47 protein-coding genes (2 of these 47 only partly in view) are annotated in these 57671 nt (G+C 61.8%); 32 read left to right on the forward strand and 15 right to left on the reverse strand.

Features of this window, described 5'->3' with window-relative positions; translation table 11 throughout:
* From ACQK2L_RS20320 to ACQK2L_RS20330, 3 genes are all read left to right on the forward strand, one after another.
* Nucleotides 1-175 carry the 3' end of an SAM hydrolase/SAM-dependent halogenase family protein gene (locus ACQK2L_RS20320; RefSeq protein WP_425398875.1) on the forward strand. 617 nt of this gene lie to the left of the window's left edge, so only the last 175 of its 792 coding nucleotides appear in the window; its start codon lies off the left edge, out of view; its stop codon occupies nt 173-175.
* A 23-nt stretch (nt 176-198) separates the two neighbouring features.
* Nucleotides 199-1539 carry an adenosylmethionine--8-amino-7-oxononanoate transaminase gene (gene bioA / locus ACQK2L_RS20325; protein ID WP_425398876.1) on the forward strand — a complete coding sequence of 447 codons (1341 nt, stop codon included), beginning with the start codon at nt 199-201 and terminating at the stop codon, nt 1537-1539.
* Nucleotides 1540-1991: 452 nt separating this feature from the next.
* The gene (locus ACQK2L_RS20330; protein ID WP_425398877.1) at nt 1992-2741 is read left to right on the forward strand and encodes a hypothetical protein; all 750 of its coding nucleotides are present in this window, start codon (nt 1992-1994) and stop codon (nt 2739-2741) included.
* Between the two features lie 68 nt (nt 2742-2809).
* On the opposite strand, the gene ACQK2L_RS20335 is transcribed toward ACQK2L_RS20330, so the two are convergent.
* Nucleotides 2810-4690 (reverse strand): sigma 54-interacting transcriptional regulator, encoded by a 1881-nt coding sequence (locus tag ACQK2L_RS20335; RefSeq protein ID WP_425398878.1) that lies wholly within the window; start codon nt 4688-4690, stop codon nt 2810-2812.
* Nucleotides 4691-4929: 239 nt separating this feature from the next.
* Between ACQK2L_RS20335 and ACQK2L_RS20340 the strand changes: the two genes are divergently transcribed.
* Nucleotides 4930-5745: an enoyl-ACP reductase FabI gene (locus ACQK2L_RS20340; RefSeq protein WP_425398879.1), complete on the forward strand. Its 816-nt coding sequence runs from the start codon at nt 4930-4932 to the stop codon at nt 5743-5745.
* Nucleotides 5746-5764: 19 nt separating this feature from the next.
* Here ACQK2L_RS20340 and ACQK2L_RS20345 read toward each other — a convergent pair whose 3' ends face one another.
* Both ACQK2L_RS20345 and ACQK2L_RS20350 read right to left on the reverse strand, forming a co-directional pair.
* Nucleotides 5765-6649, reverse strand: coding sequence for a B12-binding domain-containing protein (locus tag ACQK2L_RS20345; protein WP_425398880.1), 885 nt, complete (start codon nt 6647-6649; stop codon nt 5765-5767).
* Between the two features lie 74 nt (nt 6650-6723).
* A complete protein-coding gene (locus tag ACQK2L_RS20350; RefSeq protein WP_425398881.1) occupies nt 6724-8199 on the reverse strand; it encodes an aldehyde dehydrogenase family protein in 1476 nt (491 codons plus the stop codon).
* 655 nt (nt 8200-8854) lie between these two features.
* On the opposite strand from ACQK2L_RS20350, the gene ACQK2L_RS20355 reads away from it, so the two are divergent.
* The 8 genes from ACQK2L_RS20355 to ACQK2L_RS20390 all read left to right on the forward strand — a co-directional run bounded on the left by ACQK2L_RS20355 (nt 8855) and on the right by ACQK2L_RS20390 (nt 15515).
* Entirely contained in the window at nt 8855-9433 is a 579-nt protein-coding gene (locus ACQK2L_RS20355; RefSeq protein ID WP_425398882.1) for a hypothetical protein, read from the forward strand.
* A gap of 73 nt (nt 9434-9506) precedes the next feature.
* Nucleotides 9507-10040: a hypothetical protein gene (locus ACQK2L_RS20360; protein WP_425398883.1), complete on the forward strand. Its 534-nt coding sequence runs from the start codon at nt 9507-9509 to the stop codon at nt 10038-10040.
* A 10-nt stretch (nt 10041-10050) separates the two neighbouring features.
* Nucleotides 10051-10932: a hypothetical protein gene (locus ACQK2L_RS20365; RefSeq protein ID WP_425398884.1), complete on the forward strand. Its 882-nt coding sequence runs from the start codon at nt 10051-10053 to the stop codon at nt 10930-10932.
* A gap of 144 nt (nt 10933-11076) precedes the next feature.
* Nucleotides 11077-12570 carry a TMEM43 family protein gene (locus ACQK2L_RS20370; protein WP_425398885.1) on the forward strand — a complete coding sequence of 498 codons (1494 nt, stop codon included), beginning with the start codon at nt 11077-11079 and terminating at the stop codon, nt 12568-12570.
* A gap of 50 nt (nt 12571-12620) precedes the next feature.
* Nucleotides 12621-13055 carry a hypothetical protein gene (locus tag ACQK2L_RS20375; protein ID WP_425398886.1) on the forward strand — a complete coding sequence of 145 codons (435 nt, stop codon included), beginning with the start codon at nt 12621-12623 and terminating at the stop codon, nt 13053-13055.
* A gap of 22 nt (nt 13056-13077) precedes the next feature.
* On the forward strand, nt 13078-13605 hold the full coding sequence (locus ACQK2L_RS20380; protein WP_425398887.1) for a hypothetical protein: 528 nt from the start codon (nt 13078-13080) through the stop codon (nt 13603-13605).
* 220 nt (nt 13606-13825) lie between these two features.
* Nucleotides 13826-14215 (forward strand): hypothetical protein, encoded by a 390-nt coding sequence (locus tag ACQK2L_RS20385; protein WP_425398888.1) that lies wholly within the window; start codon nt 13826-13828, stop codon nt 14213-14215.
* A gap of 310 nt (nt 14216-14525) precedes the next feature.
* Nucleotides 14526-15515 (forward strand): hypothetical protein, encoded by a 990-nt coding sequence (locus tag ACQK2L_RS20390; RefSeq protein WP_425398889.1) that lies wholly within the window; start codon nt 14526-14528, stop codon nt 15513-15515.
* Nucleotides 15516-15525: 10 nt separating this feature from the next.
* Here the strand turns inward: ACQK2L_RS20390 and ACQK2L_RS20395 are convergent, their stop codons facing one another.
* The 6 genes from ACQK2L_RS20395 to ACQK2L_RS20420 all read right to left on the reverse strand — a co-directional run bounded on the left by ACQK2L_RS20395 (nt 15526) and on the right by ACQK2L_RS20420 (nt 22006).
* Nucleotides 15526-16470 carry a phosphatidate cytidylyltransferase gene (locus tag ACQK2L_RS20395; RefSeq protein ID WP_425398890.1) on the reverse strand — a complete coding sequence of 315 codons (945 nt, stop codon included), beginning with the start codon at nt 16468-16470 and terminating at the stop codon, nt 15526-15528.
* A gap of 37 nt (nt 16471-16507) precedes the next feature.
* Entirely contained in the window at nt 16508-17116 is a 609-nt protein-coding gene (locus tag ACQK2L_RS20400; RefSeq protein WP_425401109.1) for a lysophospholipid acyltransferase family protein, read from the reverse strand.
* Nucleotides 17117-17225: 109 nt separating this feature from the next.
* A complete protein-coding gene (locus tag ACQK2L_RS20405) occupies nt 17226-18425 on the reverse strand; it encodes a glycosyltransferase (RefSeq protein ID WP_425398891.1) in 1200 nt (399 codons plus the stop codon).
* Nucleotides 18415-19962 (reverse strand): lipopolysaccharide biosynthesis protein, encoded by a 1548-nt coding sequence (locus ACQK2L_RS20410; RefSeq protein WP_425398892.1) that lies wholly within the window; start codon nt 19960-19962, stop codon nt 18415-18417. Before ACQK2L_RS20410 ends, ACQK2L_RS20405 begins: the two co-directional genes overlap by 11 nt.
* The gene (locus ACQK2L_RS20415; RefSeq protein WP_425398893.1) at nt 19959-20846 is read right to left on the reverse strand and encodes a polysaccharide deacetylase family protein; all 888 of its coding nucleotides are present in this window, start codon (nt 20844-20846) and stop codon (nt 19959-19961) included. Before ACQK2L_RS20415 ends, ACQK2L_RS20410 begins: the two co-directional genes overlap by 4 nt.
* A gap of 20 nt (nt 20847-20866) precedes the next feature.
* Nucleotides 20867-22006, reverse strand: a complete 1140-nt coding sequence (locus ACQK2L_RS20420) for a GNAT family N-acetyltransferase (protein WP_425398894.1) — start codon at nt 22004-22006, stop codon at nt 20867-20869.
* Between the two features lie 322 nt (nt 22007-22328).
* Between ACQK2L_RS20420 and ACQK2L_RS20425 the strand changes: the two genes are divergently transcribed.
* The 6 genes from ACQK2L_RS20425 (at nt 22329) to ACQK2L_RS20450 (ending at nt 32746) form a co-directional block, all read left to right on the forward strand.
* Complete coding sequence (locus ACQK2L_RS20425) at nt 22329-23831, forward strand: GumC family protein (RefSeq protein ID WP_425398895.1); 1503 nt, start codon at nt 22329-22331, stop codon at nt 23829-23831.
* Nucleotides 23832-23940: 109 nt separating this feature from the next.
* The gene (locus tag ACQK2L_RS20430) at nt 23941-25353 is read left to right on the forward strand and encodes an O-antigen ligase family protein (protein WP_425398896.1); all 1413 of its coding nucleotides are present in this window, start codon (nt 23941-23943) and stop codon (nt 25351-25353) included.
* Nucleotides 25350-26135 (forward strand): WecB/TagA/CpsF family glycosyltransferase, encoded by a 786-nt coding sequence (locus ACQK2L_RS20435; RefSeq protein WP_425398897.1) that lies wholly within the window; start codon nt 25350-25352, stop codon nt 26133-26135. Before ACQK2L_RS20430 ends, ACQK2L_RS20435 begins: the two co-directional genes overlap by 4 nt.
* A gap of 42 nt (nt 26136-26177) precedes the next feature.
* Nucleotides 26178-27368: a sulfatase-like hydrolase/transferase gene (locus ACQK2L_RS20440; protein WP_425398898.1), complete on the forward strand. Its 1191-nt coding sequence runs from the start codon at nt 26178-26180 to the stop codon at nt 27366-27368.
* A gap of 46 nt (nt 27369-27414) precedes the next feature.
* On the forward strand, nt 27415-28770 hold the full coding sequence (locus ACQK2L_RS20445; protein WP_425398899.1) for a GntP family permease: 1356 nt from the start codon (nt 27415-27417) through the stop codon (nt 28768-28770).
* Nucleotides 28771-28927: 157 nt separating this feature from the next.
* Nucleotides 28928-32746: a hypothetical protein gene (locus ACQK2L_RS20450; RefSeq protein WP_425398900.1), complete on the forward strand. Its 3819-nt coding sequence runs from the start codon at nt 28928-28930 to the stop codon at nt 32744-32746.
* Here the strand turns inward: ACQK2L_RS20450 and ACQK2L_RS20455 are convergent.
* Together ACQK2L_RS20455 and queG are read right to left on the reverse strand one after the other, a co-directional pair.
* Nucleotides 32743-33813: a tRNA dihydrouridine synthase gene (locus tag ACQK2L_RS20455; RefSeq protein WP_425398901.1), complete on the reverse strand. Its 1071-nt coding sequence runs from the start codon at nt 33811-33813 to the stop codon at nt 32743-32745. The genes ACQK2L_RS20450 and ACQK2L_RS20455 overlap by 4 nt on opposite strands.
* A gap of 32 nt (nt 33814-33845) precedes the next feature.
* The gene (queG, locus tag ACQK2L_RS20460; protein WP_425398902.1) at nt 33846-34979 is read right to left on the reverse strand and encodes a tRNA epoxyqueuosine(34) reductase QueG; all 1134 of its coding nucleotides are present in this window, start codon (nt 34977-34979) and stop codon (nt 33846-33848) included.
* A 162-nt stretch (nt 34980-35141) separates the two neighbouring features.
* Here queG and ACQK2L_RS20465 point away from each other — a divergent pair, with 162 nt between their 5' ends.
* From ACQK2L_RS20465 to ACQK2L_RS20475, 3 genes are all read left to right on the forward strand, one after another.
* The gene (locus ACQK2L_RS20465; protein WP_425398903.1) at nt 35142-35654 is read left to right on the forward strand and encodes a hypothetical protein; all 513 of its coding nucleotides are present in this window, start codon (nt 35142-35144) and stop codon (nt 35652-35654) included.
* Nucleotides 35655-35984: 330 nt separating this feature from the next.
* Nucleotides 35985-36863, forward strand: coding sequence for a hypothetical protein (locus tag ACQK2L_RS20470; RefSeq protein ID WP_425398904.1), 879 nt, complete (start codon nt 35985-35987; stop codon nt 36861-36863).
* Nucleotides 36864-36958: 95 nt separating this feature from the next.
* On the forward strand, nt 36959-38911 hold the full coding sequence (locus tag ACQK2L_RS20475; protein ID WP_425398905.1) for a preprotein translocase subunit SecA: 1953 nt from the start codon (nt 36959-36961) through the stop codon (nt 38909-38911).
* Between the two features lie 352 nt (nt 38912-39263).
* Here the strand turns inward: ACQK2L_RS20475 and ACQK2L_RS20480 are convergent, their stop codons facing one another.
* The gene (locus ACQK2L_RS20480; RefSeq protein ID WP_425398906.1) at nt 39264-41495 is read right to left on the reverse strand and encodes an FdhF/YdeP family oxidoreductase; all 2232 of its coding nucleotides are present in this window, start codon (nt 41493-41495) and stop codon (nt 39264-39266) included.
* A gap of 150 nt (nt 41496-41645) precedes the next feature.
* Here ACQK2L_RS20480 and ACQK2L_RS20485 point away from each other — a divergent pair, with 150 nt between their 5' ends.
* Genes ACQK2L_RS20485 through aroA form a run of 3 tightly spaced genes read left to right on the forward strand, consistent with a single transcriptional unit; the run spans nt 41646 to nt 45366 of the window.
* Entirely contained in the window at nt 41646-42767 is a 1122-nt protein-coding gene (locus ACQK2L_RS20485; RefSeq protein ID WP_425398907.1) for a hypothetical protein, read from the forward strand.
* 54 nt (nt 42768-42821) lie between these two features.
* Nucleotides 42822-44057: a PQQ-binding-like beta-propeller repeat protein gene (locus ACQK2L_RS20490; protein WP_425398908.1), complete on the forward strand. Its 1236-nt coding sequence runs from the start codon at nt 42822-42824 to the stop codon at nt 44055-44057.
* A 22-nt stretch (nt 44058-44079) separates the two neighbouring features.
* A complete protein-coding gene (gene aroA / locus ACQK2L_RS20495) occupies nt 44080-45366 on the forward strand; it encodes a 3-phosphoshikimate 1-carboxyvinyltransferase (protein WP_425398909.1) in 1287 nt (428 codons plus the stop codon).
* Nucleotides 45367-45374: 8 nt separating this feature from the next.
* On the opposite strand, the gene ACQK2L_RS20500 is transcribed toward aroA, so the two are convergent.
* Nucleotides 45375-45626 (reverse strand): hypothetical protein, encoded by a 252-nt coding sequence (locus ACQK2L_RS20500; RefSeq protein ID WP_425398910.1) that lies wholly within the window; start codon nt 45624-45626, stop codon nt 45375-45377.
* Between the two features lie 439 nt (nt 45627-46065).
* Between ACQK2L_RS20500 and ACQK2L_RS20505 the strand changes: the two genes are divergently transcribed.
* From ACQK2L_RS20505 to ACQK2L_RS20515, 3 genes are read left to right on the forward strand one after another with little or no spacing between them, the layout of a single operon-like run.
* Nucleotides 46066-46989, forward strand: coding sequence for a hypothetical protein (locus ACQK2L_RS20505; RefSeq protein ID WP_425398911.1), 924 nt, complete (start codon nt 46066-46068; stop codon nt 46987-46989).
* A 52-nt stretch (nt 46990-47041) separates the two neighbouring features.
* Nucleotides 47042-47845 (forward strand): ABC transporter ATP-binding protein, encoded by an 804-nt coding sequence (locus ACQK2L_RS20510; protein WP_425398912.1) that lies wholly within the window; start codon nt 47042-47044, stop codon nt 47843-47845.
* On the forward strand, nt 47842-49659 hold the full coding sequence (locus ACQK2L_RS20515) for a putative ABC transporter permease subunit (protein ID WP_425398913.1): 1818 nt from the start codon (nt 47842-47844) through the stop codon (nt 49657-49659). Before ACQK2L_RS20510 ends, ACQK2L_RS20515 begins: the two co-directional genes overlap by 4 nt.
* Nucleotides 49660-49667: 8 nt before the next feature.
* On the opposite strand, the gene ACQK2L_RS20520 is transcribed toward ACQK2L_RS20515, so the two are convergent.
* Nucleotides 49668-50468: a hypothetical protein gene (locus ACQK2L_RS20520; protein ID WP_425398914.1), complete on the reverse strand. Its 801-nt coding sequence runs from the start codon at nt 50466-50468 to the stop codon at nt 49668-49670.
* A gap of 155 nt (nt 50469-50623) precedes the next feature.
* On the opposite strand from ACQK2L_RS20520, the gene ACQK2L_RS20525 reads away from it, so the two are divergent.
* Genes ACQK2L_RS20525 through ACQK2L_RS20545 form a run of 5 tightly spaced genes read left to right on the forward strand, consistent with a single transcriptional unit; the run spans nt 50624 to nt 57119 of the window.
* Nucleotides 50624-51442, forward strand: a complete 819-nt coding sequence (locus tag ACQK2L_RS20525) for a menaquinone biosynthetic enzyme MqnA/MqnD family protein (RefSeq protein ID WP_425398915.1) — start codon at nt 50624-50626, stop codon at nt 51440-51442.
* 5 nt (nt 51443-51447) lie between these two features.
* The gene (gene mqnC, locus ACQK2L_RS20530) at nt 51448-52608 is read left to right on the forward strand and encodes a cyclic dehypoxanthinyl futalosine synthase (RefSeq protein WP_425398916.1); all 1161 of its coding nucleotides are present in this window, start codon (nt 51448-51450) and stop codon (nt 52606-52608) included.
* A gap of 35 nt (nt 52609-52643) precedes the next feature.
* Nucleotides 52644-53555 carry an ABC transporter ATP-binding protein gene (locus ACQK2L_RS20535; RefSeq protein ID WP_425398917.1) on the forward strand — a complete coding sequence of 304 codons (912 nt, stop codon included), beginning with the start codon at nt 52644-52646 and terminating at the stop codon, nt 53553-53555.
* The gene (locus ACQK2L_RS20540; RefSeq protein WP_425398918.1) at nt 53552-55813 is read left to right on the forward strand and encodes an ABC transporter permease subunit/CPBP intramembrane protease; all 2262 of its coding nucleotides are present in this window, start codon (nt 53552-53554) and stop codon (nt 55811-55813) included. The genes ACQK2L_RS20535 and ACQK2L_RS20540 overlap by 4 nt, the downstream gene beginning before the upstream one ends.
* A gap of 28 nt (nt 55814-55841) precedes the next feature.
* The gene (locus ACQK2L_RS20545; protein WP_425398919.1) at nt 55842-57119 is read left to right on the forward strand and encodes an amidohydrolase family protein; all 1278 of its coding nucleotides are present in this window, start codon (nt 55842-55844) and stop codon (nt 57117-57119) included.
* Nucleotides 57120-57262: 143 nt separating this feature from the next.
* Here ACQK2L_RS20545 and ACQK2L_RS20550 read toward each other — a convergent pair whose 3' ends face one another.
* Nucleotides 57263-57671, reverse strand: partial view of a hypothetical protein gene (locus ACQK2L_RS20550; RefSeq protein WP_425398920.1) — the end only. 1256 nt of this gene lie beyond the right edge of the window; the window shows 409 of its 1665 coding nt (coding positions 1257-1665); its start codon lies beyond the right edge, outside the window; the stop codon is at nt 57263-57265.

Genomic DNA, 57671 nt, shown 5'->3' on the forward strand with positions numbered 1-57671 from the left:
CCGCTGCGACGAGCACGAAACCCTGGGCATCTTCGACGCCTATGGCGACCAGCCCCCCATGACGCTCATCGCCCTGGTCGGATCGGGCGACAAGCTCGAACTGGCCATCGTGGACGATTCGGCGAAAATCATGCTCGGCGTCGGGGTGGGAGTTCCGGTGACCATTGAATGGTGACCGCTTGCGGTTCTAATGGGGTGATGCACAAAGAACTCTACGACTGGGACCGCACGCATCACTGGCACGCATTCACGCAGATGGCCGAGTACGAGCCGCTGGTGATCGAGCGCGCCGAAGGAGTGTGGCTCTACGACACGCGCGGTCGGCGTCTCTTGGACGGCGCCAGTAGCATGTGGTGCAACGTCCATGGGCACAATCACCCGGCCATCAACGCGGCCATCGAGCGGCAACTGCACCGCGTGGCCCACATCACCACACTCGGCATGACGAGCGACACGACGGTGGAGCTCGCCAAGCGTCTGGTCGACGTTGCTCCAGCGGGCCTCGAGCACGTGTTCTTCTCGAGCGACGGCTCGAGCGCCAACGAGGTAGCGCTGAAGGCCGCGTTTCAGTATTGGCTGCAGTGCGACGAGCCCCAACCGCAGAAGACCAAGTACCTGACGTTTGGTGAAGCGTATCATGGCGACACGCTCGGCGCGGCCAGCGTCGGTGGCATTGGCAAGTTTCACGATCTGTTCAAGCCGTTGCTGTTTGAAGTGGTCCGCACGCCCTCGCCCGACACGCGGCGTCTGCCGGCAGGGCTCACTGGCGACGCTGCGGCAAAGTACTTCCTCGACGAAGTCGAAGAGCTGCTAAAGCAGCAAGCCGACACGCTTGCAGCGATTGTCATCGAGCCCATGGTCCAAGGCGCCGCTGGCATGGTGATGCAGCCGCCGGGCTTTGTGCGCGGTTTGCGCGAGCTGGCCACCGAGTACAACGTGCTGTTGAGCGTCGACGAAGTGGCCACCGGGTTCGGACGGACGGGCTCGATGTTTGTCTGCGACGCCGAAGGCATCTCGCCCGACTTCATGACGCTCGGCAAGGGCCTCACCAGCGGCTACCTGCCGATGGCTGCGACGCTCACCACCACGAAAATCTGGCAGACCTTCCTCGGCGACGCGGCCTCCGGTCGGGCGTTGTATCACGGTCACACGTTCAGCGGTAACCCACTCTGCGCGGCCGCCGCGCTCGCTTCGCTTGACCTGTTCGACAGCGAACAAACGCTCGCCAACCTGCCGCCGAAGATCGAACGCCTCGGCGAGCGACTTGCTGGCCTGGCCGAGCATCCGCACGTCGCCAACGCCCGGCAGCGGGGCATGATCGTCGCGCTCGACCTGGTACAGGACAAGCAAACTGGTGAGGCGTTCCCGCCGGAAGCCCGCGTCGGACAGCGCGTGGCCGAGCTGGCCTTGGAGCAAGGGGTGTGGCTCCGCCCGCGACCGGACATGATGTATGCGATTCCTCCGTTGGCGATTTCGTTGGACGAGATTGATCTGTTGATGGATGCGATGACTGCGGGGATTGAAGCGGTCGATTCGTAGGGTTAGATCGATCATGAGCATGCATGCCAATTGCTCTCGTGGCGAGACTTCTGACCGGCTGTGGCGTATGGGATTCGGCAGAATGTTCACACGAACCTTCGATCTTGCGTCTGGGCGAGGTTGGAAGTTGTTGCAGGTTTTCTATCGGGCAATACAATTCTGCGCACGCGAAGTTCACGCGTTTGGCAACATGAGTGACACGGGCGGGGACAAAATGAGGCACCAGGGAGAGGGGGTGCCTAGTGTCTTGCTGTTGACTGTGACCTGTTAATGCCAACGTTCTGCATTTACCCCGCAAGTCATGCCCAAACAAGTGGTTGCATGAATTGCAATTCCCAACATTGGGTGTGGAGCAAAGCGTTATTTCAGACGGCTGCTTGTTCTCTCATAAGAAACCGGTAGAATCTGTGCGTTGCGAGTTCGTTGTATGTTCCAACTAAAGGGGGTTCAGCATGCTTCGTGTATCTGCCATTCTCATTTCCTCAATTCTGGCTGTGCCTGGTGTCGCTTTCTGCCAAGCTATAGGGTCTACCGGGGGAGGCCGTCTCACCTTGAAATGGGACCTGGAGCAACCAAGTATTGCCGCACCGGTGGACAAAATCAAAGTCTACTACGCAGACAAGACCTATCTCATTTATGCAGCGGGCATGCGGGAATCAGATGATCTTGAGCCGCGGATCGAAGAAATTGCTATGGATGTTCACCCGCCTTCGTTCGCTGTGCGGCTATACGGGACCGCTGGCGCTTTGAAGATACAGCCCTATCAAGTCCTAAAGCTGTTTCGCAGCGATGAAGAAGATCGCATAAAGACAATTACCATCCACACTGCAGCCGGCGCGCAAGAGGTTGCCGTGGAAGACTTGCCGCTTGAGATGCTAGGGAACAGTACCGTCCCCATCATAACGTCCGGCAATCAGCCGCTAGGCGGCGCAGACATTGGTAGCGGCATCGCTCCACTGCTGCTCAACCCAACATCAAAGCCAAAGAATGGGAGGGTTGTTGAGGGGATTTCAACCTCGCTTAAGTTTGATGAGGCTTACCAAGATGCGATCGCGCAACTCAAGAAGGTCGACACCGGTGTTGCCGACGACCGCCTGCAAACCTACCTTGTGTCAGTCCGCACCGTGCACGGGGGAATCGCCGGTGCCGAACTAATGGTAGTAGCCGTGTACGGCATCTTCGATTCGGAACGCCAAGACTAGCTCGATTCACGAAGTAGGTGACTTCGAAGTAGGCCGCAACTGCGCTTAGCTTGTTACGGCCTACGTTATTAATCTTCGTCGGTCTCCATTCCCAGTGCTCGCATCTTGCGGTACAAGTTCGAGCGGTGCACGCCGAGCAGTTTGGCGGCTTCGGTCACGTTGCCGCGAACCTGGTCGATCGTTCGCTTGATGTAGTCGACCTGGAAGTCGTGCGTGGCGTCGGAGAGTGTGAGGCCGGTTTCCATGCCGCCGCTTTTCTTCGCGCCGGGGGAGAGGGTGAACGCCAGGTCGTCGGCATCGATGCGGTCGCCGCCGGCCAGGTAGGCGACGCGTTCCATCAGGTTCCGCAGCTCGCGCACGTTGCCGGGCCAGCGGTGTGCGACGAGTCGCTTCTTGGCCGCGGCGGTCAGTGTGGGCGGTTTGCGACCTTGCTTCTGAGTGAGCTGCCGCAGGAAGAACTCGGCCAGCGTCACCACGTCGTCGCCGCGCTCGCGTAGCGGAGGCAGTTCCAGCGTTACCACGTTCAGGCGGAAGTACAGGTCCTCGCGGAACTTCTTCTCCCGCACCAAGTCCGCCAGGTTCTGATTCGTGGCGGCCACCACGCGGCAATCGGTCGAGATGGTCTCGTGCCCGCCAACGCGGACCACTTCCTTTTGCTCCAGCGCCCGCAACAACTTGGCCTGCCCGCTAAGGCTCATGTCGCCGATTTCGTCGAGGAACAGCGTTCCGCCCGATGCGACTTCGAACTTGCCCGCGCGGGATTCGTTCGCCCCGGTGAACGCTCCCTTCTCATGTCCGAACAGTTCGCTCTCGAGCAGCGTCTCGGTGAGCGCTGCGCAGTTGACCGCGATCAGCGGTTCGGCGCGGCGGGGGCTGCGGTAGTGAATCGACTGGGCGACAACTTCCTTGCCGGTGCCGTTCTCGCCGAGCACCAGCACGGCCAGGTCGGCGTTCGCTACCTTGGCGATGGTCGAACGCAGCGCCTCGATGGCCGGGCAATTGCCGATCATCTGCACGCGATCGGCTGCCTCGTCGACCAGCAGTTGATGACGTTCGAGCAACTGTTCCCACTGCTGCGTGTTGGCCAGCGACACTGCGGCGTAGGAAGCCAGCTCCGTAAGGCCCGTCAGGTCGTCGGGCTGAAAGTTACCCGCGCGCTTGTTGAGTAGCTCGAACGCACCGAACGTGTTGCCATGCGGGCCGACCAGCGGCACGCAGAGGATTGTCTCGGTGGTGTAACCGGTCTCTTTGTCGACCGCTCCGTGAATCGCCGCGCGGTCGTCCATGCGGTCAACGCGCTCCGGCTGGCCCGACTGCACCACACGCCCCACCACGCCCGCATCGTCGGGCACGCGGAGTTCGTTGTTCTCCATGCCGAGCGCCGGACGGCCGACCAGCGTCTTGTGCGAGCGATCCCACAGGAAGATCGTCGCGCGGTCGCAATCGAACTGCGCGGTCGCCGCTTCGGCCATGCGGTTGAGCAGCGTCTCGAGGTTGTCGGTCTGTGCCCACTGGTGCGTGATCTCGAGCAGCATCTCGAGTCGCTCGGCTTGTTGATGGTCGCGCCGCCGACCGCGAACCAGCGCGCACGCGGCGGCCAGTCCGGTGCTCAGATGCACGTCGTCGGTGTCGGCGTCGCCAGAGAGCAATAGCGCCGTTGGCGGCAACGTGTTGTCGTGGGACACACGCAGCGGGATCGCGGCCCACCCCGATGTCCGCTTGGCCGTGCCCGAGTCGAGCGCGTCGGCCGCCAGGTCGAGTGGCAACTGGCCGGCCATCTTGCCGGCCGAGGCGGTGACGATCCACTCGGGCGGTTGCGATCGCACCAGCGCCGCGGAATTGACACCAACAGCGTCCGCCAGCCGGCGGACCGCGGCGGAGTGAAACTCCGCTTCGTCGCGACTTGTGATCAGATCGGCGAGCAGTTGGGACCAGTCGACGGATGGCATAGCGATTTGTGTGGGCGATTGAGAAGCGGAAAGTGTTGCAAGTTTGGGTACAAGGGTAACAATGTGACATCATTTGGCAACAGGCGTGCGCCGCTGTAGCGACACACCCGCGGCCAGCACACCGCCCAAAGTGCGGTTCTGATGGGGGTTTACGTCATACACGATAGACTGGTACTTTGGTTCCGGTGCGGCGCGACATGCCCGCTGGTGGCAACACTCCTCACGGGACTGATACTGCGATGTTCGAAGGCAAGCATGGCCTAATTACCGGTGTGTTCAACAAGCAATCGATCGCCTGGGCGATCGCGGAGCGCGTGCTCGAGGGTGGCGGCAAGTGTGGGTTCACGTACATGCCCGATAGGCCGGACGACGAGCGCAAGAAGAACCTCAACCGCGTGCAGAAGCTGACCGATGGACTAAGCGGTGTCGAGTTCCTGCAGCCGATGGACGCTACGAACGACGAGCACATCGCCGCAGCGATCGATACTTGCAAGGAGAAGTTCGGCAAGCTCGACTTCCTGCTGCACTCCATCGCCTTTGCCCCGCCCGAGGATTTGCGAAAGGACACCATCGATTGCAGTCGTGAGGGTTTCAAGTCGGCGATGGAGATTAGTGCATTCAGCTTGATTGCCCTGTCCTGTGCGGCTCGTCCGCTTCTGCACGAAGGCAGCAGCATCCTTACGCTCACGTACTTTGGCGGCGAGAAGGCGGTTCCTGGATACAACGTGATGGGGGTCTGCAAGGCGGCGCTCGACTCGGTTACTCAATACTTGGCGTACGATCTGGGCGTCGACGGAGTGCGGGTCAACGCGCTAAGTTGTGGTCCGCTACAAACCATCAGTGGCCGCGGTGCCGGAGTCGATGGTATGCTGCGACTGTACGAGGCGATGTCGCCCTTGGGACGCAACATTACGCACGACGAAGCCGGCAACTGTGGTGCATTCCTGCTGAGCGACAAGTCCAGCGGCGTGACCGGCGAGATCATGCATCTCGACGCCGGGTACAACATCATGGGCACGCCGGGCCGGTTGCTCGATAAGTACAAGCCCAGCTAAGCGCAAGTCCGGGAGGGGGCTAAGCCAGTTCCTTGCCCTGCGACTCCTCGACGTACTTGTCGGCCATTTCCGCCAGTTCACCCATCGTGCGACTGAAGCGGTAGCAGTCGAGCGTCCGTTGCAGCGTGGCGTCGAACACGCGGCCACCGACAATCCACTTCGTTACCCGCTTGGTGGGGCCGAGCAACTCGCTGTTCGCCTGGGCGACAAACTTCACCGGGTTCTCCACGTGCGTCACGCTCAGCAGCGCGAGATCCGGTTGGCTTTGCTCGATCGCGGCGCGGATCTCGCTGAGCGGCAGCGCGATGCCCAGCACCTTGGCGTCCCAGCCTTTCTCGCGAAGCACCAACTCCGCCAGTCGCACCGGCAGCTCCGAATGGTCGCAGTCGGGCGTTGTCGCCATGGCGCGGGGAGCGCCCGCGGCAGGCAGCGGCAACATCCGCCGCAAGTTGTGTAGTGTCGCTATGGCGATCTCGCAGGCGCGGCGTTCCTGATGAACGCTCAACTCGTCTCGCTCCCAGCGATTGCCAATCTCGTGAAACACGGGGGCAATCACCAGGTCGGCGATCTCCACCATTGTGTGGCCTGCGTGGTACAGCGGTTCGACGATTGCCTGGCTGGCCGATTCGTCGCCAGCCGCCAGCGCTTCGATCAGTGGCTCGCAGGCCTTGTCAATTTCCAGTTTGGTGTGCTCGGCCGCCAGGCCCAACACCTCGGGCCGCACGATTTGGTAACCCTGCTCGCGGGCCAGCTTCACGACCGCCGCCAGCGGAAGCTTGCGGTGCCCGCCGGCGGTCTTCACCGCTTCGACCTTGCCGCCGTCGACCCATCGTTTGATGGACGACTCGCTGACGCCCAGGGCTTGGGCGACTTGCTTCGGCGTAAACTTACGTTGCATCGGCATGGTGGGGTACTCAAACGTCCCGGCACGACCGCGGGCCGTGCCGGGACATAGGAATCGATTGCGTTGGCGGTTGGCTAACTGAGTGCCACGGTGACCGTCTTACTCTCAGTGTACGCTGCCAGGCCGGCTTCGCCCAATTCGCGGCCAATTCCGCTCTCTTTGAAGCCGCCAAACGGGGCCGCAGCGTCGAAAACGTCGTAACAATTCACCCAAATGGTCCCCGCTCGCACCTTGGCAGCGAAGCGGTGAGCCTTGGCCACGTCGCGGGTCCAGACCGCGGCTGCCAGGCCAAAATTGGTGTTGTTCGCACGCTCGACCAGCTCGTCCACGTCGCTGAACTTCAGCACGCTCAGCACCGGGCCGAAGATTTCATCGCGGGCGATCCGCATGTCGTCGGTCACGTTCGTGAACAGCGTCGGCTCGACGTAGTAGCCTCGGTCGCCGACGCGAGTGCCACCGGTGACGCACTGCGCGCCATCCTGCTTGCCGTACTCCACGTACTGCATGATCTTGTCGAACTGTGCCTGATCGACTTGCGGACCCTGCTTCGTATCGGGATCGAACGGATCGCCAACCGGGTGACTGCGGTTGTATTCTGCAATGCGGTCGACCACCTCGCTGTGGACCCCATCTTCGACGAACAGTCGGCTACCGGCACAGCAGCACTGACCCTGATTGAAGTACAGGGCGAAGTGCGCGCCTTCGATGGCCGCGTCGAGGTCGGCATCGGCGAAGATCACGTTGGGGCTCTTGCCGCCCAGCTCGAACGTCAGCCGCTTCATGTTCTCGGCTGCCGCCCGCTGAATGATCTTCGCAGTGGCCAGTTCGCCGGTGAAGGCAATCTTGTCGACGCCAGGATGCTCGACAATCGATGCGCCGGCCGTCGGACCGTAACCCGGCACGACGTTGATCACACCATCGGGAATGCCGGCCTTCTGCGCCAAACGCGCCATGCGCAAACAAGTGAGCGGTGTTTGCTCGGCTGGCTTCATCACAATCGTGCAACCAGCCGCCAGTGCGGGGCCCCACTTCCAGGCGGCCATCAGCGCGGGAAAGTTCCACGGAATGATCTGTCCCACCACGCCGACCGGTTCGCGGCGGGTGTAGCACAAGAAGTCGCCACGCACGGGAATCGTCGAGCCTTCGATCTTGTCGGCCCAACCGGCGTAGTAACGCAGGCAGTCGATCACCAGCGGGAAGTCGGCGTTGCGGGCGTCGCTGATTGGCTTGCCGTTGTCGAGCGTTTCGAGCGCGGCCAACTCGTCGATCTCCGCTTCGATCAGGTCTGCCAGCTTGTGCATCAGCTGGCCACGATCGCGGGCGTCCATCTTCGACCACTCACCGCCATCGAACTGTGCGCGAGCGGCATCCACCGCCGCGTCGACGTCGGCCTTGTCGCCCTCGGCCACCTGGCAGATGACCTCTTCGGTCGCGGGGTTCACGGTGTCGAACGTCTTGCCACTGGCGGCGGGCACCCACTTGCCGCCGATAAAACACGTGGTCTGCCGAATCTCCGGCGGGGAAACTTTCGTGGGAGCTACGGTCGCCATCTTGATTACCTCCTGTGAACGGTTCGAAGCGCGAGCTATCGCGTGGACGAGTGTTGCTGTGAATTGTAACGCAACCGCACACCCACCGCCCAGCGGTTTCCTGCCTCGCCTAAACGCTAAAGTGAGACCTTGTTCCGCCCAACGAACACCCCTGGCGAGTATTGTCCGTTTTGCCCCAACATTCGATTCGTTGTCCCAATACCCCCAGCGGAGTGATGCGGTGTTGTGGATGTAAGTTGTTGCCTCAAAATGGTTTGCGGTGTGGTTCCGGTTTGTAATCTGCCAGGGTTTTGTCCCCGTTGTGGGCCCATCAGTGGGGCAAAACTCCCCAGCCGCTTCAGGTCAACTGGCTTCGTCCGTCATCCTGACGCTCCGCGCGTTTGTATCACCAGCAGCGCCGATGCGCATACCGGTAGCGCAGGCCGAGCATGGTCGCTGTCGAACACCGGCCGAGGGCAACCCTGTATTAGACCCCATCGCAACACCGAAACAACAACGATTCTTTTACAACCACCATTTTCACCGAATTGACAAGCCGACCGGAGTTGCCGCCAGCAGACGGTGGATTCCATCGGCCGTCTTTGCGTCGATCACCCCCGTAGCGTATTCTCAATTAACACGATTTTCTTGTCGAAGCGCACGAAAGCAACGCCGCATGATCTGGTCGCTCATTCTGCCCTTTAAGATCACCTGTGTGGTGCTCGTGGTGTTAGTCATCATGGCGAACGTCGTCGCGCCGCTTCTGCGTTGGAAGCGTTTGCCTGTGCTGGGGCGTTCGCTCGTTGCAGCGGCCGTTGCGTTCCTTCCCTCATTCTGGGTGATCATGGGTGTGGTCGACCTGGTGCGGTTTGGCACGTTCTACCACTCCACGTTCGACGAAGTCGATGACCCGTTGGTGGAACTCTTCCTGCCACCCGATGCGACGGATATCACGATCTACAAGAACTCCGTGCGGTTTAGGGCTCGGTACACCATCTCGCAAGCCGACCTGACGAAACACGTCAACATCATGTGGGCAAAACACCGTCAGCAAGCAACAAACACGAGTGCGGAAGCGACATTGGGTACGCCTTCGGAAACAACCTGGAGTGAGAACTCGAGCGATCCCATAAGCTCACCACCCCTTACCAACCCGTTGGTGTACGAAGGCCCCGTCGCCGTCAGCGGAGCCGGTTTCACCATCTGGTATAGCGTCGAAGATGGCGTGGCCTACCAGGAAGCGAACTACTGGTAGCCCCCGGCGAGCCGGAAGCGTCAGCGCCCGGAGTTGTGGTAGTACCGAGGTGAACCAACCGCTTCTGCGAACAATGGACGATGCATTTCCCAAACCATCGAAACTACTGATTGCCGCCTCGGTGGCGGCGATTATGTTGAGCCTGCTTCTTGGCTGCTTTTTTGGGGCCATGGTGCTTTCACAGCAAAACGATGCCATTGCATATCATCTGCCAGAGTTGGTGTTCTGGACGGCGATGTCGTGGGGGCTCGCTTTCGAGCAGTATCGAAGTGTGTTTCATTCGGCAACCAAGTCGGCAATGCGGTCGGCGATCTTGCTCTATCTTGGTGGAGCGATGCTATCCAGTATTTTCGTGGTGCTAGGGGCGTCCTCGCCGTTTACGTCATGGGCCCGTTTGCGGGTGTTCTGCTTGGCGTTGTTGGGCCCCGTTGCGATTGTCATCGGCAGGCTGAACCACATGTGGCATCGCGAGCTAACGGACTACCATCAAGCCGCTGGTACTTCGCCCCGCACCAGATTCTCAATCCGTGAGTTACTAGGGCTGATGGTAGTGCTGTCGGTCTTGTTAGCTTGTATTGTTGGTCTGTCGCGATTGCTTGAGCGCTAGCAAGGGCCCAATGGACGAAGCATTTCCCAAACCCTCGAAGTTATTAATCGTCACCTCCGTGGCGGTGATTGCCCTTGGCCTGTGGCTGTTGGGGCTAGCGATCGGAAGTTTGGTTGCGTCCCTACATCCGTGCTCCATCATGGCGCTCTTGATAGTTCTGCCGCTCATCCTCGCGATCCCCGTGCAGCAGTACCGCGGTACCTTTCGACGTGTCGCGTCGGCAGCCATGATGATGGCCACTTTGATGTACGTGACAGGCGTGTTTGTCGCATTCGGCGGCGCCGTCGCGATATTGGAGGCACTCATCGACGGGCCGGAGCCGCGTTGGGACTTGGTCTTGTTCTTTTCAATCTGGCCTGTCATTGGGTTGTTGATCATCGCGCTCGGGTGTCTCAACTCCAAATGGTCTCAGCAGTTGGACGTCGCTGAGGCGAAAGGCCACTCTCTTGGCCGCAAGGGGCATTCGCTGCGCGAACTAATGGGACTTACGGCGGCCGTAGCAGTCGTCGCCGCGATGGCAGCGTGGGCCGCCAAAGAAAGTGCTCCCAGTTTTGCCGAGCACGTACCCGCATCCATGGCGCCGGTGAGCCTGCCTGCGGGCGCGAGCGACATCTCGTACGCGCGAGTAACCGGAGTCGTCTTGGCCTACGAGTTCAACTGCGACGAGGCGGACTTTCGCTTGTGGTGCGCGGCCGAGCGGCGGCCGCTGAGCGAGATCGATCGGCCCGTGTCGATTGCTCGGTACATTTCCCTCGCACCCGATGCAAGCGATACGGAGCGTCACTGGATTACCAGCGGACTCCACTACTCCTGGACGGATGAAGACCGCGGAGTCCACGCCGCCTACGATCGCGAGACTGGGCGAGGATATTACTACTCCCATTCGCGGTAGAGTGCGATTTCGTACTACGGCCGAGGCGGCCATAGTACTCGAAGGCGTGCCACGTACGCCAATATCCGTCGACGCTTGGCGAATGCTATGTTAGTTTGACGAGGCAGAAAATGTATCGAACTCATTCGAAGGGGGTAGGCGCTGGTGGCGAGCAAAAAGAAGAACAATCCCTTTGCGGCGTTTCTCATCGGGCCGATCTTCGTCTGTGTCGGTGTGCTCGCCCTGTGGGAAAACGAGGGGCGGTTCAACTTTTACAAGGCTGCCAAGAACGCGACGGTCGCCCCTGCTGGTGACGCCCCGGTAGGCGAGCCGTTTGCCACGACCGACGCGCTCGACACACAGATTCCCATCGCGGGGCACTATGTCGAGCAGTTCGTCGGATTCCATCGCGTGAACCGTCACGCGACCATCTGGTCTTGGGAAAAGGACGAAGACAGCGACGGTAACACCACCTGGGACTTGGGCTGGCATTCGAGCGTCGAAAGCAACTCGCGAAACTCCGGCATACGTCAAACGCTGCGCAGCGACACGCTCTACCCGCCCAAGTACCAACTTGGCGAACTGGAAATCGATCCCGCCGACATTCACCTCGTCGACAGCAGCGAAACCATCCGCGCCGGCAGCTTGAAGATGGTCGACGCCGGGCGGCAGCAGAATCTGCGCGTCGCTGGCGAGTACTTCTTCAAGGGCCGCGGGTCGATCAACTCTCCCAAAGAGGGCGACGAGCGACTCGGTTACACCGGCATCCCCAACGCGGCGACCGCTTCGTACTTCGGCATGATCGAAGGCGACCGCGCCCGTGGTAAGAAGTACGACATTCGGCAGAGCTTCCTGTCGGGCATCATTCAGAACGACGGAGTGCTGCATCACCTGGTGAACGGCGACCGCGACACGGCCCTGGCCAGTGTGAAGAGCTACTTCAGCAAGGTGATGTGGTTCACCCGGCTGGGCGGCACCGCGGCCGTGGTGATTGGTGTGATGATCTTCATCGGCGGCTTCGCGAGTCTGCTCTATCGCATCCCGATCCTTGGCCGCGTGGTCGGCTGGGCCGTGTTCGGGGTGAGCCTGGTGGTCGGGCTGACGTTGTCGCTGTTGGTGATGATCACCTCGGCCCTGGTGCACCACCCGATCGCCCAGGCCCTGCCGGTGGCGGTCGTGATCGCGGGCATCGTGTGGCTGGTGCGAAGCCGAAGAAAAGCCAAGCAGAACGTCCAGACCGCCCTCACGCACTACCAGCAAGCCCACGCCAGCGATGTCGACGACGGCTTCGACCTCGACGGCCCCGGAATGTCCACCGGATTGGCGGAGAAGACATTCGGCAACCTCGCGAAGCTGGCTCTCGAGGGTGGGCTCAGCAAGCAGGAGAACCGGTTCCTGGTGAAGTGGGCCGAGAAGAACGGCATCGACGCCGAGCGCATGAAGCAACTGTACGACGAGGCAAAACAGGACTCCACGCCCGCCCGCGCCGCCGACCGCAACGACTTCGTGCTGCTAGTCTGCCTGGCCATGGCCGACGGCACGCTCTCCGCCCGCGAACAATCGGTGCTCAAGCGAATGGCCAAACACCTGGGACTCTCAACCGACGAGGTCCGCAAGATTGTGATCGGCGTCGAGACGGGTGTGTTGGAGCCGGTTTAGTCTTTGATTGGATAGTACATCAATAGTGAGTAGCATAGGACGTCGACCGAATGGGTTACGAGTTCCATATTACACGCGCCGAAAACTGGTTTGAGAGTTCTGATACTCCCATTACGCTGAATGAGTGGAGAGATTACCTTGCAAGTGATGATGAGTTCCGCGTCGACAACTACGCGGAAGCGACCACGCCCCAAGGTCAGACTATTCGGATTGAACGCGAAGGAATTCCAGTATGGACAGTATACTCCAAGCACATCGAAGGCAAGGTAATGTCTTGGTTCTATTACTCCCGGGGATGTGTTGTCTGCAAAAACGCCGATGAGGAAGTCCGCGGAAAGATGAAGAGAGTCGCCCAGTATTTTGGTGCTAGAGTTGTAGGCGATGAGGGAGCACAGCAAGCAACCACCGCCGGGGTCGACGATAGAAGTGGTGGAAAACGCCGAGGGCGCCACGTATCGGCTGCAGCCACCTTGCGAGTGGATTGATCGAATCAACACTTCGGTTAGCTTGGCAATTTGTCTAGGCGTGTGGCTCCTTGTGTTTCTCGTGGGCGTGCTCGCCCTGTTGGGGGGACTGACCGGAGGGGGCAGCGGTGTTGGAGTCGCCTTGCTGCTGTTAGTCGTCTGGAGCATCGCAGGTGCGCTGCTGTTTTACTTTGTTGCGCGAAGGTTTCGTCTCGCGGAACCGGAGACTCTTGTACTCGCGAGAAGAAAGTTGCTGTACGATTCGGGTTCGTTGCCGATGTGCCATTCAGCAGCGAAGCAGGCGTTCTACTACGGCAATCCCAATGAAGTGTTTTTTCGTAGCTGGGGGAAGCGAGTGCGAATCGAGATCGAAAAGGGTGAGCTTGGAGTCATGTCTCTCGAGCGCGACAATATGCAACAGCATTTGACGATCCAACGCGGTGACCAACGCATCGAAATCGGCCCGTTCCTTCGCTGGGCGGAGCGAGAATGGCTGGCCGAGCAAATCCAAGCATGGCAGAGCGAGGTCTCGCCTGGCGTTTCTCGAATTCAGTTTGGACAAGGGGATTAATGCGATGGGGGAGACGAACACACAACCGCCAGCTGGGTCGACCATCGAAGTTGTTGAGGACTTCGATGGAGCGACCTATCGTTTGAAGGCACCGCATTCAGGGTTCATACGATACCTTGGTGCATTCTTTTTTTGCGTTTGGCTAGTTGGCTGGGCCACTGGCCTGGTGTCCGTGGTGGGTCAACTGCTCAAGGGCCCTCCGAACGGGGATCAATTGTTCATGGTTGTCTGGCTCGCGTTTTGGACGGCAGGTGGTGCGTTCGCGTGTTACATGCTGTATCGCCTATTCGGTCCTTGCCAGCCGGAGGTGGTTGTCCTGGGCCGCGAGAGCTTCTTCTACGATTCGGGCGTTCTTACAATGGACAACAGGCTGATCTTTCACGCGTTGCAGCACGGCGATGCCAAGGCGATCATGGGTCGTTTGCATGGCAAGCGAACTCGCATCGAGCTCGACAAGCAGGAAGTCGGCCCCGTGACACTCGAACGAGTCGGCAGTCGCCAGCGACTGCGATTCGACCACGGCGCCGACCGTATCGAAATCGGTCTATTCCTCCGCGAGCCCGAGCGAGAGTGGCTCGCCGCCGAGATTCAGGCGTGGCAGAAAACGTAGCGAGGAAACGGTTCCCCCTGTTTCCTCCGTAGGTTGCCAGTTTTTTCTCGCACGATTTCTCCAAAAAGCGTGCGTCGCTCGGCGGTGCCCCTTATGTTGCTGGTAGCGGTCGAGGGCGGGGTTTCGTGCTGGCACGCGGAGTCTGGACGGCAACACCGACAGAAGAGGTGGTAGATCCATGGCAGAAATCGCTCTGGTGGCGAATCGGCGGTCTGTGGTACCTTGCCTCGCGTCGAAAGGATGCTCGACCGATGCTAGCAGCGTGCTTGGCGTCGCCCCGATTTTTCCCTCCGCGAATTTGGAGTGCAGCATGGAAGCTCGCACGAAGTCGTTGGCCGCGCTGCCGGTTGTCTTCCCCTTCTTGGTGTTGGGTCTGTTGGTTTCGGCCGCCGAAGCCGCTCGTTATCAAACCACCAACTTCGTGGTGAACGCCCCCACGCCGGAGCTTGCCAAAGAGATCGGCGAGATGGCCGAACACTGGCGAAACGTGCTTTCCAAGGAGTGGATCGGCAAAGAGATGCCTCCCTGGTCGCGCCCCTGCCCCATCAAGGCGGAAGTCGCGCCCCGCATGGGCGCTGGCGGAGTGACGACGTTCGTGTTCGACCGCGGCGAAGTGTTCGACTGGAACATGACCATCACCGGCTCCCGCGAGCGAGTGCTCGACTCGGTGCTGCCGCACGAAATAACGCATACGATCTTTGCCTGCCATTTCCGCCAACCCCTGCCCCGCTGGGCCGATGAAGGTGCGTGCACCACGGTGGAACACGAGAGCGAAATCTCCAAGCAAGAGAATCTGCTGATCCGCTTTCTGAAGACCGGCAAAGGCATTCCGTTTGGCCAGATGTTCGCCATGAAGGAATACCCCCGCGACGTGCTGCCGCTGTACGCTCAGGGGCACTCGCTCACGCGATACCTGATCGGCAAGCGCGGCAAGGCGGCGTTCCTCGAATTCCTGGCCGACGGCATGGCCGATGAGAATTGGCCGCGGGCGGTGAAGGATCATTACGGGCAAGACAGCCTGTTCGCACTGCAGAATGAGTGGCTCGACTGGGTGAAGCAAGGCCGCCCCGTCTTGCCGGGCGAGTTGGAAACGGGCCAGACGATGCTCGCCAGCAACGAATCGCCCGCCGCCAGTCCCGCGCCGCGCAACCCGGCCCCCGCGGCATCGACCAACTACGAATCGGCCTACTCGAAAGTCGCCCGCCAGAACAACGCCGCGGTAGTGCGTCGTCCCGAGAGCGACGACCGATTGTTGATGGACGCTCCTCCTGCGGGTCGCGAGAAGACCTTCTGGCGCTAGCGCGTACGGCTCACGCTACCAGCAGCATCCGCGCGACGTGGTAGAACACCGGCGCGGCGAAGCAGATGGCGTCGATGCGATCGAGCACGCCGCCGTGGCCTTCGACTAGCGTACCGAAATCTTTCACGCCGCGATCGCGCTTGATGGCCGACATGGTCATCGATCCGGCGAAGCCCATCACCGCGATGAGCATGCTCACCAGCGCGGTATGCCATAGTTCGCGGAACGGCTCAAACGCCAGGTGGTAGGTCATGCCGACCAGCGCCGCGCTGGCCGCGCCGCCCAGCATGCCTTCCCAGGTCTTGGTGCCATTGATGTTGGGCGAGATCACGTTGCGACCATACAGGCGGTCCCAGGCGAAGTACAGCGCCTCGCTCATCAGCGACATGAACACCAGGAAGAACAACAGTCGCGACCGATCGGCATACTCGCCGTATGGCAGGTCGAGGATCGCCGGCGCGTAGCCCAGGCAGTAGACGCACACCAGCAGCCCGGATTGGATCTTGGCCACGCGCTCGAGGAACCGTTTGGTGTCGCCCGCGATGGCGATCCGCAGTGGGATGAACAGGAAGCCGTAGACCGGAATCAGAATGCTGTAGATGTCGTACAGACCGTAGCCCACCAGCACGTAGTGCAGCGGAGTGAACAGGAAGAACACCCAGAACAGCGCGCGATGGTCGCCGTGCCGAGTGGGCGTGAGCGTGATGAACTCGCGAAGCGCCCAAAAACTGATCAGCCCGAACAGCAAGATCGTCAGGCCGCGGTTCAGAAACGCCACCGACAGCAAACAGCAAATGATCCACCACGCCCGCAGCCGCCCGTTGAAGGCGTTCACCGCCGCGGGGTTGAGTCCCAACTGAGGTTGCCGCGCAAGCAACTGTCCAACGACCGTCGCCACGCTCAATAGCGCGACGATGGTGCCGGCGAGGGCCCAGTTGAGTTGAATGGGGGTCATGTGGGGAGGGGCTGGGGACTTGGGGCTAGGGACTGGGTTAGCGTTCGCGTTCGCGGAGTTTCAGTACGGCCGTTCTGGCGCGTTCGAGGAATTCGTTCTTCGTCTCACCTGCTTCGAGCCACAACGGCGGGCCGAACGTGATGCTCGACAGCAGCGGTACTGGCAGGAATTCGCCGCGCGGCAGGATGCGATTCATATTGTCGATGTAAACGGGAATCAATTCCAGGTCGGGTCGCTTCTTGGCCAAGTAGTATAATCCGCTCTTGAAGTCTCCCACCGACTCGCCGCTGGAACGGCCCCCTTCGGGAAAGATGATCACCGAGTAGGTTTGTCCGATTTCGCGGATCATGATGTCCACTGGGCTCTGGTGGACTTTGATCTCCTTACGGTCGATCAACATCGCGTTGTACACCTTGGCGATGTACGGCCGGATCCAACCACGGCTCCAATAGTCCTTGGCAGCCGCCGGGCGGGTGAGCTTGCGCACGTTGTGCGGAAGCGCCGACCACACCAGCACCACGTCGAGGTGGCTCGTGTGGTTTGCGAAGTACACCCGCTGGCACGTGTCGGGCTGACTATCCACCCATCTCACGCTGGCGCCGCTGAGCAAGCGGGCGGTCGTCGTGAGGATGGTTTCGGTAATCATGCCGGGCGAATGCAAAAGGTCGTAGGCGGGCGGGCTCCGTGGTGGTCCTTCCATTATGCTCACGCCGGGCGGGCACTGCGAGTGGCAGAAATGGACTGTCCCAAGCCGCTCAAACCATGGCCGGTTCGGTCGATTCTGACTCACGAGCCGCCCTGGCCCGTGCGATCCGGCGACCCATCTTCCGCTGCCACAGGCTCTCGAGCAGGTCTTCGTAACCGCCGACCATCACGTCCAGCGACCACCGCTCGCACACCAACTGCCGGGCGTACTCGCCCAAGTTGCCGCGCAGGAGGGGATCGCTCAGAAGCTGCACCACGCGGCTGGTCATCTGGTCGACGTCGCCTGCGGGCACCAGGAAACCGGTCTCACCATCGAGTACCGACTCGCCCACCGAACCAACGTCGGTCGCCACGGTCGGCGTGGCGGTGCTCATCGCTTCGAGGATCGAAACAGGGTTTGCCTCGTTGTGCGAAGCCAGCACGTTCACGTCCGCCACGTTCAGTAGATCGGGAATGTCGCTGCGCGTGCCCAGGAAGTGCACGTAAGGAGCAATCTCGAGTTCGGCCGCCAGTTGCTCGAGCCTCGCCCGCTGCGGGCCATCGCCAACGACCAGGAAGTGCGCGTCGTGCAGATCACGCCGCACTCGGCGGGCAACTTCGAGGAACATCTCGTGATTCTTTTCTGGCCGCAATGCCGCGACGATCGCTGCCACGGGCGACACTGGGCCAATGCCGAGTTGCTCGCGGAGCAAATCAACCTCCGCGCCCGGCGCGAACCGATCGGTGTCGACGCCGTTAGGGATCACGACCACTTTGTGGGACGGGAATCGCTCGTGCTCCACCAGGTACTCGCCATGCGGTCGGGCCACTGCGATGAACGCGTCGGTGATAGGCGTGAGCATGCGATTGAGCCGCCCGACGCCGTCGGGCCAGCCAGTGCTGTGCAGCGCCGAACAAACAACCGGCACGCCGGCAGTGCGCGCGGCCAGCCGCCCCCAGAACATCTTGTCGCCGGCGCCCACGGTCACCACCGCGTCGATGCGTCGCTCGCGGAACAACCGGCGCAAACACGGAAGCACCGCGATGTCGAATTTGTGCCGGATCAACTCGGAGTGGACGGGAATCTCGCCCGCTAACTCTTCGCCCAGCGGCCCGCGCTCCTTCAAGCAGACAAGTTCGGGCTCGATGCGCGTGCGATCGAGTCGCCGCACGAGGTTCACCAGTAGCGTCTCGGCGCCGCCGACCGGCATTGAGGTCACCAGGAACATCACGCGCAGCGGCTCGGTTTTGGGGGAGAGCTTAGCGGCCATCGATCGGGTATCCTTCGCCTGCCAGGGTTGGTTTGAGTCCAGGAATCCACCGCCCGACGCGCTCGCGGACCAGCGTGACGATCTCGGTTCGTTCTCCCGTGGTAAAAATCCACGGCGTGGCCACCGCCGCCAGTGCAATCAGCCCGCCCCACGCTAGCGCCGTAGGCAATCCTTGCGAGAGCCCCAGCGGCGTGGCGACCAAGAGTAAGCTGCCACGGTCGAGTTGCATTTCGAGTCGTCGGTTCACCAGCAACTGCGCCACCAGGGCCAGCATGGTCGCCAACGCGGTGGCCATCACCGCACCTTGCAGCCCGTAGCGCGGCAACAGCAGCAGATTCAGCACCACGTTGCCCACCAAACCGATTGCCAGCGGCAGCGTTGCGTGACGTGTTTTCTCGGCGCACCACACGTAGGTTTGCGATACCAACAGCATGCTGAACCACACGCAAGAGGCCAGCGCCCACGGCAGCACCGCGAGGCCCTCGCTGTATTTGCCTTCGAATGCGACGCGGAACAACACCGGCGAGAACATCAGCACGCCGATACCGGCGGCGAACATTCCCAGGAAGCCGAGCTTCAGCGTCAGGTTCAAGCGTCGCGACACGCTCTGGCGATCGCCCACTTCCCAATCGTGACTCAAGTGCGGTGTCATCGCGCCTACTAGCAGGTTGGCCACCGATATCAAGATCACCGGCACCAACATGCTCGTGTGGTAATGTCCCACCAGGGCCATCGACTGCTCGGCCGGCAAGCCGCTGTAGTGCACCAGCATGTAGCGGTCGATCACTGAGAACAAGTTCGCCAACAGATTGGTCGCCCACACCCATACGGCGAATTGCAACAGCGGTGGCCAGAACTCGCGATGAGGTTCGGCTGCCGCGGCGGCCGCGTCCGACCAATGTCGCCGCTGCGACCACACTAGCACGCCGATGGCCGACGCCAGGCACGCGGTGCCGTAGCCGACGATCACGCTCCAGGAGTCACAACGCCAGGTGCAGAGCAGCGTAAGCGAGATCGCCGCGAACAGCATACTTTGGGCGAACTGCATCGCCGACACCACGCGGAACACGCGCAAGCCGGCGAACACCGCTTCGAGGAAGTGATGCAGGATCACTGCCACCAGCACGCACGCGACCAGGAGCAACAGCCACTGCTCCGACGAATCGCCGAAAACCAGGTAGGCGAACGGACGGCGTCCGATGGCCAACACGGCGAATGCCACTAGCGTGCACGAGGCGGTCCACAATGACGTGCGCCGCAGGAAAGTCTTCAGTTGTCCCCGCCGACGGAATCGCTCTAGGTAGCGGCCGAACGAGCCGGGCAGTCCCAGCACCGCCAATGGGGCGGCCAGCATCAGGAATCCTAGGGCCATGTCCCAATGTCCCAGCGAATCGGGATCGAGCCACCGGCAAAACAGCACGCCCCGGCCGAAGCCGATGCTCCGCTGCACCAGGTTTACTATCAGCAGCACCATCACGCTGGCGAGCAGTGTGTCGGGGCGGACCGGCGATTGCTGCTTCGTGGAGGGATTAGTCATCGACTCAACTCCACCTCGGCGGCCAAAGCGTCGTAGACCGAGCGCTCCGCATCCGGCAGTTCCGGATCGAACGAAGGAGTTCGAATTTGCTTTACGCCGTCGACGCTCAGCCAATGGCGGAACCGCAGAAAGTCGGGGTCGCCGTGGAATCGCTCCAAGTGGAATGGATCCCCGCCCGGGAAGTTGTAGCCCCCGTACGCCGAGCACACGCCGGCGAACCCGGCTTCCTGTGCGACGCTAAATCCCTCAGGTGAGAGGTTCCTCGGCTGCCCATAAGGGAAGGCGAAGTACCGCACCTGCTGGCCAGTGATGTCTTCGAGGTCTTGCTTGGAGCCGACGATTTCGTCCACAAGTTGAGAGTGGTCCAGCTTCGCCAAATCGGCATGCGTGCGCGTGTGCGCCCCGATTTCCACGCCCTGCTGGGCGAGTTCGCGGATGTCGCCCACCGTGTTCGGCGCGAGCGGCACACCTAGCTGCCGGTCGTGCGGGAACGGCTCGCCGCTGTGAATGTTGTCGGACGTGACAAAGTAAGTGAACGGCAGGTTGCGGCGCACTAAGAGCGGCATCGCGAAGTGCATGTTGTCGGCGTAGCCATCGTCGAACGTGATGGCGACCGTGGGTTTGCGGTTCTTGCCGCCGAGGATCCGCCGCTGCGCTTCGGTGAGCGAAACCACGTCGAAGCGATCAACCAGGTAGTCGATTTGCTCCTCAAAGGCGCGCGAGCCGATGGTCCACGGGTTGTCGTGATCGTCAGCCACGCGGTGGTAAAACAGGATCTGCACCGGTTCGTTGCTGCTAGCACGGCGCAAGCGGTCCATCGCCAGCCGCCACGGTGTCGTGGCGTGATAATAAGTGCTAAGCAGCAGTCGCCGGGCGAGATTCATGAGTCCTTCAGGTGCTTTCGTCAGTGCGTGGTGGGAGTCGGCGAGACCAGCGGTCGTAGTCCCGCCTTGAGCGCCCCGGCCATCGACTCGGCCAGGTCGGCGGTCTGCGCGAGCCAGTTGGACGAGTGCGACCGCGCGAGCACACGCAACCGATAAGTCGCGTGCGGCTTCGCTCGCCAGTGAGCTTTATACGGTTCGTCGCCCCGCAGCAGGTCGAACTTGGTGTGGCCAGCGTCGATCGCTTGTTTCACGGCCGAAATGCAGGACAACCGGCCCGGGTTCTGATCGACTCGCTCGGGATCGAAGCCCGCCTGATAGGCGTAGGTGGCCGTGGGGCCGGCGAAGTGGTATTCCACGGCCAGCGGCGCGCCGTCCATTTCGATCCAGCCAAGTCGCAGTTGGTCGTTGACCAACAGTTTGCGAGCCACGGCCGCGTGGAACGCACTAAACCTGGGCGAGGCAAAGCACCCCGGCTCGCCCAGGCTGTTCCGCCGGCGTTGATGCAGGTCGACGAACATTGGCCAAGCGGTGTCGAGTTCCGATTCGGAGGTCACGGTGTGCCACGTGGCCGCGCCGGATTCCAGCACGCGGTCGCCAGTGCGTCGCAGCTGCTTGCGGTGCGACTTGGACTGCATGGCCAGGAACTCGTCCCAACTGCTTGGCAAATCGATCGCCCAGCATTGCCCTTCTGGACGGCTCATGTGCCGGCAGCCGCGCGACTGCAGTTCAGTAGCGAACAGCTCCATCATCGAGTCGTCAGCGTCGAGGGCGTCCAGTTCCAGCCGATTCCAATTGTCCGCCTCAGCAAGATGCGCGGCCAAGTGCTTGGCGACGCGCCGCTCGGCGTCAGGCTCGCACAGCACGCCGAGGTGGTCGCTGCACACCTCGCCACTGCTAAGCCAACGCATCACGGTGCCCCGCGCGCGGGTCGATTCAGCGTACCACGGCGCGATGGCTATTACTTGCGAATCGGTAGGGCGGCTGGTGTCGCGCACCACAACCACCGCAAGCCGCTCGCGCTGCGACCGCTGGTAGTACTGCCACCAAGTGGTGAGCCAATCGAACGAGCGAAACACCACCCCGCCGTCCAACCGCTCCCACGCGGCGCGCAGTGAGTGGAGGTCGTCGAGGCGGTCGATGGTTTGTACTTGAAGGTTCACTGCGAAGAATCCGGATGCGGGGCGTACACGGCAAGGTCTATAGCCGGTAGAGAAGTTTGCCTTAGCCACAGGGTGTTTCAACTCGCACCGCCCGGGTTTCCGGATGCGCCAAATACTCGGCCGCGCCGCGTGTGGCGAAAACACCACACGTTGATCGATCGCCACAGCCATCGCAGGCGTGCAGAATGCACGCTTTGGCAAATTGCGGCCATTTTCGCCCTGTTCTATCGGGTTTCGCTCCATTCGCGGTTCATGGCACGGTGATTGCCATTGATAACGCTGCGTCCTCTTCACGACTGCCCTGCCCCGCAGAGAAATCACCATGCAACGCCCCGCCGTCCAAGGTCTTTCGCCCCGAGAGCTGTTCGAACTCGTCACCCGCCATCGCCGTGTATGGATCGCGTCGATGCTCGCGGCCGCCGTGCTCGCTGGCTGCTACGCGCTGGTCATGCCGCGCAAATGGAAGGCGACCCAAGGCCTGTTGGTACGTCCCGAAGCCGCCAGCCTCGCGGGCGGACGGCTTGGTAAGTTCTCCGACCTTTCGGAAATGAAAACCTTGCAGGAAACGTTGCTAGAATTGGCTCGCAGTAAGACCGTGGTGACCGCCACGCTGGAAAAGGTCGGCCCCGAGAGTTCGTGGTTCGGCAAAGGCCAATGGCCCACCGCACAGGACGTGGCCGACTTCCGCGACGCAATGGTCATGACCCCGCCCGGCGGCGCCGAGTTCGGCAAGACCGAGGTGTTCTACCTGGGCGTGTTGGATAAGGACCCCCAGCGTGCTGCGGCACTCACGACCAGCCTGGCCGAAGCACTGGAGACACGCACCAAGGAAATTCGCGAGAACCAGGCCGACAGCATGATTGCGGAGTTGGAAGAAGGTGCCGACCAGGCAGAGCGCGATCTGGAAACGAAGATCGCCGAGCTCTCGAAGTTCGAGGTCAGCATCGGCGCCGATCTGGTCGACTTGCGTAACTTGATCAACCCGATCGGCGGGGCGAGCGAATCGTCGCAGAATAATATTGCCATTATGGCCGAGATCCGAGCGAACGAAGCCGAGCGTAGCCGCAGCGAGAAGCTGCTGACCGTGCTTCGCGACGCTCAAAGCGATCCCGCGAAACTGGTTGCCACGCCGGCCTCGTTGCTTACGTCGCAGCCAGCGGTGGATCGATTGAAGCAAGGACTTGTTGATGCCCAATTGAAGACCGCCCGCTTGCTCGGCAAGCTGGCCCCCGAGCACCCGTTCGTGATCGCCGCCAAAGAAGCGGAATCGCAGGTTCGCCAACAATTGCATAGCGAATTGGCCTCCGCCATCCGTGGTTTGGAGATCGAATTGGAACTCGGACAACAACGGGCAGAGACCTTGCAATCGCGATTGAACAACAACCACCAGTCGCAGAAGAACCTGGCCCAGCACCGCGCGGCGTACGCCAAGTTGGTAGCGGCTGTCGACAACCAGACCGCGTTGGTCGATGCCGCTCGAACTCGTTTGGCCGACGCCGAAGTGCAGTTGGCCGGTGCCCAGAGTGCGAGTGTGCTGTCGCGCATCGACGACGTGGAAAGCGGCCTGAAGCCGGTTGGTCCCGGCCGTTCGACCGTTGTCGCCGCGGGTGGCTTGTTTGGTTTGCTCTTGGGGCTGGGGATTGTCTTCCTGAAGCATGGTCCGAAGTCGCAGACGGAAGCCGAACTTGATGCGGTTCCGCAGGAAACTCCCGCAGCCCAGCCTTCGGTGCGAAACGAGAGTTTTGGCTACGCCCGACCGGCATCGACGCTCGCGGGCGCCATCGCCACGGGATTCGACGCCCGCCAGCGAGTTGGCGTGCGGTAACGGGCAAAAGCCGCCCCGCGCGACCGCCGTTTGTGAGCTACGCTTGAAAGATCGGTCTCGGCCGATTTTTCACCGGCTCAGCCGCCGCTTTTCTCCTCTTGAACCAGTCATGCCCGTCGTACTGCTCGTCGCCGCCGCCGTGCTCCTGGTGTGGAGTGTTATAGTGTTCCGTTGGCTTTCGCCAGTGGGCGTGGCGGTGGCGACTGTAGCAGTTGGATACGTCTTCGGCCACGAATTCTGGAACCTGCACCTCGGTCCGTTGCCGCTGACGATCGATCGCTTGCTGCTAGTGCTGCTAGTGGCGGTAGTTGCGATTCGCGCCTGGCAAGGGCGGATCACCTGGCAGGGACCGCTACCGGTCGACTGGGCGATCATTGCCCTGCTAGGCTGGCTCACGGTGAGCTGCATCGCCAGCAACATGGGCTCCGGCGTCGAACTGCCCACCTCGCCCTACTTCCGACTACTGTTCGCCTTCTGGCTGCCCGCGATGCTGTACCTGTGCGTGCGCCTCACTCCGCTGTCGACGCGTACGACGACCGTGGTGCTCGCGACGCTGGCCGCGCTGGGAACGTACCTGGCGCTGACTGCTTGTGCCGAACTTGTCGGCGCCTGGTGGGCCGTGTTCCCCAAGTACATTACCGACCCCGAACTCGGCACTCACTTCGGCCGCGCTCGCGGGCCGGCGCTCAACTCGGTAAGCCTTGGCAACTACTTAGCCATATCGATGTGGGCTGCCTGGACGTTGCGACCGCGCGTCTCGCGTGGTTGGCAACTCGCGCTGCTTGCGGCGATGGGCCTGATGGTCGTGGCGATCTTGTTCACGTTCACGCGTAGCGTGTGGATCGGCCTCGCGCTGAGTGGCTTTGTGATGTTAGTGGCTATGGCGCCGCGGCGTCTTCGCCTGCCAGTGGCGTTCGGCACCATGGCCGTTGGCGCGGTGGCCGCCGTGGCCGCGTGGTCGTTGGTGTTGAACCTCAACCGCGAGGACTCTGGGCAGGTTTCGCAGCACTCGGTACAGCAGCGTACCGCGTTCGCATACGTGTCGTACCACATGATTTGCGATCACCCGCTCACCGGCGTAGGCTTCGGGCGTTTCTATGATCAGAAGCTCCCCTATCTGGCCGATCGTTCACAGTCGTTCGAACTCGAGTCAATTCGCGGCCTACATCACCACAACACGTTCCTCGGCCTGTGGACCGAAACCGGCTTGGTGGGCATCGTGGCGTTCGTCGCGATGCTTTGCGGCTGGATCGCCATCGGCGCGCGCATGGCGTTGGGAGAAGGTCACTCGATTGCCACGCAGCAGATGGGCCGATTGCTGCTGGCGGTGGTGGCCGTGTACTTGCCTTCGGCTATGTTCCACGACCTGAGCCTCATCTTCCAGGACCAGGTGCTGCTGTTCCTGGTGGCCGGACTGTGCGTTGCAACGGCCGAACAAGTCACCAGTCGCGCAACCGTGAAACAACCCACTGCGGTTGCTCCCCTGATTCCTACTCCTTCCCCTTTGCTACGCTCGTCATGAAACCATCGTCTGTTTCCCACGTCTCGCTGTTCGGAATGAAGATCGATCGCGTCACGCTCCGCGGGGCGACCGATCGCGTGATGGATTGGTGCCGCGACTCGCGCGGCGAGTCGTGCCGATACGTGGTGACGCCGAACGTCGATCACGCGGTGCAGCTATCGCACAACGTGCCACTGCAGTTGTCCTACGCCGGCGCGGCGATGGTGCTGGCCGACGGCGCGCCGATCGTCGGCGCTTCGCGACTGTTGGGACAAGCCCTGCCCGAACGCGTCGCCGGCAGCGATCTGGTGCCCAGCGTGTTGGCGGCTGCCGCCGATTCCGAGCGGCCGCTGCGGGTGTTTCTGCTAGGCGCTGGGCCCGGTGTGGCGGAGCGAGCTGCGGCGAACATTCACGAAAACTACGCGGGCGTCGAAATCGTCGGCACGCATTGTCCGCCGCTCGGCTTCGAGCACGACTCAGAAGCCAATCAGGCAGCCATCGATGCCGTGGCGGCTGCCAAGCCCGACTTGTTGGTCGTGGGGCTCGGCGCTCCGAAGCAGGAACTGTGGGTGGCCAAGCACCACGAGCAATTGGACGCCAAGGTGGCGCTCTGCGCCGGGGCCACCATCGATTTTCTGGCGGGCGAGAAGAAGCGTTCGCCGGTGTGGCTGCAGCGGTTGGGGCTCGAGTGGTTCCACCGCCTGGCCACCGAGCCGCGCCGTCTGTTGCGGCGTTACGCGACCGACGCGCTGGTGTTCCCGCAACTGGTGTGGCGCGAGTGGCGACGCGCGGGCAGCGTTTAGCAAACCTTTCGGCGGCGTCGGCGGCACTCTATACTCGGTCGGATGAACAGCCGGGTAATGATAGTGCTAGTGATCGACGGACTCCGCGCCAGATCGCTCGGCGCATATGGAAATACGTCGTACGAGACGCCCGCGCTCGACTATCTGGCCAGCGAGTCGCTCGTTTTTGACCGCGTGCTCGGAGAGTCGACCAATCTGAGCGACGTGTACGATGCGCTATGGTCCGCACGCCACGCGCTCTCTCCATTGGCAAGCCCAAGTCGTTCGCTGATAGACGAACTCACCGAGCAAGGTTACCTCTGCCACCTAGTTACCGACGACCCAAGCGTGGCCGAGCTGCCCCATTGCGAGGCATTTGAACACGTCACCCTGCTGGAACTAGAAGCCACCCAGCCCGCCGCTGAGGTGTTCGACACCGCGATGGGCCTGACGATTGAAGCGGCGGCCGACGTGTTGGGCGAGTGGTCGGCCGAGTACGAGCAGCCGCGGCTATTGTGGATTCACTTGCGCGGCATGACGGGCCCGTGGGATGCACCGACCGAGTTGGCCGAGAGCTTGCGCGACGAGGACGATCCCGAACTCGCTCCTTCCATCGAACCAGCCAAAGGCGAAATCGCCGCTGGCGACGCAGGCGCGGACGAAGCGTTCCTGGCCGGCTGCCGCTACGCGGTGCAAGTCATGGCGCTCGATCGCTCGTTGGGGGCGCTCGATGGTCTACTAGCGGAACTCTGGCCCGAACTGCCGGTGACATTGGTACTGGCTGGTGCGCGAGGGTATGCCCTCGGCGAGCATGGCCAACTCGGTATCACGGGACCGGCGTACCGCGAACTGTTCCACGTGCCGCTAATGGTCCGCAGTCCCGAGATCGCCCCGCTTCGTCGCCACGCGGGACTCGTGCAGACCTCCGACTTGTACCAGCTCGTTAGCCACCTTGCGAAGGGCCAAGCTCTGGAGCTAGTCGAGAGAACAGTAGCCGCTGGAGTCTCCGAATCATCCCGTTACGTCGAAACGGACGAATGGGCCTGGGTAACCACGGCCGGCGGCGAAGCTGCCGAACTGTATGTTCAACCCGACGACTTGTGGCAAGCGAATGACGTGGCGTCGCTCTGTCCCTCGGAACTGGAAGCATTCGCCGTGTTGAGCCAATCGATCGATGCAGTCATCGCCGAGGGCGAGGCGTGGCATCGGCTGGAGTTACCCGAGGTGGATCTGCACGCTCCGCCGGACAGTTGAGTGCTCTGTCTCTTCGTCCTCTCCTCTTTCTCGCTATTGAATACGTATGCTCAGCCCACTCTGGATTCTCTTGATCGGCGTCGCCGTGGTGCTGGTCACTATTCTGTGGCTACGGCTCAATGCGTTCTTGGGACTCATTGTTGCTGCGCTAGTGGTCAGCGTGCTTTCGTCGGGCGTGACTGCCAAGGCGGCGGAAGACGTCGCCACAGGATTTGGCGATACCGCTGGCGGCATTGGCATCGCGATCGCTTTGGCCGCGGTCATCGGCAGTCTGCTGGTCGCCAGCGGAGCGGCCGATCGCATCGTCGAGGCGTCGCTCAAGTTGTTTGGCGAGTCACGCGGCGCGGGGGCGATGGCCGCTAGCGGGTTTGTGCTGTCGGTGCCGGTGTTTTTCGACACGGTGTTCTATCTGCTGTTCCCGCTAGCCAAATCGATGTACCGCCGTACGGGGCGGAGCTATCTGCGGTACCTGCTGGCGATCGGCGCTGGCGGTGCGGTCACCCATACGATGGTGCCACCCACGCCCGGACCGCTGTTCATGGCTGATAAACTCGGTGTCGACGTTGGCCTGTTGATGTTGGTCGGCGGAGTGGTGTCGGTGCCGATGACGCTCACTGGGCTGGCGTTCGCCGCGTGGCGCGACCGCCGGATGACGCGGGAGATTGAGCTCGACGATATCGAACTTGCCAGCAGTGCCGAAGAGCGCAAGCGACCGAACCTGTTTCTGGCAGGGCTTCCCATCATGTTGCCGGTCGGCCTGATCGCCGCGCCGGAATTCCTGGAGCCCCAGGTGGGTGAGTTTCCAGCGTGGATGACCTTTTTGGCGAATCCCAACGTGGCACTTCTCTTGTCGGCGATTTCGGCCCTGTGTGTGTACTGGTGGGTGCAACGGCCCAATCGAAGTGAAGTGTCGGCGCTAATTGAACAAGCCGTCGTCAGTGCAGGCGGCATCGTTTTGATCACGGCAGCCGGCGGCGCCTTTGGAAAAACCCTGAGGGAAGCACAAGTCGGCGATGCCATCCAGGAGTTGTTTCAATCCGACTCGTCGTCGATGGGCTTCACCATGTTGTGGATCGCGTTCTTCATGACATCGCTCATCAAATGTGCGCAAGGGTCGACTACGGTTGCCATTACGACCGGCAGCGCGATGGTGGCTGCCATGCTCCAAGACGCCGAACTCAGCATTCATCCGGTGTACTTCTGCACGGCGATTGGCTCGGGCGCGATGATTACCAGTTGGCTGAACGATAGCGGCTTCTGGCTGTTCTGCCGCATGGGCCGCCTGACCGAAGAGGAAGGCCTCACCACCTGGGTGCCGCTGACCGCCCTGATGGGCGTGGCGGGCATGGCGACAACACTGGTGCTAGCAACGATTTGGCCCGGGGGATCTGTTGCCCAATGACGATATTGAGAATGAACGGGAGACTTGATCGCTAGCACGGAATCGCTCTGGTGCTATCTGTCGATCGTAAGTACACTCCGCCAGCCAAATTACAGCTTTTTGCTGTCGCCGACGTGGACAAGGATGTCCCGTGCTGATTGATAAGAAATGGAATTCGATGCCCCGCCGATGGTGGGCCAGCCTCTTGCTTGTGGCGATGACGTGCGCCCCAACGTCCCTGCTGGCTGCGCCGCCCGAGGCCGCGACTCCTACTATGCGCGTGCGTGTGGTGTGGGCCAGCGCGGCGCCGGTGCGATGGTCGGGGCGGCTTTCGGTTGCCGGAGGCGAACTGGCCGAAGTACAGTTGCTAGGCCGCGAACGTGACACGCCCGGTAGCATCTGGACCGAAGACGGCGAGGTCCTAGTGTTCCAGCCTCGCCCGCGCACTTTCGACGGATTGGACTGCACCGCCCGCGCTCCGCTCGACGCGACACTACGAATCGAGCTACGTGCCGAAGGCCAAGAGCAGTCGAATCTGGTGGAGATTCCGCTTGCCGAGTTGATGCGCGACACGCGGCGGAGCACTCTTTCCAGCGGTGCGAGCGAGTCGTCTACCACGCTGGTGGTCCATCGCTTGCAGGACGATGCACTGCGCGTCGACCTGGGACGAGACTCCTTGGTCTGCGATCCGGGCGAGACTCTGCGGATGCAGGTCACCCCGGCGATTGCCGATCTGGAGCCGGGCGGCGCGATCGACTTGTCGGCCGAGTTGTTTCGTGATCGCGGTGGTCAGCGTGAGTGGGAGCACACCACCCGGGTGGCCCTGCCGGTCGATGGCTACGCGAATGTGCCCGTCGAGATTCCGCTGCCAATGGTCGATGGGGTGTACTCCATCCGGCTCACCGCCAGCACTCCGCCGGGCAACAGCGTGCGGCTATGGAAGACACCTACCGGCACCCGTTTGGCGCAACGCACGTTTCAAGTGGTGGTGCTAGGCGAAACCACGAACGACCACTTTGCGGGCGGCACCTGGCGAACCACGGTAGAAATCGACCCGGCCAACCCCAAGTGGTACAGCCGGTTATCGGAATGGACGCGACTCGATCGACTCACAAACCTGGGCAACGGCCCGATGGGTAGCGAAGAGTCTCGCACCACGAACATGGCCGGGCGCACATTGGTGCAGCTTTCGGCCAGTCGGCCAAAGCGTCCCACGTGGCAAGCTTACCCGCTGCCCGCTGCCCAACCAGGCAAGCCGCACGTGGTGGAGGTTGAACTTCCTACCAGTCACGCCCAACAGCTGGCCATTCGCGTTTATGAGTACAACTCCGCGGGCAAGCTCGTGCCCAATGGAACCGGCGCCGGCGTAGTGGTCGACGATCAACTGGCCGGGCAGGATGGCTCTCCTACCGAGAACAGCCGCTACCTGTTTTGGCCACGCACCCGCACGCCCGTGGTGGTGATTGAAAACGTACGCCAGGACACCACCGGGCGGTACGGTCGCATCCGACTACGTGTCGCCGAGCGTGGCCAAGGCGATCCGCCCAGGCTGGAAGATCGAGGGCGCATGGTGGCCGCCTCGTTCGGATGGCAGTCGTTGATCGATCGCACCGCAGTGCGTGTGCCCAACGCCGATGGTCGCATGCCGGTGGACGACCTGCTGACGTTCTATCAAATGGCCGAACGCACCGCCGCCCTGCTTGAACTGTCGGGCTACAACGGTGCGGTCGTCGGCGTGATGAATGGCGGCAGCGCTGCGTTCGACCTGGGCAACGGTCAGTCGCTGCCGATCCTCAACACCAGTTGCCTGATGACTGGCACCGACCTGCCGGCTATCAATCCCACCGAGCTGATGGCTCGCATCTTCTCGCGACGAGGACTTCGCCTGACGCCATCGTTGCGACTGAACAGTAGCCTTCCTGCCATCGAAGCGAACCTCCGGCAGCAGAAATACAAAACGCTCGATGAGTACCCCATCTGGACCGATACGGCGGGGCGTCGACGCAGCGTGGTGCTGCCCGAGTTGGCAGTAGCACAACCCGATCACTACCGTTTGTCGCATCCCGACGTGGCGGCCGAGATCGAGTCGATCTTAGCGCGACTCACCCAGCAGTGCGCCGAGTACCCCGCGTTCGCAGGAGTGGCTCTCGACTTCTCGGCCGACAGCTACTTAGCGTCGCCCCCGGCGAGCTATGGACTCAGCCGAGCGCGTCTGGCCAAGCTCGCCAAAACCATTGAAGCGAGCCCCGAAACGCTCAAGCTCTGGTGCGGCGACCCGCGCGTGATGCTCGCGGACGCCGCGGCTCGCAAGGCTTGGATTGCTCAGCGAGCCGAGGAGTCAACCAGCGCGATCCAAAGGCTCAGTGACGTCGTCGCCATCGTGCCTGGGGAGGCCAAGCTCTGGATCGAGACAAGCCAGTTGTGCGAGATGCGCGAGCTGGACGTGCGGCCCACACTGGTCGGCGAGCGGCGACTCGAAGAGATCTACATGGAGCGATGTATCGATGTTGCCGCGCTGCGCGGAATGGCGAGTATCGAGTCGGCAACCGTGTGGCATCAAACCACCGGGCTGAAGTTGACCGATGCCGCCCGAGCGTTGGAGTTGAATGCTCAGGCGTCGAAGTCCTCCATTGATAAGCCGCATGGAGTGGTAGTTTGGCATCACACCGCGCCGGTAGCCGAACCGGAAGGTGCCGAGTTCGTTGCGGCACGCCACCCGACGACACCGATCGCATTCGATTTGCTCGGAGCCGGTGCTGGTCTGCCGCTGGCTGCTGTTACACAGCACGACGCAGGTGGTCCAGTGGTCGTGGGCGGCTCGGTTGGACCGGGAATGCTGGCCAGCGACGGGCGGCGGGCGATGCTCGAGTTGCTTGCCAGCTTGCCTGCCACAGGCGCACTAAGCGCGAAGTCCAAAGTGGAACTGCCGGTCGTTGCCCGCGTCTACCAGTCGCCCAGTCAGGCGGTGGCCATTGCGACGAACGATTCTCCTTGGCCGGTAACCGCGACGGTAACACTCGACGTGGGCCAGCGCACAACCGCCATGCCGATGAGCACCGATACCGAGAGCACTACACCCACCCTGTACTCCAAAGGCCCCCACGCCTGGAGCGTGAAGCTTGCCCCTTATGAATCTCGCGCATTGCGATTCGAAACCGACAGCGTCGAGGCAAGCAGCGTGCGGGTAGAACTCGATCCATCGGTCCAGCAGACGCTCGCCAAACGGTGCGAGGAACTGGAAAGTCGCGACTTGAAGCCGATCACGCTATCCACGTACAAAGAAATCGCCAACCCGTCGTTCGAAGAAGTCGACGCGGCGGGCGTGGCTATCGGTTGGCAGGGTGGCGACGGTGTTGCCACCGTCACTCCAGGTGTCGATGGCTCACGGGCGGCGGTCATCAAGAGCGACGGTCCCGCGACCAGCATCACCACCTTGAGCTTCCCTGTTCCGGGAACTGGACAAATAGCGGTCACCGCGCAAGTGAAGGTCGTCGAACTCTCGGATGACGCCCAGCTGAAGCTGATTGTGGAAGATTCCGGCAGGCACACTCCCGTCGCCTTGTCGGCCGCGCAGCTCAAGGAGCACAGCGCCGCCAAGGAGTGGAGCAAGTATCAATTCGGCGTGGAAGACTTGCCACTCGATTCAACAAGTGAGATGCGGATTCGAATTGAATTGACCGGTTCGGGTGAAGTATGGGTCGACGACCTGAAACTGCACGAGTTAGTCTATCCGCTGGACATCTATCGCGATGAGTCAAACCAAAAAGTGCTGGCCTTGGTGCAGCACGTGAAGAGTGCCCGTAAGGCGCTCGAGGCGCAGCAATACGCCGAATGCCTGAGCGTGCTCGATTCCTACTGGTCGCGGTTCGTGCTGGAGCACTTGCCGGTAATCCAGACGCCCGAGGCTGATGCGATCGCACCTGTCGAACCTAAACCCAAAGAGCCGGAAGCGACACCTCGGCTCAGCGATCGGGTGAAGGGGTGGTTCCGGTTCTAGCTGGCTCCTGCGTGTTCCATCACCGGAGCTGGCTCGTCCACCTCGGGATGCACACCGGCGTCGTCGGTTGCGTACCAGCGCTCAAGCACCTCGCGCCACGCGCCAGGCTGTTTCACAGTGCAGAAGTTCTGCCGCACTTCGTCCTGCTGGGGGTGGAGCTTCGAATACTTGATGGCGAACTTCCTCATGGTCGGCAAGCAGCGATCCGCGCCATAGGTCTCCTCGGCCAAACGATAATGCTCAGCAATCACGTCGCGCTGCTCAAACACACTCGGCGGATCGGGCAGAGCCTCGCCCTGCGCGAGCGCTCGCGCTTGAGCAAACACCCACGGGTTGCCAATCGCTCCGCGGGCGACGGTCACGCCGTCGACGCCGGTGTAGCGAATCATGTCCAAGCACGCCTGTGCGGTGAACAGGTCGCCGCTACCCAGCAGCACGCGCTCGCCGGCGTGGGCCTTGAGGTTGCGGAGGAAATCCCACCGCGACGGGCCGTCGTACCGCTGCATGACAGTCCGCCCGTGCACCGTGATAGCTGCCGCGCCGCGTGCGTAAGCGCCATCGAAGATGGCGAAGAACTGCTCGCGGCTCTCCGGCGTATCGTCAATGCCGCGCCGCATCTTTACGGTCACCGGAATCTCGTCGGGCACAGCTTCGCGGACTCGTTCGACGATCTCTAGCGCCACTTCGGGCTGGCTCAGGTGGAAACCGCCGCGGCAGCGACCCAGTACCTTCTTCACCGGGCAGCCGAAGTTGATGTCGATCACATCGAACCCAGCTTCTACCAGTCGCAACGCGGCGGGGCCAAATTGCTCGGGTTCCGCGCCCATCAGTTGGCCGCCAACAGGATGTTCCTCCTCGGCGATGTGCAGGAAATGGCTCGTCCGCTTCCGCTCTTTGAAGTTCACGAGAAACTGGTCGAGCATCACCTCGCAAATGGTATACGGCGCGCCCATGCGGCGGGCGATCACGCGCATCGGCGAGTCGCTGTAGCCGCTGAGAGCCGCCTGGACCACGGGAAAATCCAGTTCGATGGGGCCAATTCGGAGCGTGGGAAGTAAATCGGACATGGTTCTATTTTTTCGCACGACCGCCGGGATGGTCAACCGACGTTCTCCGTGGATTCCAGTGCTTCCTTAATCTCCCACAGTACTTCGGGGTCTGTTTCGATGTCGCGCCGCTGCTCGATCGCCGTGCGGCCCTCGTCGCCGTAGTGCCCCAATGCCCAGGCGGCCGCGCCGCGGACCAAGGGTTCGGAGTCGTTGAGCCCCCGCACCAAGGCGGGAAGCGCGGTGGCTGTAGGCCGATTTCCCAGCACGATGGCCGCGTTTCGCAGGATGCCGCGTCGCTTTGGTCGCCACAGCGGGGTGCGGCGGAACCGCGCGCGGAACGCCTCGTCGTCCAGGTCGAACAATTCGGCAAGCTGCATGGGATTGGTATCTCCGCGCGGTTCAAATCGCGGATCGGTCGCTTGCGGCGCGCGATTGTTCCAGGGGCAGACGTCCTGGCATAGATCGCAGCCGAACAGCCACTCACCGATGCCGCTGCGTAGCTCCAGCGGAATCGCGTCTTGGTGCTCGATGGTCAGATAGCTGATGCAGCGTGACGCGTCGAGCACGTGCGGCTGTGGAAATGCATCGGTAGGACACACATCGAGACACGCAGTACAGGTGCCGCAATAGTCGGCCGAGGGCTCGGCGTCGTACTCCAGCTCGAGGTTGGTAAGAAGCGCCGCCAGGAAGAACCAACTGCCTTGCGAGCGGTTCAACAGCAGCGTGTGCTTGCCAATCCACCCCAAACCCGCCAGTTGCGCGAACTCCCGCTCCAACAGCGGCGCGGTGTCAACCACGCCTCGCACGCGCGCTGTGGGGAACTGCTCGGCGACCTGCTGCTTGAGTTGCTTCAGCCAAGCGTGGATCACGTCGTGGTAGTCTTCGCTGCCCCACGCGTAGCGGGATACTCGCCCGCTGCCCTCGGGCGTGGTGGTTGGCTCGGCGGTGCGGTAGTCGACCGTGAGCATCACCAGGCTGCGGACCCCGTCGAGCACGCTTCGCGGGTGGTCGTAGGCGTCGCGTCGATCGGCCAGCCAGCGCATGGTGCCGCCGTAGCCAGCAGCCAGCCATTGGTCGAGTTGCGTGGTGCCGGTGGCCGAAACGGCTGGCGCAATGCCCACCGACGAAAAACCGACCTCGGCGGCTCGCTGCTTGATCCAATCGGTACAACCGGAAATATCCATCCTCGCAATTCTACTCGCTGGGCCGCAGATGCCCAAAACCCTGTGGAATTCGGGACTTGGGGCGAATTTATTTGCCACAAGCTGGCGGTCTGATTAGCGTGGAAAGAAGGTCTCGCAAACGACTTACCCGCTTATCCCGCGCTCAGAGAGAGAATTCCCACCATGAATGCCCGCCTCACACTTGCTGCTCTTACGTTTGCCCTTTGCCTGGGGCTTGGAACCACCACGCTGGCCGACGGCGGTGTCGTCGTTAATCCCAGTGGACATGGACACCACGGCCACGGCGGCCGCGGCTTCGGCTTTGGTGGTCCAGCCTACGTTGGTGGTTACGGCCTTGGCTATGGCTTCGGCGGAGTCGGCGCCCTGTACAACGGCCTCGATTTCTACAGCGACTACCGCGTACCGTACTTCGCCGCACATCCCCCGGTTTACTACAGCCGCCCGGTTCCGCGCACGTACGGCCACTCGCCGTTCGCCTATCCGCCGTACTTCCGCACTCCCGAACTGTGCACCGCGGTCGAACCGGTGATGATCGAAAACCCACACGTGCCCGCTAGCATCAAGAAGGATTCGAAGGAGTCGGACGAGACCGTTTCGGCTCCCGCTGCTCCCAAGCCGCTGGTGGTGATGAATCCGTACGTGATCGACTCGTCGCTGGCCGAATCCGGCCGCTAGGCGATTCGCACAAGCTCGCACTCCGAGCTAGCATCCGCCAGCGACAAATCGCTCTAGACAGCGTCAGGCCTTTTCGCGATGCTTCCACCGCCTCGCGAAAAGGTCCTGCGGAATCGGAACATCCGTAAGGCACCTCGCGAAGCCTGGCTCGAAGGAATCGAGCCGGTAGAGACACTCCTCAATCGCGAAATCTAATCGAAGCACATGGCAGAAAGGACGCTGCCGATGGCTAGCAGCAAGCAATTCAGCCTCGCACTCGGGCGGGCGATGGTACTTGCGCTGATGGGTGCAACCACATTGGTTGGTTGCCGCAGCTCGCAGCAAACATCGATGTCTAACCCCTTCTTGTCGGCCGATCGCGTGCCGGCTCCAGGGTCGCGGATTCCTGCGCCTGGCGCGGCGCAGCCCTACTATCAGGGACAGGCGGCTCCAGGGATGCAGGCGGTGCCCCAGGCGCAGCCCATGCAGCCGCTGGGAGCGTTGCCGCCGTCGGACGACATCACGCCCATCCCTGCTGACGGGTCGCTGGTAAACGCGGCACAGCCCCCTACAGCGGCCTTGGCCGCGAGCGACTCGGCGGTACGCATTCCCAGCGACGAAAGCGAGATGCGTTTCACGGCACCCCCGCTGCAGCCAGCAGCTCAACCTACTCCGCAGCCGGTCGTCGCTACGCAGCCCGTTAGCACACCGCAGCCAGTGGCCGTGGCAGCCAATCCAACGCCGGTGGCCACCACGCCGACCGTGTTTCGCGACAATCAACCGCCGCCCACGGCTCCCGTGATTAACAACTGGCCGCCACAGACCAATCCAGCGCCACAGGTGACGCTCACTCCGGTGTCGAATAGCGACCAGACCGGGTTGTTCCGCGACCCGGCCGTCGGCGTGCAACCACAGCCGCTGTTGCACGAGTCGACCGCACAGCCAATGACCGCTCCACGAGCGCGAATTCCCGGATCGGCCGAGATGATCCGCGAGGAAGTCGTGCCTGGCGCCATTAACACCACCAGCTACCAGGTCGGCATGGCAGGCGGCGGTCAAGGCGATCCGTTGATGATCCCTCCGCCGGGGTACGTTCCGCAGTCGTTCGAGACAGCCGCGCCGACTACGCCAGCGAGCGACGCCTTCGTGCCGCGTGGCACTAGTCGCGATCGGTCGCCCAGCGGATTCGGCGAGTCCAGCGTACCTACCATCCGCGTCACGCCCGGTTAGTGGCGATAGAGTTGTGGTTAGCTGTGCGTAGCCGATGGTGTACAATCGACTGCTAACCCACCCTCGATGATCCTCCAGCAATCGCCATCCGCCCCGTGGCCACCATTCCTCAAGGTATCACTCGCAACGTCCAAGTGGTGGCCGGCAGCCCCACGGCGCGGTTGCTCGCCCGCTGGGCGGGCTACGTACCCGCCATCGGCGCGCGGGAGCCAGCCCTCACCGAGCTGAGCGACTTCGACCTGCGAAAAGAAAGCCTATCGCTGCGTTATCGTGCACGAAGTGGCGAGTCGTTGGACAAGCTACTGGTCGAGGCCTTCGCCTTGGTGCGCGAAGCGGGGCGACGCAAGCTCGGCATGCGGCACTTCGACGTGCAACTGTTGGGCGGCGCTTCGGTGCATCATCGCTCGATCGCCGAGATGCAAACCGGCGAAGGCAAGACCCTTACCGCCACGCTGCCGATGTACTTGGCGGCGCTCGAGGGCAAAGGTGCACACCTCGCCACGGTGAACGACTACCTGGCCAAACGCGATGCCGATTGGATGCGGCCCCTGTACGAAGCGCTCGGCATGAGCGTGGGCGTGATCCAAGGCCAACAGCCGCAAAACGACCGCCGCAAGGCCTACGCCTGCGACGTCACCTACGGCACCGCCAACGAAATGGGCTTCGACTTTCTCCGCGACCGATTGCTCAAGCGGCGGATCGACGAAGGCCACCGCGATCTGTTCGGCGAGATGCTCGGCGGCGAAGCCGTGGCCAGCGAGAAACCGGTGCAGCGCGATTTGCACTACATGCTGGTCGACGAAGCGGACAGCATCCTGATAGACGAAGCCCGCACGCCGCTAATCATCAGTGCGCTGCCGGGCGAGGACGAGAAGATCGCGTCGGAAGCTTACAGCTGGGCGGCCGAGATGGCGCCGCGGTTCGAAGAGGATGTGCACTACGAGTACGACCACAAGGAACGCCGCGTCGACCTGGAGTTGGATGGCCGCCGACTAGTCCGCGAATTGCCCAAGCCGCCGGCCACCGACAAGCTGCCGTTGTCGACCATTTACGAGTACATCGAGCGGGCGATCAAGGTAAAACGCGAGATGATTCTCGACCGCCACTACGTGGTGCGCGATGGCGAGATCGTGATTGTCGACGAGTTCACCGGCCGACTTGCCGAAGGCCGAAAGTGGCGGGCCGGCATCCACCAGGCGGTCGAAGCTCAGGAGGGCGTCGAAGTCACGTTCGAAACCAACCAGGCCGCCCGCATCACGATTCAGGATCTGTTTCTGCGCTATGAGCGGCTCACCGGCATGACCGGTACCGCGAGCACCAGCGCCCGCGAACTGCGGAAGATCTACAAGGTGCACGTGGTGCCGATCCCGACCAACCGCCCGCCGATTCGTAAGCAGCTCCCCACGCAGGTGTACGGCACCGCCGAGCAGAAGTGGCTGGCGATCGTCGAAGACGTGGTGGAGCAGCACCAGCAAGGCCGCCCTGTGCTGGTGGGCACTCGCTCGATCGACAAGAGCGAAATCGTTTCGCGGCTCCTGGAAGCCCAGGGCCTGGAGCACACAGTGCTCAACGCTCGCCACATCGCCATGGAGGCCGAGATCGTCGCCCACGCCGGCGAGATGGGCAAGATCACCGTGGCCACGAACATGGCGGGCCGTGGTACCGATATCAAACTCGGCCCCGGTGTCGAAGAAATCGGCGGGCTGCACGTGGTGTGCACCGAGTTGCACGAGTCGCAACGCATCGACCGCCAGTTGATCGGCCGCTGCGGCCGCCAAGGCGACCCAGGCACGTACCGCCAGTTCCTGTCGCTGGACGACGAAATTCTGCTGATGGGCCTCGGACCGAAACGCTACAAATCGCTGATGGCCACCGGTGAGAAGTCAAACGGTATGCTCAATGGCTACGAGTCGCTCTTCCGCCGCGCCCAACACAAGGTGGAACGCAAACACTTCCGCGACCGAAAGGTGATGCTGTACTTCGAGAAAGAGCGGCAGAAGATGCAGCGACAGATGAGCCAGGATCCCTATCTGGATACCGCGGGATAGCTCCCCAGATATCATGCGTCGGACGATGAAACAAAGGCGATTTCAATTCGGTCTCCGCGACTTGCTTTGGCTAACACTCGTATGTGCGTTGGCGACCGGACTGTGGCACGGTTCGCAACAACTCTCTCAGCTCTCCCAACAACTCGGCTCAGCCGAAGCTAGGATTCAGAGACTTGAACAAACAGTGCGACAACTAGAGAGACGCATTGACCAGGGAGGCCGAGGAGGGCGTTCACGTGGCTGAGTCCGTCCGTAATGGGTGGCCACCGAGTGGTTGACTTATCACCTCAGCAATCTTGGCCCGCATCTAACCTACCCCCGCGTTACACGTCGAGGCAGTTCAGGCAACCTGCTAGATGTGTACCGCCACACTCGGGTCCGCCAAAGGAACATCGGCTGTGACCGTCACCAGCACGCATTTGAACGCCGGTGTTTTACTCTTGGGGTCGAGCTGGCGGCTCACCAACGCGTTGGCTTCGGGGTAATACATGGCCGCGTTGCCGGCGCGGATTTTCTCGAACGCGGTGGCGCGCACTCCGGTCATGGTGCCGGCGGGGCCAGCGATTTTCACCAATTGGCCGTCCTTGAGGCCGCGATCCTTCAGGTCGTCGGGGTGCATCAGGATCACGTCGCGGCGTTCGATGCCGCGGTACAGGTCGTAGTCCTCATACACCACCGTGTTGAATTGCCCTTCGCTGCGAATGGTCATCACCCGCAGCTCATCCGTGGCTTCGCCCTGTAGCTCTGGCAGGTCGTGCGCATGCAAGCTGGCCCGGCCGGATTGGGTGGCGAACTGTGGCTCGTGGAATGTGCGGCCGCTGATCTGGAATTCCTCTTTTGTCTGATGGAGGTTCTCGATCGCTTCGAATCCCGGAATGATTTGGGCAATCGCATGGCGGATGCGGCCAGTGTCCTGCATGCTTTGCCAGTCGATGCCCGCAGGGGCCTTGCTGATTCGCTCGAAGGTCTTCTTCGCGATCGTGGCGATCACTTCCACTTCGCTCGCGGGACCTTCGTGCCGTCGTGGCCCGCCATCGCTCAGGCGGACGAAGTTGAACATCGATTCTTGCGTGGTAGGCTGCGGTTCCTCATCGCGAGCCAGCACCGGCAGGATGAGCGTCTCTCGCCCCGTGCCAAACGCGTGCCCCGTGTTGAGTGTGGTGCTCATGTAGACCACTAAGTCGAGGTTGTTGAGCGCCTGCTCCGCGAACGCCGCGTCGGGATTCGAGCCGTACAGGTTGCCTCCCAGGCAGAAGCCGAACTTCAGGTCGCCAGTTGCCGAGCCCTCCATGCAGTCCATCGTGTCGCGCCCGCGAGTGGTGGGCAGCTGGACGCCGAAATGCTGCTCGAGCCGCTCGAACACGGCGTCCTTCAGCTTGGGCGTGACGCCCATCGAGCCGATGCCTTGCACGTTGGAGTGGCCCCGGATAGGTAGAAGTCCCGCGCCCGGCCGCCCGACCATCGCTCGCATCAAGGCCAGGTTGCCAATCGCCTGCACATTCTGCACGCCGTGGGCGTGGTGCGTGATGCCCATGGTCCATGCGAATACCACCTTCTTGGCGGCCGCATAGGTGTCGGCCATTTCGTCGATTTCGCTTTTGGCTACTCCGCTCTTGGCGAGGATCTCCTCCCAGGTGAGCGACTCGATCCTCGCGCGCAGCTCGGGCCAGTGCTCGCAGTGTTGGTCGAGGAACTCCTGATCGTGTGCGCCCAGCTCCAGCACTCGTTTAGCGATGCCGTACAGCATGGCCAGGTCGCCGCCGATGTGTGGCTGCACGTACTGGCTGGCGATCTCGGAGCCGAACAACAGGCTCATCGGATCGCTCGGCACGCTGAAGTTCACCATTCCGGTTTCAACGATCGGGTTCACTACGATTACCTTGCCACCACGTCGACGGACCTTCATCAGCTTTTCGACCAACCGCGGGTGGTTCGACGCGGGGTTGCCACCAATCACAAACACCAGATCGGCCGCGTAGACGTCCTCCATCACGATGGTGGCAGTACCGCTGCCCGTGACGCTGGAGAGGCCTACCCCGCTGGCCTGATGGCAGTAGTAACTGCAGTTGTTCACGTTGTTGGTGCCGTAGATCCGCGCAAAGAGCTGCAGCAAGAAGCCCGCTTCGTTGCTGCTGCGGCCGCTGAAGTACCAGAACGTCTGGTCGGGGGTGAGTTCGGCCAGCTTGTCGGCGATCTTGTCGTACGCCTGATCCCAAGAAATGACGTGGTATCGACCGGTCTCTCGGCTGTGAAGCAGCGGATTGACCAGGCGGCCGCACGACTCCAGCTCGCGTGGCGAGAGCCCTTTAAGTTGCTCAATCGAGTACCGCTCGAAGAATTCGGGCTGAATCTCTCCTTGCATGTCGGCCACCATGGCCTGCATCGACTTCTTGCAGACCACTGGAAAGTGGCCGCTTTCGTTCACCATGCCGCCCCGCTGACCGCCCATGCCCAGGGCGCACGTCTTGCAGGCGTTGCGGGAGCGCATTGCCTTCCAGAACTTCCACAGGCCGCCTGCCTCGCGGGCTTTGCGCAATGTGTAGACGATCGCGGGCCAGCCGCCGCCTGTTTTTACCTTCTTCATACGCCCTAAACCCCGCCAGAAGTGTATGGTTTGTGTTCCGCCCGCTCCATGCGTTAGATTAGGCGGACTACCTACTCCTAACATACTCGGTTGGGGGCTCCTATGGTAACCACACATAGCGGTGTATTTGTGCGCCGAAAGGGCAACAACATGCGACATCTAGTTCTGTTTTTTCTGACGATAGTTCTAGCAACTCGTATCGAGGCGGCTTCCGTGGACGAAGCCATCTCGGTGGTACGGACCGCTTCGCCCACCACGGCAGCCAGCGACGAATTGCGAGAAGCGTGGAAGACGCTCGCCCATGCCCCCGCGATCGCGATCCCCGCAATCCTACGCGGCATGAACGACAGCAACCCGGCGGTGGAAAATTGGATTCGCACGGCCGTCGATCAGGTAGCGCAGCAAACATTGGACTCCGGAGGCGAACTGCCCAAGGCGGGCCTCATCGAATTGCTGTCCGACACCTCGGCCGCTCCGCGTGCTCGGCGCACTGCGTACGAGTTGCTGGAGAACATCGATGCGGACAAGGCGCACGAACTGCTGGCGGGCATGGTGGACGACCCAAGCCTCGAAATGCGTTACGACGCAATCGCCGCGGGCATCGAATCGGCCAAAGCCGCCGAAGGCGACGACGCGGTAGCCAAGTACCGCATGCTGCTGGAGTCGGCGCGCAATCTGGAACAGATTCAAACCTGCAAGAAAGCGCTGGAGGAAGCCGGCGAGAAGGTCGACTTGGCCACGCACATGGGATTCGTCACCGCATGGCGCGTGATTGGCATCTTCGACAATCGGGACAAAGCGGGTTTCGACGTTGCTTACCCACCTGAAGAAGAGATTGAATTTTCGGCCACGTACGATGGCAAGGAATCGGAGGCGACCTGGATGGAAGGTGCCGTTACCACGGACGACGATTTGGGCAATGTCGATTTGAACGACAAGATCGGCCCCGAAAAAGGCGCGGTGGTCTACGCCTTCGCCGAAATCGACATGCCCGGCGCGCAAGCCGCCCAGGTGCGCTACGCTTCGCCCAATGGCACCAAGTTGTGGGTTAACGGAAAAGAAGTTGCCAACAACGAGGTGTACCACGCCGGCGGAGGAGTCGATCAGTACGTGGCCGATGTGCCGCTGCTAAAGGGCAAGAACACGCTACTGCTGAAGGTCTGCCAGAACGAGCAAACGGAAGCCTGGGCGCAGGACTGGAGTTTTCAACTGCGCGTGTGCGAGCCACTCGGAGGCGGCCTCGAGTTCGATAATCTCACCAGTCAAAACTGATTCAACTCCCCCACGCTTTGCTGACTCAACCACCTCGCAATTGAGGAAATCGATATGAAGTTCACTATGCTTTCTGTAAGTGCACTATTCCTGGCGGCGATGACCACTTCGGTGGCCAACGATTGGCGAGGGTTCCGCGGGCCCGAAGGCAGCAGCGCCACCTCAACCGACGCGCAACCGCCCGACAGTTTCGATATCGAGACCGGCGAGAACGTCACCTGGCAAGCCAAACTCCCCGGTCGTGGGGTGAGCGGGCCTGTGGTGGCGGGCGGAAAGGTGCTGGTCACGGCCTCCAGCGGAGTGAACCGCGATCGGCTGCACGTGGTGGCCATCGACGACGAATCGGGCGAGCAACTTTGGCACCGGCAGTTCTGGGCCACCGGCCGCACGCTATGTCACCCCAGTTCGGCCAACGCCGCGCCCACGCCGGCCACCGATGGCGAGCGGGTGTTCGCGTTTTACTCGTCGAACGACCTGGCGTGCTTCGACCTGGACGGCAACATGCAGTGGTTCCGCGGACTGGTGCTCGATCACCCGGGCCTGGGGAACGACGTCGGCATGGCCTCCTCACCCGTCGTAGCCGGCGATGTGGTTGTCGTGCAGTGCGATTGCCAGGCGAATTCGTTCGCCGCCGCCTACGACTGCAAGACCGGCGAGGAACGCTGGTCGATCCAGCGACCCGCCTCGGCAAACTGGGCCTCGCCGGTGGCCATGGATGTGGTGGTTGAGGGGCAAAAGGTCCCCGCGGTGCTCTTCCAATCTCGCGAAGGTCTAGTAGCTCACGCTGCTGACGACGGGCGGCAACTGTGGAAGTACGGCATGTCCTGCAGTGCGATTCCCTCCGCCTCCGGTGGCGACGGCGTGGTCTACGTTCCCGGCGGCGGAGGCCTGTCGGCCATCGCCACCTCGGCCGACCATGAGGGCGAGCGGCGTTTGTGGAACGACTCGAGCCTGAAGTGCGGCAACGCCAGTCCGATCGTCAGCCGGGCTGGTCTGCTGGTACTGAGCAGCGCCGGCGTGCTGAACTGCGTCTCGCCTGACGATCAAGAGCCCATCTGGCGGAAGAAGCGACTCGGAGGCCGGTTCTGGGCCACGCCGGTTGTAGCGGGAGAGCGGTTGTACGCATTGAGCGACGCGGGCGAGGTGATCATCGTCGACATCTCCCAAGGCGAAGTGCTCAACAAGTGTACTCTGGGCCAGGATCAGGAAACGCTCGGCTCTCCAGCGGTCGCTGGCGGCGCACTATACTTGCGGAGCCACGACTTCGTCTGGAAAATCGCCGCAGAATAAGCGCCACGTTTGAAGCAACTTCATGACCGACTCGATTACGATTACCCCCGCCCCCGGCCCGCTAAACGCTACGGTCACCCCACCAGGTTCCAAAAGCATTACCAACCGGGCGCTGGTTTGCGCCGCGCTGGCCGATGGCACCTCGACGCTCACCGGCGCCCTGGTGAGCGACGACACGCGAGTGATGATCGATTCGCTCAATCGCCTGGGTATCGTGGTCGAAGAGTCGGCCGATGGCACCACGCTGGTGGTCACCGGCGCTGGCGGCAACGTGCCTGCCGACGCAGCAGAGCTATTCATCGGCAACAGCGGTACCACGATTCGCTTTCTCACGGCGCTAGTCGCGCTGGGCCACGGCACCTATCGCTTGGATGGCGTGCCAAGAATGCGGGAGCGGCCGATCGGCGACTTGGTCGAAGCGCTGGTGCAATTGGGAGTTGATGCCCAGTGCCAGTCGCCCGGCGGCTGCCCGCCTGTGTTGGTTCATGGAACCGGCCTGCCTGGCGGAAGAGCGACCGTGCGGGGAAATATTTCGAGCCAGTACCTCAGCGGACTGTTGATGGCGATGCCGACGGCAGCGGGCGAGGTGGAGATTGCCATCGATGGCCAGCTCGTTTCGCAGCCCTACGTTCGGATGACGCTGGAGGTAATGAAGTCCTTCGGCACCACGATCGACGCAGCGGACGACTTGAGTTTGTTCCGCAGCCCGGGCGGCACGCCCTACCAAGCACGAGAATATGCCATCGAGCCCGACGCTTCGGCCGCCAGCTACTTCTGGGCTGCGGCCGCGATCGCGGGTGGATCGGCCACCGTGAGCGGATTGTCAACCAACAGCCTGCAGGGCGACGTGGCGGTAGTCGATCTACTGGAGCATATGGGCTGCGAAGTCGACCGCCAAGCGGAGAGTATCTGCGTCACGGGTGGAAAGCTACAAGGGATTTCGGTCGACATGAACGCGGTGAGCGACATGGTGCAGACCGTCGCCGCGGTGGCCTTATTCGCCGAAGGGCCGACCGAGATCACCGGAGTGGCTCATAACCGCCACAAGGAGACAGATCGCATCGGCGCATTGGCTACCGAGCTGAGGAAGCTGGGTGCCGAGGTAGAAGAGCTGGCAGATGGGCTGAGAATCACGCCAAAGTCGCTTAAGCCCGCAGTGATCGAGACTTACGACGACCACCGCATGGCGATGAGTCTCGCCCTGGTGGGGCTGCGGCTACCGGGCGTGGAGATACTCGATCCCCGCTGCACGGCAAAGACCTATCCGAACTACTTCCAGGATCTATGCCGGGCAGCAGGCACCGCCTGAGAAGAATCTCAATTTGTCGATTCGAGCTGGCTGGTTGCAGCCGCTCGCGCCAGGTTGATACCACTCTGGCGAATCAATTCGTCGGCTCGCTTCAAGATCGCTGAGCCCTCATCGTGCAGGTCGCTATCCGCCTGGTCATTGGCTTCAAAGCGAGCACTGCAATGCTGACATACCACCCGTCTTCCGAGGTACTCCACCCGAACCTGTAGCTTCCGACCGCACGTTGGGCATTCCTGCACAAAGTAGGTGGAATTGGGCATATAAACCTCCTGCTTGGTTGAGAGATGCGTCGCCGTACGTCAACTTAAGAGACTCCTACGGTACCCTCAGAGCCCCGGAATTGCAAATGCCCGAAGCCTGAATGCCCCCTGCATTTGCTACCGGACTTCCGAAGTAAACTACTTGAATTCGGCATTTCCGGTATCTGGAGAGCTGACTTGCTGTATACAGAAATATTCGCGTGCTACCCCCTCTTTCGGGGGTGGAGAGGTATGCTTTCGGATTGCCGACGGGGGAGTCGAATAGTTGGAAGCTAGAATTCGGAAGTCTGAATTGTTGCGGTAACCACCCTAGCAAATCGGGGTTAGGTTTTTGATGCTAGTGAATGCCAGTTGCTCGTAAAGAAGCTCTGTTTGGATTAGACTGCGAGCACCGGCAAGCGCCTGGATTCGGCGCGCGTTGACGATCTGGAGGCCAACTTTGGGTAACAAAGTCTACACCTGCGTGGTGGTGTTGTTGTGGGGCGCCGCCATGACCTGGTTGGTTAGCTCCAAGATCCTGCCTCCGTTTTTTCGTGGCGAAGCACCCCGCACCGGTTTGAACGGTCACCAGCCAGTCTGTTGGCGGGTGCTGGTGGGCGACGAGCACATCGGATGGGCCGTGAGCCAGGCTGTTCCGGGCGCCGATGGCAGTACCGAACTGCATAGCCGCGTGAAACTTGCTAACGTTCCCCTGGCCAGAATGGCGCCGCGCTGGATGTCGACGGTGATCGACAACATCGGACCGCTGGAACTAGACATGCGGTCGCGGACCACGCTTGATTCGCTGGGCAATCTCTCGGTATTCGAGACAAACGTGCAGGTGAACGACCTGCCGTCGGCCATCTTGATGAAAGGGGTGGTCGATGAGGGCAACATCCGGCTCCGCCTGCAGTACGGCGAAGTGGTGCATCGGCTCGATTATCCCTGGCCCGAACACGCTCAGCTTGGCGGCAAGCTCACGCCCGATGCCAAGCTGCTGCAGGTATATACGGGGCGCAAGTGGCAAAAAGAGGTCTACAACCCGTTCGGCGGTCCTCAGGGCGCGATCGAAGTGATCGAAGCCGAGGTGCTGGGCGAGGAAGTCCTGCTGGTCAATGGCGAGCTAAGTAACACCCGGCGGATCGAGTTTCGTTCGATCGACGCCACGGGCGTATCGTCCGAAGACCGCCGCCGCTCCACCGTTTGGGTCAACGAGGAAGGCCTCGTGGTGAGAGAGGAAATCAACCTGATGGACGTGCTGCTGCGTTTCGATCGCGAATCGGAGGCGGCCACTCGAACCATCGCCCCCGATTTGCTGCAACTTGATGAATACGCTACGTTGAGTGCCGAAGACCGTGCCGAGGCGGCAGCAGCATCTCACTGAGGCCCCCGCTAGTCGTCCAGCTTTCCCGTGCTTGTTCCCTTGTGTCCGCTTGATGGCCGCTATTGTCGAGTTTAAAGCTGTCGGACGCGACTACGGTGCGAAGCGGGCAGTCGATAATCTGAATCTCGAGCTGATGCCCGGCGAGCTGTTCGCCCTGCTGGGGCACAACGGCGCTGGCAAGACCACCACCATCAAGATGCTGGTCGGATTGCTGCGTCCGCAGGTCGGAACCGTGATGGTCGGCGGATACGACATTGTCGAGGCCACTCGCGAGGCCGTCAGCATCCTGGGCTACGTACCCGACCAGCCCTATTTGTACGACAAACTCTCCGGGCGGGAGTTTCTCGAATTCATCGCTGGCATGTACGGCTACGATGCGCGCCAAGCGAAGGTATTGATCGATCGCGAGGTCGAACGGTTTGGGTTAGAGAGTTTTGTGGACGACCTGTGCGAGAGCTACTCGCACGGCATGAAGCAGCGGACCGTGTTTGCCGCGGCCATGCTCCACAACCCGCAGGTGCTGGTGGTCGACGAGCCGATGGTGGGCCTCGACCCACAGAGCATCCGCCTGGTGAAGGACTTGTTGCGGGAGGAAGTGAGCCAGGGACTATGCGTGTTCATGTCGACCCACACGCTCGCGGCGGCCGAGGAAATCGCCGATCGAATCGGCGTGATGCGGCAAAGCAAGCTGCTATTTACTGGCACGGTCGACCAACTGCGTAAAGAGCATCCCGACAGCCATGAGTCGCTGGAGTCGTTGTACCTGCACCTGATGAGCGATAACGGTCACCCGACGGAATCGGAAACGTCCGACGACACGCAACCGACCGCCCAAGAGGATGCGAAGTCGCCATGAGTTCGACCAATTCCACCTCAATTGCCATGAATCGGCGCGACGTGTCCGATGAGGCCGAGGCACAACTGTTCTGGCGGATGCGGCTGCGTGTGGTGCGGGCCCACTTGAACCAACTGTACCGCAGCGCCCGGCTCCGTACGACGCTGATCGTAGCGCTGAGCCTGTTGTTCTGGAGCGGATTGTTTGTGCTCTTCCACCAGGGCTTTTATTTCGTCAAGCACCACGTTGGCGGAGCGGGCGATCCGTATCACGCGCAGACCTTCAAACTGGTGTTCCACCTGTTCTTCGCGTCGCTGAACCTGATGCTGGTGTTCTCGTCCGGCATCATCCTGTACGGCACGCTGTTTCGCTCGCCCGAGTGCCGGCTGCTGCTGACCACGCCAGCGCGGGACGAGCGCATCGTACTGCACAAGTTTCAGGAGGCGCTAGCCTACAGCTGTTGGGGATTCTTTCTGCTTTCGAGTCCCATGATGCTCGCCTACGGAATCGTGGTCCACGCGCCGTGGTACTATTACGCGCTGATGGTGCCGATGATCGTCTCGTTCGTCTACATTCCCTGTAGCTTGGGCGCGGTGTTGTGCTTGCTGCTGGTCAGCAAGTTTCCGAAGCTCAAACTGGCGATCGTTGCGTCGGTGGCAATGGCTTCGGTGGTCGTGGCGGGCCGCGCGATCTGGGCCACGGTCAACGGTCCACAGATCGAGCTGTTCGGAAACGAGTGGTTCCAGCAGACGCTGCGGCGGTTCCAATTCACGCAGCAGGAATGGCTGCCCAGCTCTTGGTTGAGTAACGGGTTGCTCGAAGCGGGTCGGACGTTGCCACCCACCGCCGAGACCACCGGTTTCGACCTGCCCATCGTGCAGAGCTGCATGTACCTGGCCGTGCTGATCATGAATGCATTGATCTGCCACTTATTGGTCGTGCACGCCGGCAAGGCCTGGCTCCGCGAGGCGTATAGCACCATCGAGTGCGCGCCGCGTCAGAAGCGGAAGATTCGCGTCGCATGGTTTGACCGCGTGCTCGAGAAGATGCTGTTCAGCTTCCCCAAACCAGTGAAACTGCTGCTGGTTAAAGATTGGCGGCTGTTGCGCCGCGATCCGGTGCAGTGGTCGCAGTTCTTGATCTTCTTCGGGCTACTTGGCCTGTACTTCTTGAACCTCGATCGCTTCCGTTCGCAAGGCAACGACCTGGGGAACATCACCTGGGTGAACATGGTGAGCTTCCTGAACCTGGCGGTTGTGGGGCTCATCCTTTCGACATTCACCACGCGATTTATCTTCCCCATGATCAGCCTCGAAGGGCAGCGATTCTGGGTGCTTGGCCTGCTGCCGCTGCCGCGCGAGACGATTCTGTGGAGCAAGTTCGTGTTTGCTTCGCTGGGGTCGTGGTTGCCCTGCGCGGCGCTCATCCTGGCCAGCGACTTGATGCTCCGCATCGACCTGTTGGTGGTCGGCGTGCACCAGTTTACGTGCTTATTGTTGTGCGTGGGCTTGGCGTCGATCGCCGTGGGCCTGGGCGCCATCATGCCCGACTTCCGCGAGTCATCGCCCTCGAAGATCGCGGCTGGCTTCGGCGGCACGCTCAACCTGGTGCTCAGCGCATTGTACATCATCCTGATCGTAGTGTGCACTGCCCTGCCCTGCCACTTCTATCTGATTGCAGGTCGAGGCAAACTGAGCGAGACCTTCATGCACCCCGACCAGTGGCGGCATTGGCTGCTGTACGGAACCATCGCTGCGGTGGTGATCGCCGCCGTGGCTACCGTGGTACCGCTGACCATGGGCCTGCGGGCGTTCCGGCGGTTGGAGCTAAGCTGACTCTCGGCTCACTCTTCGAGGCGGCACTCCAGTACTTGCCGCTTCGGACGATCGATGCCATACACGATGCCCGGCTGTGTGCGGTCGATCGCGATCCCCTGCCCGGTAATCGGCAACTCAAAAGTCTTGAGCAAGCGCAACTCGCTGCCCGCTTTGGGCAGTGTCAGTTGATAGATCTCACCACGGTCGTGTCCCGTGCAGTAGAACTTGCCATCGACGCCCCAAGTTCCGCCCGAGCAACTGTGCGGCGCAAAGCGGTCGAGCACCTGTTGGGGAAACACCCAACCGGCCACGCGTCGCCACTGGCTATCGAACTTCACCAGCGACGTGTACCCGTGCGGCTTGGCTAGTGGGTCGTCGTTCACTTTCTTCGAGTAGTGGGCGAACACGCACCACCAAGCGTCGTCGTGCCGATCGACTACAGTGAGCGAACCCTCGTAGATGCCGAAACTGTGGTTGCCAACGTGCTCGAGCGTTTCGGCGTCGAAGATCTCCACCGAACTGGTGTTCGGGTACTTGGGGAAGTTCGAGTTGGCGCAGTACAGTTTGCCGTCGATCACCACGCCGGAATTCAGGTGTTTGAGCGGTGCCTCGTCCGTTGCCCGCCAACTGCCGATCTTCTCGCCTGATTGCTTGTCGTACTTGCCAATGGCGCTGTTGGCCACCGCGTAAACGGCCTCCTCGTCCACGGCCACCGCCTGCACTGCCTCGGGGGCGTCGATCCGCCGCAGGAGTTCTGCGGACGGCTCCTTCGCGGCAGCCGTGGCGGTCAGAAGTAGTATGGCGGTCCAACAAGCCGTTTGTCGCATCGAAATCTCCCCACTGGTGTCGATCACAGAGGCGTGGCCATTGTTGCACAGATTTCACCTGCCGTGTTGCCGCCAATCGGCGTTTTTCGAGCATCGCCCCTTCGCGGGACGTGACCGCCGCTGACGAGTCGCGCCCAGCCGGCTATACTTCCGATATGGACCTTGTATCGACCAGCCGCGAAGCCCTACGGATTGGGGCCGTTTCGTACCTGAATTCCAAGCCGCTGGTGCATGGTCTGACGGCTCTCGAGGGTGCGCAAGTACGCTTCGACCTGCCCAGCCGGTTGGCCGACGACCTGTCGGCGGGGCGACTGGATGTGGCCCTGGTGCCGATTGTCGAGTACCTGCGGCACCCGGAGTACCAACTGCTGTCGTCGGCCTGCGTCGCCTGCTGGGGGCCGGTGCTGAGTGTGAAACTCTACTTCCGCACCCCGCCCGAGGAGGTCCAGCGGCTGGCGCTCGACGAAGGCTCCCGCACTAGCGCCGCATTGGCTCAGATTCTGCTCGCCCAGTTGCACGACGTTCGCCCCCAACTGGTGCAGTTGCCGATTGGCGATTCGATCGACGACGTCGAGGCGGACGCGGTGCTGCTGATCGGCGATCGGGCGATGCAGACGTCCGACGACCAGTTCGCCGAAGTCTGGGATTTGGGCGATCGCTGGTGCCGCTGGACCGAGTTGCCATTCGTATTCGCCGCCTGGGTCGCCCGGCCCGACCTACCCGTGCATGCTTCGCAGCTTGCCGACGTGTTCGATTCGGTGCGCGACCGAGGCGTCGCGGCCATCGAGTCGATCGTCGCTGCCGAAGCGGCGAACCTCGGACTCGAACCTGCATTGGTGCGCGACTACCTGACGCGCTACCTGCACTTCACCCTCGCGAAACGCGAACAGCTGGGCGTTGAGTTGTTCGCCAAGCATTGCCGGGAACTCGGCCTGGTGGAAGCTTCCCGTTCCTCCCTTGAACATTCCAGCTAACTACGATGATTGCTCAGCCCACTGACACACCAGCCAGCCGTTCTGACTACGACATCATGGAGAAGGCGATCGCCGGCGAGCGGCTTTCGTTCGACGAAGGTGTGCAGTTGCTGGAGTGCAGCGACCTGGCCGCGCTAGGCCGCGCCGCGGACGCGGTGACTCGCCGGCTGCACCCCGAGCCTTACCGCACCTATAACATCGATCGCAACATCAACTACAGCAATGTTTGCACCGCGGTGTGCGACTTTTGCGCGTTCTATCGCGGTCCCAAGTCGTCCGAAGGCTACGTGCTGTCGTTCGAGGAGATTCTTGCCAAGGTCGAAGAGACCGTCGCGATCGGTGGCGAACAGATTCTGCTGCAGGGTGGTTTGCATCATGAGTTGCCGCTCGAGTGGTACGAAGACATGCTGCGGACGATCAAGGAGCGGTTCCCTCAGGTGAACATCCACGGGTTCAGCCCGCCGGAGATTTACCATTTCACCAAGATGGCGAAGCTCGATACCGAAACCGTTCTCACGCGCCTGCGCGATGCGGGACTCGGCAGCCTGCCTGGCGGAGGGGCGGAAATTCTGGTCGACCGGGTTCGCAAGGCGATCACTCGCGGCAAGGTGCTGACCGACGACTGGCTGGACGTGAACCGCGTGTGGCACCGCATGGGCGGCCGCAGCACCGCGACGATGATGTTTGGCCACGTGGAAACCCTGGCCGAGCGGATCGAGCACCTGGAGCGGCTCCGCCAGTTGCAGGACGAAACCGCCGGGTTCACCGCCTACATCTGCTGGACCTTCCAGCCTGACAATACCGACATGGCCGACACGCCGACCGTGGGGTCGTTCGACTACCTCCGCACCACTGCGGTAAGCCGGCTGTATTTGGACAACTTTGCCAACATCCAATCGAGCTGGGTGACGCAGGGCCTGGAAATCGGCCAGCTCGCCCTGCTGTACGGTGCGAACGACATGGGCAGCCTGATGATCGAGGAAAACGTCGTGGCCCAGGCGGGCACCGTGCATTTCCTCACGCTTGACGATATCCGTAGCGCCATCACGGAACTCGGCTACCAGCCGCGCCAAAGAAACGTGTTCTACGAATTGGTGGACGACGAAATCGAGTCGATCATTCCAACCGGCACAATTGGTTCGACCGACCTGCCGATTGTAAGGTAAGTTGACCCAGGGGCAGTGTTCCCGGCGCCCCGCTTGTGATAGGACGAAAGGCCGCCCCGACGCTGCCGCCCGCGTTGAGCTGTGGCTATCGCCACGGTGTGGTTGCTGCGGTTCGACTGGCGGTTTCCTGCTTCGATTTTCAACCCACGTTTGCTGCTCCCATGATCGAAGCCATCGGCCTCGCCAAGGTATACGACGACCTGAAGCTCGGTCCGCGTGTGGCCGTGGACGATCTGTCGTTCCAAGCCGAGGCCGGCGAGGTATTCGGACTGCTTGGCCCCAACGGCGCGGGCAAGACCACTGCCCTGCGGATCCTGGCCACGCTGCTCAAGCCAACGGCTGGCGTGGCGCGGATTAACGGCTTCGACTGCGAAACGCAGCCCGAACTGGTGCGGCACCAGATTGGCTACATCTCGGCCAGCGCATCGATCTACGATCGCATGACCGCCTGGGAGATGGTGGAGTACTTCGGCCAGCTGCACCACATTGAGCCGCAATTGCTGCGAGAGCGGATGGAACATCTGTTCGAGCGGCTGGCGATGAACGAGATTCGCGATGTGCTGGGCGGCAAAATGTCGACCGGCATGAAGCAGAAGGTCGCCATCGCCCGGGCGATGGTACACGACCCACCGGTGCTGATTTTCGACGAAGCCACCAATGGCCTCGACGTGCTGGTCGCCCGTTCGCTGCTCGATACGGTCCGCGGGCTCCGCGACCAGGGCAAGTGCATCATCTTCTCGTCGCACATCATGCGCGAGGTCGAACGACTCTGTACCCGCATCGCCATCATGTATCGGGGCCGGATTCTGGCCGAAGGCTCCCTCGAAGAGCTGCACGCCGAGTACGAGGGCGAGGACTTCGAAGACGTGTTCCTCGACATGATTGGGCGGGAGGAGAAGCGGCTGACCGAAGAAGCGGAAGCTAGCGGAATGGAGGTCGCGAGGTGAATTGGGACAACATCAAACTAGTCTGGCGGCGGGAGATGCGCGACCAACTGCGCGACCGCCGCACGCTGTTTGTCATCGGCGTGCTGCCGCTGCTGATCTACCCGATGATGGGCATTGCCTTCAGCCGCCTGAGCCAATTCGTCCGCCAAAATAAGGCGACCATCGCGGTGGTGGGCTACGAACAACTGGCCGATTTGGAGAACGTGCCGCCGCTGCTAGACGGCAAGCGATTCGAAGAGGAGTTGTTCCGACAGCCGGGGATGATCGACACCATCGAAGTAGAGACATTTGCCGACTCGGCGGAGAATCTGGAAGTACAAAAACAGCGGATGAACCAGGAGCAGACCGATCTGGTGGTCTACTTCCCGTCCGGCTTCGCCGAGCGACTGGAGAAGCTTCGCCACGCGATGCGCAGCGAGGCCCGCGGGGATGAAGACCAAGCATTGCCGGATCCGCCCAATCCGGTGGTGTTCTACGACGCTCGCGACGAGTCGCAGCTCGCCTACACGCGAGTGCAGGGGTTGCTCGACCGTTGGCAGTCGAAGATCGTACGCAACAACCTGATTGCGGGCCGTATTCCGATCGAGATTACGCGGCCGTTCAGTGTCGAAGCCCAGAACATCTCGCCGGCGGACCAAGGGCAGATGGCTTTCTGGTCGAAGCTGCTGCCGTTCATTGTGTTCATCTGCGCCCTGACCGGTGCGTTCTATCCGGCGGTCGACTTGTGCGCGGGAGAGAAGGAACGAGGCACGCTCGAAACCCTGCTCACCAGCCCGGCGCAACGCAGCGAGATCGTCGGCGGCAAACTGCTGACTGTGATCACGTTCAGTATCGGCAGCGCCTTGTGCAACTTGGCCAGTATGGCGATCACAGGGCAGTTGATCCTCAAGCAGCTCAACGCCATGAGTCCGGCCGGGCAGCAGCCGCTTTCGGCTCCGCCACTGGCAGCCATCGGCTGGCTGTTGCTCGCGTTGCTGCCGATGTCGCTATTGTTCAGCGCGTTGAGCCTGGCATTGGCGTCGCTGGCGCGGAGTACCAAGGAGGGGCAGTACTACCTGATGCCGCTGTTCCTGGTTTGCATGCCACTGATGGCACTGCCATTGATGCCGGGCATCGAGCTGAATCTCTCCACGAGCCTGGTGCCGATCAGCGGCATGGTGTTGTTGATCCAGGCCGCGATGGAAAGCAAGTTGGCGATGGCCGCCACGTACCTGGTGCCGGTGGTTCTGGTGACGTTGGGCTGCTGCGCGGTGGCCGTGCGGTGGGCCGTTAGTCAGTTCAATCAGGAGTCGGTGCTGTTCCGCGACACGGAAAACTTCGACCTGATGACCTGGGCCCGCTACGCCTACGCCCACCGCCCGCCAACTCCCACATTGGCGGCGGCCGCGCTACTGATCGCGCTGATCTTCCTGGCGCAGTTTGTCATGCAGTCGATGCCGCCAGACCTCTCGCAGCCGGGGGCATTCACCAAGCTCATCCTCATGAGCCAACTGGGTTGCATCTTGCTGCCGACGCTCGTGGTGGCGAAGCTCACGGTGCGCTCGTTCCGAAGGACGTTCCTGCTCGACCGCCGGGTGCCGTGGCGCGAGGTGGTGCTTGGGGTGCTATTGGCCATCTGTTTGCATCCCGTAGGAACGACCCTAATGGAGGGGATCGTGCAGGTGTTTCCGCTACCTGCGGGGTTCGTGGAGATGGCCGAGCAGATGGCGGGTGCCAACGATGGGCCTGAGATCTCGCTGCCGTATGTCCTGCTGCTGCTGGCCGTATTGCCGGCGATTTGCGAAGAAATGGCGTTTCGGGGGTTTGTACTATCGGGTCTCCTTTCGCGACTTCGCCCGCATTGGGCCGTAGTGGTATCCGCTGTTTTCTTTGGTTTGGCACACGCAAGTGCTTTGCAGCAAACGATTTCCGCCACATTGCTGGGGCTGGTGATTGGGTATATTGCGGTAAAATCCCGCCAAATTACGCCTTGTGTCGCGTTTCATATGAGTTACAACGGATTGCAGTTGTTGCGAACGAGATTCGCCGACTACCTGGAGGCCCAGCCCTGGGCAGACGCGGTTTTCCGCGATTCGCCCACTCCTGTGGTAGGCCTCGGGTTCACCACTCCGGTGGTGATCCTCAGCGGGTTGGCGGCGATTGCTCTCCTTTGGCAAGTCGGACCCACGATGTACCGCTCGGCGGAGACGTACGGCTTGAAGGATGATGCCAGTTCGCCCCTGCCCAGCGCTGCGCCTGCCAAACAGACGCGGCCGTGAAGCCCGTTTCCAAAGGCCAGAAGCGTACATGATCCGTCACTCTGTAATTGAGAGCACGTCTACAGCGGTCCGTGCTCGTGTTGTTTTCCCCGTTGCAGCTCCGCCCATCTTCGATGGCGTTGTGCACATCGAAGGGGGCAAGGTCAAGCAAGTGGGCACCAAGCCGCCCACCGGCGTGCCGCTCACCGATTTGGGCGACGTGGCGCTGTTCCCAGGCATGGTGAACGCCCACACGCACCTCGACCTGTCCGATCGCAAGAAGCGTCTGGGCAAGCCCGGCACGCCGATGTCCGACTGGGTGCGGATGGTGGTCAACGAGCGAACCACGCCCAAGAAGAAACTCAGCGCGGTAGCCACCGGCGCGTCGCAATCCATCCGCCAGGGCGTGACCACGCTGGGCGACATCGCCACTTACGACCCGATGGAATTGCCCAGCAACGAGTGCGGGCCGCGCTCGCTGCGTTTCCATGAGGTGATCGGCTTCTCCCAAGCCCGCGCCCCTTCGGCGCATTCGGGACTGGTGAAGAAGCTCAAGCGATCCAAAGCCGACGGCGCGCCGGAACTCGAAGGCATGCCGATGGAGGGCGTCGCGCCGCACGCCCCGTACACGGTTTCGCCTCCGTTGCTCCGCAACCTGGTAAACACAGCCGCCGAGTGGGAAATGCCCGTGGCGTTCCACTTGGCCGAGTCGAAGGAAGAACTCGACTTCCTGACGACCGGCGCCGGAGGCTTTCAGGAGATCCTCGAAGAGCGCAGCATGTGGGACCCGTGGGCAGTGCCCCGCGGTTCGGTGCCGCTGGACTACCTGCGAATCCTCACTCGCGCTAGCAAAGCCCTGGTGATTCATGGCAACTACCTGGAGCGGAAGGAACTCGCGTTCCTGGCCCGCCACCGCGACTCGATGTCGCTGGTGTATTGCCCCCGCACGCACAATTTCTTCCAGCACGATCCGTATCCACTGGAAGTCGCGTTGTCGCTAGGCGTTCGCGTGGCTCTGGGAACCGACAGCCTGGCGTCGAACCCCGATCTTAGCATCTTGAACGAGATGCGGATCGCGGCCGCTCGCCATCCGCGGGTGCCGGCCGAGGTGATCCTGGAGATGGGCACGCTGGCCGCGGCCCACGCCATGGGACTCGGCCATTTGGTGGGAGCGTTGTCTGCTGGCCGCTACGCCGACATGACTGCCGTGCCGATTCCCGATGGCATTCCGGATTCGCACGCCGACATCCTGGCGGCCGTGTTTGGCGACACGAGTCCACCTTGCCAAACGTGGCTAGGCGGCGAAGTGGTCGACAACGGCTGCTGATATTTGGCCAAACCGAACTTTCGGATAGTGATCAGAGAGCGCTGCGATAATTCAAACGCTTGTAGACATCACTATCCGTGAAGACTCGTTTGACATAGCACCTGTGCATTCGCAGCGCGCTCAAGTTGAAAAGGTCTAGCGGACTATTCGCTTCGCACGAGCTTGCCGAGCGCTTGTACCACGTCGCCGGGGATCGTGCTGCGAATTGTGAGCGTGGGGCTTTGCGTCGTGACTTCGATCACCACGTTGCTTTCGCACTCCAATGGCTTCGGCTTCCAGCCGACGGTGTTTTCGCCGTTGACGTGCCGTTGAACCAGGTTGTTCCAATCTTGAATGGCCGCTGGGTCGAGCACTAACGTCCAGCCCGCGGGGTTGTCGACCGGCTGAGTTTGGGCGTCGGTGGCCTCCTTCAGCAGGCCATCGCGCAACGCGTCGGGCAGATCGCTGATCAGCACGTGCGTCTTGTCTACCGGTAGCACGTCGGCCACCATCAAACCGTTGCGGCCGTACATTTTGTCCATCACCTGCCGCACTTCGGGAACGTCCTCTTCA

This window comes from Aeoliella sp., from assembly GCF_965227375.1.
Classification (GTDB): Bacteria; Planctomycetota; Planctomycetia; order Pirellulales; family Lacipirellulaceae; genus Aeoliella.

Coding starts and splice junctions, on each gene's coding strand:
- bioA (WP_425398876.1), top strand. CDS start 199: ATGCACAAAGAACTCTACGACTGGGACCGCACGCATCACTGGCACGCA.
- ACQK2L_RS20330 (WP_425398877.1), top strand. CDS start 1,992: ATGCTTCGTGTATCTGCCATTCTCATTTCCTCAATTCTGGCTGTGCCT.
- ACQK2L_RS20335 (WP_425398878.1), bottom strand. CDS start 4,690: ATGCCATCCGTCGACTGGTCCCAACTGCTCGCCGATCTGATCACAAGT.
- ACQK2L_RS20340 (WP_425398879.1), top strand. CDS start 4,930: ATGTTCGAAGGCAAGCATGGCCTAATTACCGGTGTGTTCAACAAGCAA.
- ACQK2L_RS20345 (WP_425398880.1), bottom strand. CDS start 6,649: ATGCCGATGCAACGTAAGTTTACGCCGAAGCAAGTCGCCCAAGCCCTG.
- ACQK2L_RS20350 (WP_425398881.1), bottom strand. CDS start 8,199: ATGGCGACCGTAGCTCCCACGAAAGTTTCCCCGCCGGAGATTCGGCAG.
- ACQK2L_RS20355 (WP_425398882.1), top strand. CDS start 8,855: ATGATCTGGTCGCTCATTCTGCCCTTTAAGATCACCTGTGTGGTGCTC.
- ACQK2L_RS20360 (WP_425398883.1), top strand. CDS start 9,507: ATGGACGATGCATTTCCCAAACCATCGAAACTACTGATTGCCGCCTCG.
- ACQK2L_RS20365 (WP_425398884.1), top strand. CDS start 10,051: ATGGACGAAGCATTTCCCAAACCCTCGAAGTTATTAATCGTCACCTCC.
- ACQK2L_RS20375 (WP_425398886.1), top strand. CDS start 12,621: ATGGGTTACGAGTTCCATATTACACGCGCCGAAAACTGGTTTGAGAGT.
- ACQK2L_RS20385 (WP_425398888.1), top strand. CDS start 13,826: ATGGTTGTCTGGCTCGCGTTTTGGACGGCAGGTGGTGCGTTCGCGTGT.
- ACQK2L_RS20390 (WP_425398889.1), top strand. CDS start 14,526: ATGGAAGCTCGCACGAAGTCGTTGGCCGCGCTGCCGGTTGTCTTCCCC.
- ACQK2L_RS20395 (WP_425398890.1), bottom strand. CDS start 16,470: ATGACCCCCATTCAACTCAACTGGGCCCTCGCCGGCACCATCGTCGCG.
- ACQK2L_RS20400 (WP_425401109.1), bottom strand. CDS start 17,116: ATGATTACCGAAACCATCCTCACGACGACCGCCCGCTTGCTCAGCGGC.
- ACQK2L_RS20405 (WP_425398891.1), bottom strand. CDS start 18,425: ATGGCCGCTAAGCTCTCCCCCAAAACCGAGCCGCTGCGCGTGATGTTC.
- ACQK2L_RS20410 (WP_425398892.1), bottom strand. CDS start 19,962: ATGACTAATCCCTCCACGAAGCAGCAATCGCCGGTCCGCCCCGACACA.
- ACQK2L_RS20415 (WP_425398893.1), bottom strand. CDS start 20,846: ATGAATCTCGCCCGGCGACTGCTGCTTAGCACTTATTATCACGCCACG.
- ACQK2L_RS20425 (WP_425398895.1), top strand. CDS start 22,329: ATGCAACGCCCCGCCGTCCAAGGTCTTTCGCCCCGAGAGCTGTTCGAA.
- ACQK2L_RS20430 (WP_425398896.1), top strand. CDS start 23,941: ATGCCCGTCGTACTGCTCGTCGCCGCCGCCGTGCTCCTGGTGTGGAGT.
- ACQK2L_RS20435 (WP_425398897.1), top strand. CDS start 25,350: ATGAAACCATCGTCTGTTTCCCACGTCTCGCTGTTCGGAATGAAGATC.
- ACQK2L_RS20440 (WP_425398898.1), top strand. CDS start 26,178: ATGAACAGCCGGGTAATGATAGTGCTAGTGATCGACGGACTCCGCGCC.
- ACQK2L_RS20445 (WP_425398899.1), top strand. CDS start 27,415: ATGCTCAGCCCACTCTGGATTCTCTTGATCGGCGTCGCCGTGGTGCTG.
- ACQK2L_RS20450 (WP_425398900.1), top strand. CDS start 28,928: ATGCCCCGCCGATGGTGGGCCAGCCTCTTGCTTGTGGCGATGACGTGC.
- ACQK2L_RS20455 (WP_425398901.1), bottom strand. CDS start 33,813: ATGTCCGATTTACTTCCCACGCTCCGAATTGGCCCCATCGAACTGGAT.
- queG (WP_425398902.1), bottom strand. CDS start 34,979: ATGGATATTTCCGGTTGTACCGATTGGATCAAGCAGCGAGCCGCCGAG.
- ACQK2L_RS20465 (WP_425398903.1), top strand. CDS start 35,142: ATGAATGCCCGCCTCACACTTGCTGCTCTTACGTTTGCCCTTTGCCTG.
- ACQK2L_RS20470 (WP_425398904.1), top strand. CDS start 35,985: ATGTCTAACCCCTTCTTGTCGGCCGATCGCGTGCCGGCTCCAGGGTCG.
- ACQK2L_RS20480 (WP_425398906.1), bottom strand. CDS start 41,495: ATGAAGAAGGTAAAAACAGGCGGCGGCTGGCCCGCGATCGTCTACACA.
- ACQK2L_RS20485 (WP_425398907.1), top strand. CDS start 41,646: ATGCGACATCTAGTTCTGTTTTTTCTGACGATAGTTCTAGCAACTCGT.
- ACQK2L_RS20490 (WP_425398908.1), top strand. CDS start 42,822: ATGAAGTTCACTATGCTTTCTGTAAGTGCACTATTCCTGGCGGCGATG.
- aroA (WP_425398909.1), top strand. CDS start 44,080: ATGACCGACTCGATTACGATTACCCCCGCCCCCGGCCCGCTAAACGCT.
- ACQK2L_RS20500 (WP_425398910.1), bottom strand. CDS start 45,626: ATGCCCAATTCCACCTACTTTGTGCAGGAATGCCCAACGTGCGGTCGG.
- ACQK2L_RS20510 (WP_425398912.1), top strand. CDS start 47,042: ATGGCCGCTATTGTCGAGTTTAAAGCTGTCGGACGCGACTACGGTGCG.
- ACQK2L_RS20515 (WP_425398913.1), top strand. CDS start 47,842: ATGAGTTCGACCAATTCCACCTCAATTGCCATGAATCGGCGCGACGTG.
- ACQK2L_RS20520 (WP_425398914.1), bottom strand. CDS start 50,468: ATGCGACAAACGGCTTGTTGGACCGCCATACTACTTCTGACCGCCACG.
- ACQK2L_RS20525 (WP_425398915.1), top strand. CDS start 50,624: ATGGACCTTGTATCGACCAGCCGCGAAGCCCTACGGATTGGGGCCGTT.
- mqnC (WP_425398916.1), top strand. CDS start 51,448: ATGATTGCTCAGCCCACTGACACACCAGCCAGCCGTTCTGACTACGAC.
- ACQK2L_RS20545 (WP_425398919.1), top strand. CDS start 55,842: ATGATCCGTCACTCTGTAATTGAGAGCACGTCTACAGCGGTCCGTGCT.